This window comes from Flagellimonas olearia, from assembly GCF_009184425.1.
Taxonomy (GTDB): domain Bacteria; phylum Bacteroidota; class Bacteroidia; order Flavobacteriales; family Flavobacteriaceae; genus Flagellimonas; species Flagellimonas olearia.
On sequence record NZ_WELG01000002.1, the window covers coordinates 1,385,375 to 1,443,045 of the forward strand.

The window sequence follows — 57,671 nt, forward strand, 5'->3', positions numbered from 1 at the left end:
ACGGGCGGCAACGAGGCGGGCAGTGACCAAGTGACTATACCTTCGGGTAGCACGAGTGCCACGATAGATGTGACGACCAACGGGGACACGGTTGTCGAGGCGGATGAGCCCATCACGGTGACCCTTGACGCCACTGACAATGGTACGATAAGTTTGACGGACAATGTTGGCACGAGCAGTTTCACCAATGATGACACTGCTACCCTGACCATAACAAATGAAAGTGTTGCAGAAGATGTTGTTGGGGGCAATATGGTCTTTACCGTGACTTTGGACAATGCGGTTGCTGGAGGTACCCAAGTAGCCTATAGCTTTACCAATGGTACCGCCGGGGGTACAGACTATGCCAATACTCCAAATACATTGAACTTTGTGGGTAATGCCTCGGAAACACAGGATATAACGGTGGCTATAACCGATGATACCATCATTGAATTGGATGAGACTTTTACGGTGAACTTGGGACCACCGACCAATGGGGTGACAGTCTCCGGTTCCCCTGCGACAGGAACGATTATTAATGACGATACAGCTGTGGCTTCCATTACGGCAAGTGATGATACTGCGGAAGAACAGGGACTGGATCCGGGAGCTTTTACAGTAAATATTGGAGGGGTGAACAATACCGGCTCACCCATCACAGTGGACTATAATGTGGGAGGTACGGCAACCCCTGGAAGTGATTATGCAACACTTTCAGGTAGTGTGAGTATCATAAATGGGCAACAGAATGGGATAATTCCAGTTACCCCTCTGAATGATTCTGAGGTTGAGACAGATGAAACAATAGTCGTTACCTTGGTGGCTGGAGCTGGTTATACCGTTGGTGCGCCTAATAGCGATACGGTAACTTTGGTCAGTGAGGACAATACCCCGCCCGATGGCTATACCTTGACCATCAACCAAGATCCCATCAATATAACCAATGAAACAGCGGTAAGTTTTACCATGACCAACATACCTGCCTTCTCAACAAGCTATGAATTTTCTTTTAGTAGTAGTGGGGATGGCAACGTGAGTACGGTAACGGGGAGTGGTTCCATATTGGCTTTAATAGGAGGGACGAGGTCCAATTTAGATATTAGCAGCTTACCCGATGGAGTTATAACCCTTTCGGTAGTGGTGAGCAACATTTTGGGTACGGAAGGCCCTCCCACAACCGATACCGCGGTTAAATACACCGCTGTTCCATCAGGATATACAGCGACCATTGATCAAAGCATCATCAATTTTGATAACCAAACGTCCATCAACTTTACCTTTGCAGGGGCCGAAGTTGGGGCAGATTATACCTACACCTTTACCAGTGATGGTGGGGGCACACCGGTAAATGGCTCAGGAACCATTACTACACTTACGGATAATATTGCCAACATTGATTTGAGTAGTCTGGCCGATGGCTTGGTGACCCTCAGTGTTACCCTTGAGAATATCAATGGAACCGGAGCGGTTGTGCAAGATACTTCGGACAAGGATACCTCGGTGTGTAATGCCGGCGGCGGCGCTCCAGTGTTGGATGCAACGGAACCCACGGTATTTTGCGGGGATTTTCTGGTAAATTTGAACGATTACGTGACCAATGTTGCCCCGGTGGGCAGTACCTTGACCTGGAGTACCAACCCAGACCCCAATCAAACTGATGGACATCGAAATAGTATGGTGAGTAGTGCCGCACAGTATTTCGGATTTTTCTATGATGATGTAAACGCATGTGCTAGTCCAATACTTACCGTTACCCTTACCAATTTCCCGATTCCGGTAATCATTGATCCCACGGGCGATGAACGTTGTGGGGAAGGGACGTTGACTTTGACTGCAAGCTCGGACAGTGGGGTGTTAAGCTGGTACGATGTGCCCACAGGGGGTACAGCGCTGGATACAGGAGGGGTTTTTATTACACCTTCCATCTCGGAAACCACCTCTTTTTATGTGGAAGCCACCGCCAATGGATGTACCACCGAACGGATAGAAGTGATAGCAACCGTTTTGGATGCCCCTTCTCCAGGTACGGCAACAGATGTGGTAGCTTGTAATTCGGAGAGCGAGGATGGTCCCAATACCGTTGATTTGGATGATACCTTGAGTGGTGCCGATGCCGGAACTTGGGCGGTGATTACCGATCCTTCCAACGGCAGCGTTGCCATTGGGGCAGGAAATGTTGTAAACTTTACGGATTTGGCCATTGGGGATTATGTATTTGAATATACCACCACTGTTACTGCCGGACCTTGCGAGAACAGTTCCGTTCAAGTGACCGTTACCGTGGAGGATTGTTTTGCCAATGCCGATATCGACTTGGTGTTGACCAAGGAAGTTGATAACGCAAGCCCATTGTTGGATGACGTCATCACTTTTACCATTACGTTGGAGAATACCACCATGGACAGGATTTTGGATATTGTGGTGACCGATGTGCTGGATGAGGCTTTTGAGTATATAGGGGATGATGCCACAGTGGGAACCTACGACCCCAATACTGGGGAATGGACCATCGCTGATTTGGCATCCGATGTGGCCACGGCAACACTGGAAATCACGGTTAGGGTAACTGAACTGGGAACTTTTCAAAATACGGCGGTGCTAACTTCATCGCTACCTGTGGATGAAGTCATCAATAATAATACAGCAACGATATCGGTAACAGTGGGAAGGGATCAATGTACGGATCCCGGGACCCTATGTACCATATTTTCACCCAATAATGACGGGATTAATGATAGATTGAAGTTTGTGGATCCCAATGACGATTACACCAATAACAGATTGGAGATATTTGACCGCTACGGGAACAGTGTGTTTGCCATGGATGGTTATGATAGTTCATGGGATGGAACAGGTAAAAATGGAGCTGTGCCCAAGGGAACCTATTTCTATATATTGGATCTTCATGGAGATGGAGCCGAGGTTATTAAAGGGTGGATACAGATTATAAGATAAAGACAAAGATGCCAGATAAGATTGGTTTACGGACATTTACGGCAATATTCTGCATGGTTTTGATGGGGATGGGACATATGCGGGCCCAAAAAGAACCACAATACACCCAGTACATGTACAACATAGGCAGTTTTAACCCAGCGTATGTAGGTACCGTGGAAAGCCCTGAAGTAATAGGATTGTACAGGGCCCAATGGGTGGATATTCCCGGAGCCCCTACCACTATCCGGTTTGGGGTAAACGTACCGCTGTCCAATGAAAAAATGGGTTTGGGGCTTAATGTGGTGAACGATGAACTGGGTCCCTCCAATCAAACCTATATAGAGGCTTCTTATTCTTACCAGATCAATCTTTCCGACGATACCAAATTGTCCTTCGGGATCAATGCGGGAGGCTCCATGCTGGATATCGACTATTCAAAAGGTTCGTTCCAAAATGGATCGGACCCTTCCATTTTAGGGGAAAATTACAATAGCTTTTACCCTACCGTTGGGGCCGGACTTTTTATGTATCATGAAGAGGATTGGTATTTGGGGCTCTCCGCACCCAATTTCCTCACCAATGGTTTGTACAACGATGAGGTGGCTACCCTAGTGGAAGACAATATGCAGTTCAATGCCATTGGAGGATACGTTTTTCAATTGGCGGAGCGGACCAAGTTCAAACCGGCTTTTTTGGTAAATTATTTGAAGGGATCTCCGGTTAATGTGAACCTTTCGGCCAACTTTCAGTTTATAGATGCCCTTACCATTGGTGCCTCGTACCGGTTTGATAATGCGGTAAGTGGTTTGGCCGGGTTTCAGATATCCAATGCCATGTTCATAGGGTATTCCTACGACTACAATACCAATGGATTAAGTGAATACAGCGGAGGGTCCCACGAGGCCATTCTTAAGTTTTACATAGGCAGGGGTGGTTTTGGTTCTGGCGGCTCCAAGTCTAACAAAGGGAAAGTAAAGGACACAAAAAACAAAGGTAAGCAGATAGATTCCCCTAGATTTTTCTAATATGGATCGAGTAAATAAAATACTTTCGCTACTAGTCGTCTTTTTTTTAGGGATGGTTCTCTGCTTTGCCCAAAAAAAGAAGTCGAAAGGGGATGACCTCTTTTTTCAGTACGAATATAAAAAGGCGGTCTATGCCTATGAGGCCGAAAAAGCTGCGGGAACCCTTACCGAACAACAATTCCTGAACTTGGCGGATTCCTATTTCCAGACCAATAAATTTGAAAAGGCGGCCGATGCCTATTTGGAGCTTTTCAAGAAAGACACCTTGATGAGTGGACATCATCTGAATAAAATGCTCCAAAGTCTTTCCGAAACAACGAATAAGGAAAGGAAGACTGCATTTTTGGCCACCATGTCATCCCGTTTTCAAAAAGAACTTTGGGAAAACATGGAGTTCAATGTGCAATTGCTGGAAAACGACTCCGCAGGTCCTGGATTGGATTATCAGATTTTCAATTTGATGGGGAATAGTCCCCAAACCGATTTTGCACCTGCCTTTTACAAAGATCAATTGCTGTTTTCCAGTGGGCGTACCCTCAACAAGCGCAACACCTACGCACCGGGAAATGAAGGGTATTTCAATATCTACCAATCTAAATTGGGGGCGGATGGACAGATTTCCACTGTGCAACCTTTTACTGGGGTGCCAAGCTCCAATTATCATAAAGCAACTCCATTTTATTCCGAAAAACTCAATAGTATCCTATACGTACTTTCCAATACCCAAAAAGGGGAACTCAGCTTTGATAAGAACGGGAAGAATGCCTTGGCCATTGGCAAGCAGGTTATAGGCGGGGCCTTTCAGTTATTATTGAAAGATTTAAGTACTTCGTTCTATTATCCGTTTTATGATGCGGATAGTGGAAAACTCTATTTTTCGGCCAATTTTGATAACGGATATGGGGGTACCGACCTTTATTTTGTTTACACGAACAATGGACAGATCATGTCTGCTCCCATTAATTTGGGTCCCAGGATCAACTCTCCCGGGAATGAGATAGCTCCCTTTGTCTTTGAGAACAGCTTTTACTTTGCTTCGGATGTGTTCTATGGTCTGGGTGGAATGGATATTTACAAATCCAACATAGAAGAAGATGGTTTTGGTATTCCTATTAATTTGGGGAGTGGTATAAATTCTCCAAAGGATGATTTTGGTCTGATCATGCGAAATGATGGAGATGGACTGTTGGGCTATTTTGCTTCAAATAGGCCTGGAGGAAAGGGCAAGGACGATTTGTATGGTTTCAAGGTCGATGAAAAACCGGGTTTAAAGACGCTTACCTTTAAAGGTAAAGTGGTGAAATCCTATAGTCCCTCAACTGCGGTTGAAAAAGTTGCGGTAAGGCTATTGGATAAGGAGGGCAGGTTACTTGCTGAAACGTACTCGGATGAAGATGGAAACTATAGATTGGAGGTCCCTTGGCAAGATGAGGTGGTGTTGGAGTCCTCAAAAGAGCGTTACTCCAAATTTTCCAAGCGTTTTACTGAGGATGATTTAACAAGTCTGGAAAGTGCATCGTATCCCATTGAGGTGGCATTTTATGATGATTTGGTGGAAGATAAGGAAGGTCAGAAAGTGGTAAAACTGAATAAATTCTATTTTAACAAAGGGGAAACACAGTTGACTGAGGGAATAACACCGGAATTGGACAAGGTTGTGGCTTTTGTTGAAAAATTCCCGGCAGTCCAGTTGCGTATAGAAACGTATACCGATAGTAGGGGAGGGAGTAGTACCAACTTTAGGTTGACCCAAGCGCGCTCGGATGCCATCAAAAAATATTTGGTGGGGCATGGCGTACCTGCTACCAATATTCTGTATTCCATTGGATATGGTGAGGATAAAATCCTGAACAATTGTACCAACGGGGTATTCTGTTTGGAGATGCTGCATCAACAGAACCAACGATCATTGATAGTCGTACTCAACGATAATGTACTATACGAGTAGTTTACATCAACAGCATCCAGCAATAATAAAGTGCAAAGAGGGATAGAAAGACTATGCCCGAATAGGTAAGTACCTGCAGCCCTATTTTAGGCTTATAAGGTTTTGGAATGTCTTTGCCCATAACGGTTTTTAGGTTCATCCAACCCAATAAGGGGGCCAATACAAAGGATACAAAAGTGGCCAAAGCCACTAAATGGCCCATATTGGCGCCAAAGAGTGTGATGACGGCCCAATTGACCAATGCCATGCAAAGGACCATAATGGCAAAGGCATTTTTGCTTTTTAGCGATTCCTTTTCTGGGAACAGCTTTTCCAGGACATCAAGGCTAACGCGTGAAATGGCATCATGGGCGGTCATGCATGTGCTGAACATGGTGGCAAAAGCGGCCACGGCAATAAAGAGATAGGCCCAGTTGCCAATGTGTGTTGTGAACAGGTTAACCACTTGGTCGGCAAAGACCACGGCACTTCCACTAAGTTCGGTTCCGGTTCCATAAAGTGTCATCCAACCAATAATCAAAAAGAAGACGGCCAATAGTGCAGTTAAAAAATAGCCTACATTGAACTCTTGCAGGGCTAGTTTCAATGTTGGTTTTTCTTTCATGGTCTTTAGGTTTTCCATTCCCCAAAGGCTTACCCAGCCGGAGGCTTCCACAGCCGTGGGCATCCATCCCATCAATCCGATTAAGAAAAGAACACCGGCCTCATTGAAGATTTCAGGGCGCAGATAGGATTGGGATTCGGGAACGGGTCCCTTTTCCAGTACCAGGGCTGTAGTGACCAATAAGGCAACAAACAGAATGGATATGACTGCCTTGAGCGAGTTTTCCAAAAAGCGATATTTCCCGATGATCAATAAAAGGCTTATAAATACAAAGAGACACAGTGAGATGGTTCCGGCGTCCATGCTGCTAATGGCAAAAAGGTTCATGAACAACCCCGCGGTCACCACATACAATGCCGCCAATACCGTGAAGGTGGAAATCAGGGTCACAAAGGCATAGACCCACAGATATGTTTTTCCCAAATTTAAATATCCTTCCACCAAGCTTTTTTCCGTGACCGTGGTATACCGAATACCAAACTCAAAAAATGGATATTTTAAGATATTGGCCAACAGGATGGGAATGACCATGATCCATCCGTATTGGGCGCCGGCCTTTGTGGAAAGTACCAAATGGGAGGTGCCTATGGCCATGCTGGCAAACAATAGCCCCGGCCCCAAGGCTTTGAGTAACGATTTTGGTTTTGTCATGTAATGGTAATGTGCATTGGTCTAATGTACTACATTTTAACATTTCGGAAAGGATTTATAATTGACTCATACATAGTTTTTTATGTTCATCGGTCCAAATGGGAAGTGTTAAAAACTTGATGATGGTTTGAAATTGTTTGGCAATGGCACTATACTGAAGTATCTTTGCAGGACCTTAAAGCAAGAGGTGAGGGAATTTTTCCAAGGTATTTTCCCTAAAAAACGCCGATAGTGACAGCCTGGCGTTCAAAAACAACACACAACATATTTTTAGCTATGTGCAAAAGCACATGGTAAATGTTAAAGGGATTGATTGCACCCCGGTATTTGGGTTTTCATTCCTTCTCCTTTGAAACTTTAACACATCTACATTTTGTGTTAAAGGACTACACCTATTGTAGTAAAAATCAACATTTTACCGTAAATAAAATATTTCAAAAAAAATTGAATAATATTACATTTTTTTGGAATATTGACCAATTATGCGGATTTTTGCAGACTAATTCAAAAAAATCATTAAATGAAAACCAAGTTGATGTGGATTGCAGCGCCATTCCTGGTGCTGTGTATGTCTTTTTCTTTTGGGCAAGAAAAAACGGTTACAGGAAATGTAACTGACCAAAACGATCTGCCCCTTCCCGGTGTTTCCATTGTAGTGGTAGGTACCACTAATGGAACACAGACAGATTTTGATGGCAACTATGTCATCGCTGCCAGTGAGGGACAGGTGTTGAGGTTTAGCTATCTTGGCCAAAAAACTGTTCAGAGAACCATTGGGGCGTCCAGTACCATTGATGTACAAATGGAGGATGATGCCCAAGCTTTGGCAGAAGTTATTGTAACCGGTCAAGGTTCGGGGATTGCTAAAAGAAAGCTGTCCACTACCGTAGATGTGTTGGATTCTGAGGAAATCGATAGACTTCCTTCCAACCAAATTGACCAAATGTTGCAGGCAACTGCACCCAGTGCCCAGATTCGTATGAGTTCTGGTCAGCCCGGTACGGCCTCTATCATTAGGACAAGAGGGCCTATTTCGGCCGCTACTTCATCCACCCCCGTTGTTATTGTTGACGGTGTTCGTGTGGATAATTTGAACTCCAACCCAAGTCTTGGACTTGATACAGGGGGTGCCAACGTTTCTGCCCTTGCCGATATTCCGGTAGAGTCCATTGAAAGGATAGAGTATATTAAAGGGGGTGCTGCTACTACATTGTATGGAGCAGATGCTGCAAACGGTGTAATTCAGATTATTACCAAAAAAGGTAAGGCTGGTAGGTCTACTGCCTTTTTTGAAAGCCGTTTGGGTGTGATCAAGGCAACTACGGACTTCTTAAAGTATGACAGAACTGCTGAAGCTCTTTTTGCTCCCGGATTTTCCCAAGAATACCGTGTAGGTTTCAGCGGAGGTTCGGAAAAAGTCTCGTATAACTTTGGAGGAAGTCTATATAAAGATGATGGATTCAATAAGCTTAACGAGCAGGTAAGAAGGACCTTTACCTTTGGATATAATGCCAATGTAACGGATAACTTCAAGTACCAAGGTTCATTCTCATTTGTAAGCTTTGATTCCAATTTGGATTATAATGCCAATGTTAATTTTTCAAGATTTTCAAATTTTGAGGGAGGTTCCTATGGGGACTTGAATGCCATGACCGATGCGGAGTGGGCAGCAGTACGTGCCAATTCCGATGAGGTAGGCTCCCTTGTGGATATTACCAGTAGGACCAGTAGGTTTACAGGGTCCAATAAGTTTATCTATGATATTACCAGTTCTATCCAGGCCAATGCAACAGTAGGTATAGATTACAGGACCACAACCCAAGAGAACTTGCAATCCAATGCCTTTCTTGTGGCCATTGGTGCAGAAAACCCTGGGACATCAAATAAGGCAGAACTTGCAAGAGTGATTCGAAACAATTTTGTGGTTACCGGTGATTTGAACTTGACCCATAGGGCCGAAACGGATAACTTTTCTTTCGTGACCATCTTGGGTGGACAGTTCTTTAGGACTACGGATAGACAAAACCGATTGGATGGGTCTGGTGGTTCGGATGGAACTCGAAGAATTAACTTTTTCCCTACCCAAACGGCATCCGACTATGTGTTGGAGAATGCCAACTACGGATTGTATTTCTTGGAAAACGTGGGATTATTTGACGTAGCTTTCTTGGAATTTGGTGGTAGATTGGATAGAAACACTTCAGCTGGATCTAACACAAGTCCATTGTTGTTGCCTAAAGTAGGTTTGACTTATAATATTTCTGACCACGACTTTTATAGGGACAGTGGTATCAGCGACATTATATCAACAGTTAGGGTAAGGGGGAATTATGGAGAGGCTACCAATTTTGCCCGTCCTTTTTCTCAGGATAAAACGTTCGAGTTAAGCCCAGTTTTAGGGCAGAATGCCTTCTCATTTGCCAATCCCGGTAACGACGATTTGATTTCAGAAACCGTGAAAACCACCGAATTTGGAGTTGAACTTGGATTCTTTGGTAATCGCTTGAACTTTAGCGGAACACGCTATAAGGCTATTACGGAGGATGCACTTTTCACACCTGTCAAACCACCTTCCGAAGGGTCTCAAAACCAGATTTATAACCTTGGTGAAGTGGAAAACAAGGGATGGGAATTTGAAATGAGAGCATTCGTGCTTCAAACTCCAGAACATCAATTGGACTTGACCGTGTCTTACAACACCAACGAAAACAATGTTGTGGATACCGGTGGTGCAGCACCATTCGTAGTGGGTGGATTCAACGTTTTGGGATCTGTGGTTGCAGAAGGGCAAAGCCTTGGTTATCTGAGGGGAACCGCTGCCATTCGCCAAGATGATGGTTCCTACAGCTTTGAGACCAACAGCTCTTTGGGAAAAACCTTTGCACCTAAATTTGGTACAATTAACTTGAACTATTCTTATAAGGATAAGGTCAACTTCTTTGTTTCGGGTGATTACCAGTATGGAGGACAGATTACGGACCTAAGTTTCTTGCTAAGGCATTTGAGTGGGATAGACAATACAGGTATCCCAGAAGATTTGGTGGGTACAACCAGTCCTTTCAACTATGTAAACTACTTTGTTTTTGATAACGATTTCTTCAAAATCAGAAACATTGGTGCTACCTATAACTTTGGGGATGTTCTTAAGCCTTTCTCAAGTGTGAAGTTTGGTGTTACTGTGACAAATCCGTTTAACTGGACCGCTGGGGACTTTGATCCAGAAGCAACAGGTTCAGGTATTGGTGCACAGAATGGATTTGCTAGTGGTGGATTTGCGTATGGAACCGAATCTGCTCCAAGGATTTTCATGAGCTCCCTAAGATTTCAGTTTTAATCGAATAAAAAAAGGATATGAAAAAAATAGTTTTAATAACGGTAGCAGCACTTTCTCTGCTGAACTGTACCAATGATTTCAGTAGCGTTGTGGATTTCACCGATGTGGAGAACCCCACGCTTTCTGAGCAATCCGTTGTTGGAAAACCTAACTCTTCCGCTGTTTGGTTGAACGGTATAAAAAGAAATAACGGTTTTGTATTCAATGAGTTTTTAATATTGGCCGAATTGGGTTCGGACAACTATGTGAACACGGAGACTTTCTTTAACCAGTTTTTGGACAATTTGGAGTTTCAACCTGCCGATCCGGATCTAAGGGATGCTACCCGTGAGGTGGCGCGTCTTCGTGAAATGGCCATATTTGGGTTGGAGACTGTGGGGCCTGCTGATTCTGAGTATACCACTGCTATTGAGGCAGAGTACAATTTCTACTTGGGAATGGCCTACTTATACTCAGCTATGTATTTCCCAGCATTGCCACAAGAGCCTCGTGGACCAATGGTAGCGTCTGCACAGCATTATCAGGACGCCATTGCACAATTTGATGTGGCTATTGGCTTGAATGCTTCCGAGACAAAGTACCATTTGGCAAAAGCAAGGGCCAACTATTACACCGGAAACAAAGCTGCAGCTGTGGCTTCTGCCAATGATGCATTGGCGATTGATAGGGCTTTTGATAATATGGTTAGATATGACGCGGTAGCTCCTGATGGAGTTCCGGATGGAACGCAGTCTAGCAATAGATTTGAAGATGCCTTGTATGAGAGATCAACTTTTGATGATTTGCAACCCTTGCCTACGTTGGACTTTCTTGATCCCAAGTACTCTTATTTTACGGATGAAGAGGATGCTCCTGTACATTATCTGAAAGCAGAGGAAGCGCTATTGATTTTGGCAGAGGCCAATTTGGCAGATAGTAATGTGCCCGCTGCACAAGCTAATTTGACAGAGCTTTTGGAGTTGATCGGAACCCGTGAAGTCAGAGCGATTAATGATGATATTGAAGGTAGAACCGAGGACAATCCAGGATCTAGACCAGACTCAACCATTGTTGTGGTCAATGGAAGATCAGGTCTTGTCTTGAATAGGCACAGCGGATTAATATATATTCCTTCTGTTTCAGGAACTTCTTTGACAGCTTCTGATATTGCAGGTCTTACTGCTGATGATGCTGGTTTGGAGTTGTTGTACAGAACAAGACAAGAAGTATTTATTGCTGAAGGACTTCGTTTTGTGGATATGGGATTGAAACTGATCGTTGATGAGAATGAAGTATTGCAGAATGAGAATATTTCTGCCGGTGACTTGGGAACAGTTGCCTTGATTCCTCCATTTATTGATGCGATCAAGACCCAATTGGATGCAATTACTTATGATGCAGGAACCGGAGTGGCAACCACTGCGGTAAATGTAAACGAAATTTTGGTGGCTAATAAGTCTTCAGAATTTGTATTGCCTTTCCATTAATATATCTATTATTTGATATAGCTCAGAAAGTGGCCAGTTTTTAACTGGCCATTTTTTGTTTACAAAAGAGGGTTTTAAATGAGTATATTATACCTTGAAATAAGTTATTTTTTTTAAAAAGACTTTTTTTTGAGTGGCCATCATGTTGGAAAATTGTATAAACTGTGAAATGAAGTTGTCAAATAGGGTGTTGTTTTTGGGGATATTTTTATTGTTTTTATCATGTTCAAAGGGAGATAATCCCGATGTGGATGAGGAAACAAAGGAACAGGAGGAAGAGGTTGTCGAATTACCTGTATTGAGTACTGTACAGATCACTGAAATATCACATAGGAGTGCCAAGAGTGGAGGAACAATAACGTCGGATGGAGGGGCGTCTATCAGTCAAAAGGGCATTTGTTGGCATACCGAAAAAAATCCCACGATCAATAACAGTTACACCATTGATGGTGATGATGTGGGAAGTTTTAACAGTAATATGGATGATCTGGATGGGAATACAACATATTATGTGCGGGCCTATGCGACGAATGAGGTTGGGACAAGTTATGGAAATGAACTGATTTTCAAAACGGAAGAAGTGCCAGTTGTTGTATTCGATGGTGATTTGGAATTGGCCTCACAAGCTGAAGTTGATGAAGTTGGTGAAAAAGGGTATACCGTCATAACGGGAAGTTTGTCAATTATAACTAGGACAAGTCTTCCTTCTGATATAACCAATCTTGATGGGCTTAAACAAGTGACCGAGGTTGGGGAAAGTCTTCATATACAACGTAGTAGGATTGCAAATCTAGATGCTTTGTCCAATCTTAAAACCATTGGAGGTTCCTTATCCATAATTTCTAACTCGATTCTTGAGGAAATTGATTTTCTAAATGAAATGACAGAAATAAAATCGGATGTGGTCATAAGCAGTAATGGAGTGTCTTCCGTCTCGGGTTTTAAGAAGGTCACTTCCGTTAATGGGGATCTATCGTTGACGTCACTTGTGGATTTAGAGACGATGGATGGCTTTGGTAGTTTGGTTGCCATCAAGGGCTCCCTTCAAATCCAATCGGTATTGGGGACCAATATGAGCGGATTCAACTCATTGAATACTGTTGATGGGGATTTGGAGATCAAAACAACATTGATGAATGACATGGATGGATTTAACTCTTTGAAAACAATTGGTGGGAGTCTTACCCTTCTGGCAAATATTTCATTGGATAATGTTGATGGCTTGGGCAATCTTTCCAGTATTGGAGGTGATTTAATATTTTATGATAATGATTCTCCTTTCAATAATAACTTTACGGATGGTTTAAAAAATCTGGATGGTTTGATAAACTTAATTTCTGTGGGAGGGGAATTGCAGATTTCGTCCCATAAGCCATTGAACGATTTCTGTGGTTTAAAAGCGTTGGCTGCTTCCGGTTTTTCAGGCAATTATCAAGTTAACTCCAATGGGTATAATCCTACCCTTGCGCAATTGGTGAGTGAGGAATGTAAAAGCGAATGATGTATTAGGAGTCCATTTTTTTGCCTTGATGGTTCCTATATGGACCTTATCATGTCAAGAGTTGCTAGTTTCCTTTAAAGCCCTCCATGATCAATACCGGTTACCCTTGTTGACATTCTGACATATTGTTTCATATTGATTTTCAATCGGATAGATTGTAATTTAAAGAGTTAGGAGGAGAATCCATAAGGGATAGAACAAAAAACTCCATAAACGTTGGGTTTATGGAGTTTTTCTGTACTCGAGGCGGGAACACCATTTTGCAAAAGTACGAATCAATAAATGAACCTAAATAAATGGAGGAAACCTATTAAAATCCAATTATAATAAGGTTTTATAAAGTGTATTGTTTTTGCGCTTGTTTGCATTGTTTTGTTTTAGCATGCATAAAGCCGTACAATTATCGTACAAAAATATCTATATTTGTATTGTATGGCAACAGTTAATTTTCTCTACAGATCTACACGCCCTGAATCCTATTTAACGATAAGGCTGCTTTATCGAAATGAAAAGGATTATGTAATTGGGGCCAAAACCAAATTGAAAGTCTCCAAGGATTATTGGGAGACTACTCACCAAAAGAACTTAAAGGACATTAGGGATGTTGATCAAAGAAATGCCTACAATTCGGTTAATACTGAACTGGCCCGTATACAAGCGCACGTATTGGATGAGTTGGAGAAAACCGATATAAATACCATAAATAAGGATTGGCTAGTAAATACCTTAGAGGGATTTTATAACCCAGTGGGAGACTCTGAGCGGGGAATCCCAAAGGATTTGATCAGTTACATAGAATTCTATAAAGACTATCGCAAAAACGAGCTGGATGCCAAAGCAGTACGTAGGTTGAACGTTACAAAGCACAAAATGCAACGTCTCCAAGCATATATGGGCAAAACCATATTGATAAAGGAGATAAACGAGGATTTTAAACAAACCTTTCAAGAATTCAGTCTTAAGGAGAAATACTCCCAAAATACACAGGCTAGGGAGTTGGTGTCTATTAAGACCCTTTGTTTTCATGCCCATTACTTGGGACTTGAAACCCACCATCAACTAAATAGTTTAAGGCTTAAAAAGCAAGAGGTCAACCATGTTTATTTGACCGCGGATGAGATTGAAACAATAAAAGGACTGGAATTGCCCAATGAGCATTTGGATAATGCGAGGGACTGGCTTTTGATTAGTTGTTATACCGGGCAGCGGGTAAGTGATTTTATGAGGTTTACCAAAGATATGATCCGGGTAGAGAACGGCAAGCATCTTTTGGAATTTAGGCAACAGAAAACCAAAAAGCTAATGACCATTCCATTTAGCCGTGATGCTAGAGAAGTCCTTAAAAAGAGAGGGGAAGAGTTTCCTCGGCCTATATCAGATCAGAAATACAACGACTATATAAAGGTTGTTTGCCAAAAAGCAGGATTAAAAGAGGAGGTGAAGGGAACCAAAAGGCTCAATATTACTCCGGATGCAAAAAAGGGTGTCTATAGACACGTAGCGGATAAATACGAGAAATGGGAATTAGTAAGCTCCCATATCGGTAGGAGGTCATTCGCTACAAATTATTATGGTAAGGTGCCTACTAGTTATTTGATAAATATTACCGGGCACAGCTCTGAAAAAACATTTTTGAACTACATAAAGAAGAGCAATAAGGATATAGCCCTTGATGCGTACGAATACTTTAATTAAGAATCTTACACATGAATTCAATAACCAGACTCAGAATAGAGGAAGTGATCACAAGAAAACTGGATGTGGTATTTTCTACAGGGGACAGAACTAGCCTAGCGGATGCGATAGAGTTGGCAGTTTTGGAATTTGAAAAAGTAGAGGGGATAAAGCCGCTTTTGGAGGTGATATTTGAAGGTTGTAATGATACCGATGAGGTTTTGATGGAATGGTCTAAAATTCTAAATGATTATGCCAAGGTATCTTAGTTGTAGCGTTGTCAGCAAATCCGATTGACAATAATTGAATATTGATGTCTATATTGTTGCTTAAACTAGGAAAGTGGAGAATAAGTCATATACGTACAATCGGATAGTTATAATTGGAAATGGATTTGATTTAGCACTTGGCTATAAGACTTCATACTCTGACTTCCTATTACACTATTTAAAAAGCCGGTTAAACCACGTCACATTCAAAGCCTATAGTGATAGACTGTTTTCTAGTAGTGATTTGGGTTTTATGGATGGAGATGACTTTAATAGTTGTCGTACAGTCCAAGATTTAGTGAACTTTTTTGAAGACAACAAGCAGTTAAATGTCAAGTTTAATGGAATTCTAAAGGATGTTTTTGAATTCCAAAAAATAGAAAACTGGGTTGATATCGAGACTTTATACTTTGGGGCACTTCTTCCGAAATTTGATTTGTTAAAAAAGCAGAATCCCAATAAAAGAGATTACAATTCAATTAAAGCCTATAATGATACATTTAGGGATTTGACAAAATATTTGAATGATTATATTTTTAATGAAAACTTAAACCAATTAAAAGGCGGTACACCCCATCAATTTTACGAGTTTCTTTCTGACTGCGTGATAAAGCAACCAAACAGGAGAGTTTGTCTTAATCACGAAATAACCTATGATGAGTTAGATAATCCTAGCAACGTACTTTTTTTAAATTTCAATTATACTGATTCATTGCACAAGGTGCTTGGGTTCAGTGGCTTAAAACCCGAATATCAAATAATAAATATACATGGTCAAGCCGGTAGTAATTCCAGCCCAATAATTTTTGGGTATGGGGATGATACGCACAGGAGATATACGGAGATGGAAGGTGAAAACTCAGATGCTTTACTTGAGTTCATAAAATCTTTTTATTACAATAGGACTACAGACTATCATAAAATGCTTGGCTTTATGGAAATGGATAAGTATGAAGTTTACATAGTTGGGCACTCGTGTGGTTTATCGGATAGGACACTACTAAAATCAATTTTTGAACATGAACAATGTTTATCAATTAAAATATTCCATAGGGGCAAAATTGATGAGCATTTAAAAAAAAACATGGCCATTTCACGACATTTTGCAGATAAACTCTTGTTGAGAAAACGAGTGTTGCCTTTTGATAAACATGCTATAATTCCCCAAGCAAAGTAACTTAGGAAAGTTCACCTAAAAGTTTTAAATCCAGCCTATACGGTTGGATTTTTTTTGAGATTTCAACCTCATATATCAAACTTTGTTGAATTGGTTTGCATAAGCTCTATTGTGTTGTAATGCTTTCTTGCATTCATTTGTCCCGTTACCAAACTAAGCGGATAAAATGCAGAATTCCATTATTCTTCAAAACCTTACCCAAGAACAACTAGAGCAAATTATTGACTCCAAACTTTCGGAGCAATTTGCTAGACTTATTAAAGATTTAAAGGGTGAGAATGATAGCCAGAAACTAATGACCCGTGAGCAAACTTGTGAGTTCCTATCCATCAATAGCTCAACTCTTTGGCATTGGACTAACAAAGGGAAAATAAAAGCTTATGCCTTTGGAGCTAGACGATACTACAAGAAGTCCGAACTTATTCAAGCTCTTAGTCCCTGCGAATAGTTGCATTTCTTTTAACAGCTAAACCAATGATAGAAATAATTGGCAGGCTAAAAACAGGTAAGGGATTCAGTTAATACCATGGTCTAATTCATCTCAGGCAAGAACTAAATAGGTTTCACAAAGTTGAGCTGGATATTAATCAAAAGTGTATATGAGTGACTGGCAGCAATATTTATGCTTCTTTGTGCGGTCCCATGTAGATCTGAGCGATCCATTTAACCCGGATGACATCTAAAAAATGACCAGTTGGCCGGGCAATGTCCAGAAGTGGACACAAAGAAAAACAGCCGCGAGGCCAGCAACGGTAGGGGTTAAGAAAGAATTGCCCACTTGCCCAGCAAAAAACAGCTCAAAACTTTTAAAACAAAAACAAAAGTAAAATGACCCTCAATAACCCTATATGCTATACCCCTATATGCTATACCTATATACAATACTATTATAACTAATTATAAAAAGTAGTGGGCAATATGGGCAATAGCCTCTGAGCCCAGCAATAGCAAGGGTTTTTACTGCCCACTTAATGTGGCCATTGCCCGGCCAAATTGACCAAAACGCTAAAAATGACAAATACGAACATAGTTAACAAAGATGGATCCTTAAAGGCTCTTGTATTCAAAGACCTTGATAATCAAGAGGTTTACACGGTAATAGGGACCCGGAACGACTTTAACGGGGCTCAATTCTGGAAGGATTCAAGAAATCATCGCCATTTCTTTAATACAATGAAATGATGAGTACCTACTTTGAAGATTGCACTAGCATTACAACCAAATTTTTACGGGCCAATGGCTTTTTTAAATCTAATAGGGTTGCCCATTGTGATCTTAAATTTATATCCAATGGTGAGGTGTACGATTTGAAGATTGTGGCTTCAACCATGGAGTTGGAGTCTCCTTTGCTTATATTCCAGTATTCATATAACGGAGAAAAAAAGAGGTTGAATATAGAGTTGATTCCGAGGTACAACCATTTGGGAGGGATTGGCTATAAATTTAAATGCCCAAAAACAGGGAGGGGTTGCTACAATCTTTATTTTATTAATGGGGAGATTGCCTCACGCTATCATTTTAAACTCCTCTACCGTAGTCAAATCCGGTCCCAAAGGGTAAAAGACATGGATAAGGATTACGGTATTATATTCAAAGCGGAAAAAGCCCGTAAAGAAATCAATTCCTACAGATTTAAAAAGTACCATAAGGGCAAAATGACCAAGAGGTACAAACGGTGCCTAAAGGCCATTAAAGAAGCTGAGGGCGTAAGTTTGGAGGAGGCGGGGCTACTTTAATATCATTGTTCTTTATCTTCAATTAAATTGGTGCTGGATTCTATAAGGTTAGCGGTTATAGATTTTGCATCCATGAAGTCATTTAACATAGAGTCTACTACCATTAGCATTGTTTTCTTAGAATCCTTGAACTTCTTGCTTAATGATGGTATGCTTGCAAAACTATCTCTCATAAAATTAACAGCTTCAACGGTTGTTTCTATAGCTTTCGGAGTATTGATGATGCTGTCAATTGATAATCTTATTGACTCTTTGTTTCCAGAAAATAGGTAATACATCATAATTACCTGCTCATAGGCAAAAATCCCTGTAGCAAATGTTTCTGCGAATATTTGATTTTCAGAATCTAACCTTTTGGAGAGAATATTTAGATGTTTGGCGTATGCATTGATTGTAGCAATAACTCTATTGGATTTAATAGATTCACCATTTTTGGTAAATCCATTTAAACGATCAGTAAACTCGTTAGTTTTATTACTTAAATCCGTAAGTATTTGTTGCGTTCTAATAGTGGATTCCGTTGCATCTGAAATGCAGTTTACTTTTTCGGTAATATCGAATAATGTATCCTCATCGACATTTTCTCCATTAAATATTTTAATGGTCTGGAATTGAGTGTTACGTTTGGTTAGCAAATTAGTTATTATAGGTTTGGCTTTGGCATTTAGCTTGTTTCTAATAGGTATTTCAATTTTCCACCTTTTATCTGTCGGCCGGATATTGTTTTCCGTTATTTCAATCCAATAGGTTTTTTTTGTTTTAGGAAGATGGGCTATAAATAATATAGGGAGATCAAAATTCATCCAATAGTTGTAGTGAATATTGGATATATAATAGGTTAACTTGTTTGAAGTTACTGAGAAGTTTCCTTCCCCGGTTTTAATTTGTAAAGCAATAAATTTACCCTTTGGCTCACCATTTTCAGATTGTTCAACAAGTGCATCAATCCCAACATCTACAATAGGTTGTTCTCTAAAAATCCAATCAAATTCTAGGAGGAAAATATTTTCGGTAACATTTACCCCAATCCTTTCGGTTGATATGTACCTTTTATTCATGCTAAAAAAATATATTGGAATTAAATTTACAGATTAAGTTTTTACTCTAAATAGGAGTACCTGCAAATTTATAAGCATCATTATAACAATGTATTGGTGTCTGTGTATTCTCAAATTTGTACGATTTCTGTATTCCTTGATAGTTTAAGGTCTAAGTTTACATTGATTGTAACTTTTTTATATGACACTACCTTAGTATCTTATTCAATTTACCTGCTTATTGGTTAAGTTGGTTTCAAAAAGTCTTCCAACACATATGGGTCTTTTACCTGATTGAGTTTGTAAGAACTTAATAGGGATTAACTATGTTTGACTGAAAGAAGTTTCTTTTTTCCTCTATCACTTATCTTTACTAAAGTGATTTTCCTAAAGGATTAAAGCATTTACAAAGTCAACAAATGGAAGAAATAAAGAACAGACTCCGAAAATTTGCCGATGAAAGAAATTGGGATCAGTTTCATACTCCCAAGAATCTGGTTATGGCACTCAATGGAGAGATAGGTGAATTAACCGAAATATTCCAATGGTTGGATAGTGATAATTCAAAACTTGAGAATCTGAGTGATAGAGATTTGGCAAGGTGCAAGGAAGAAATTGCTGATGTATTTCTGTATTTAGTGCGTCTTGCAGATAAATTGGAAATCAATTTGATAAAAGAAGGAAATAATAAAATTGATATTAACGCAGAGAAATATCCAATAGACCTATCAAAAGACAATGCCATAAAGTATAATCAGAGAGATGAGTAAAATAATTCTGCAGCCCTCAAGTAATAAGGATGCTCAACAACACTACGAGGATACAGTAAAAAATGATGTCCTGTTAACTTCCATTCAATCTTATATCTCATCTAATGATTTTAGAGTGTTGAACGATGTTTACCCATCAGGAGCATGTAAAGTTTGGGGAGTTACACCAAGTGGAAATAACTCAACTAAATGGAGCAGAATTGAAAATGGAGATGTCACATTATTTTCTAAAAAAGGTTTTATCTATGCGTCAGCTGTCACAACCTACAAACTTCACAGCCCTAATCTTGCTAAACAACTTTGGGGTTTGGATGATAAAGGGCAAACTTGGGAATACATTTATTTTTTGGATGAACTAAAAAATCATAAGATACCCTATAAGGATTTCAATCGAGTTGTTGGTTATGCGGATAATTTTGTGATTCAGGGATTTGGTGTGCTTAAACGTGAACAAAGTAGTTCTGTGTTTAGAAGATTCAATCTTGAAAGCGAGGTTTTTATTGAGGAAATATCAAACAAAACTTATGAAGATATATTATCAAAACTAGAATTGTTAGAGGAAACAGAATCTGAGATTTTTTCCACAAGAAGACTTGAGCAAGGATATTTAAAGAGAAGTCTATTTGGCAATAAAGTTATTGGAATATGTGGAGCATGTAAAAAGGAATACCCGGTATCCTATCTCGTGACCGCCCATATTAAAAAAAGAGCTTACTGTAAAAAGCATGAAAGGAAGGATTTAAATATAGTGATGCCAATGTGTAAAATGGGATGTGACGAAATCTATGAAAAAGGTTATTTAAGCGTATTAGATGGATTGTTTGTCAATATGGGAAAAACTCCAATCAGTCCTGATTTAAAACGATATATCAATCAAATTTCTGGTACCAAATGTCATTACTACAATGAAAACACCAAAGACTATTTCGATTGGCATTACGAGTATCACAAATAAAGATTAATGAATAGGTCTTCAACTAATTATATTAAATATCCTATTGCGTACAATAGTCTTTCAAAAACGTTAGTAGAGATCATCAATGTAACAATGGAAAATAGATCAAATCTAATTTGCCCCATGTGTCGTGGAAATTTCATTGCTGTTTTGAATCATCAAACCCCTCATTTCAAACATAAACCCAATAATGATTGTAAAGGGAATTTTGAATCTTATATTCATTGGTTGACCAAAGTGTTGTTCAAGCAACTAAAAGAAATTGAAATTCCCGAGTTACTTATTGAAGACCTTCCTGAGAAGAAAAGGCAATATTTTCAGTTCAAGAAGAATAGCATAATCGATTCAAAATTACCTTTTGAACTAAGGGATGGTTTTATGAAAGGTCTGAAAAAATGCCTCAATGACAGCAGAAAATTAGTAATCGACAGTGTTGCATTAGAACAAGAATTCAAAACCTCCCTAGGTAATATTAGGGTGGATGTAGTGGTCGAGTCGAATGGAAAAAAACTATTCATTGAGCCGTTTTATACTAATAAGATAGGCTTGGAAAAGAGGGATAAGCTATCGAAGATGGGCGTGCCCACATTGTCATTAGACCTATTTGAATTTAAAAATCATTTTGGCAGTAATTTTTCAATTCAACTCCTTAAGAAATATCTCTATGTGCAAAAAAGTAAATCATGGGAATATTTAAGCAACGAGGAGTATGATAATCATATTAGGAATTATGAAAAGTACTTATTGGATGAAATTGAAAAGAACAAACCTTTAATCAATCAAATTTATTTAGATGAGATTAAAGCCCTTGAAGATGAGAGTGAAAGTCACATCAAGAAGATTGAAGAAGAGCACAACGAGATAATTCAAATAGGAGAGAGAATAAAAAAGCTAAAAAGAAAACTAAACGGAGAGCTATAGCCTAAAATGGTCGATGATATCTAAAAGGGACATGATTTATAATTGATAAGAATAGGATGGAACGGATACACAACAGACTGGCTGAGGATGGGGTCGGGGGTGCCCATGATGGATAGTTGAGCTGGGTTATTAAATGATTTGGCACTAACTAATTTTAATGAATCTAAATAATCTTAAGGTGAATTTTAATGGCAAAGCAATGAGAATGTCGCTTTCGTTGCGATTCGTGACGGCAAAGTGATGAAAATTCAATAAAACGTCATTTTATAGACACTTGTATTTGCTGGAGGTTTCAACCAAAAAAATGACTAAAGTGACGGAAATTTTCAAAACCATTATAGGGATTTGAGCTACTGGGTTCTATCTAATTATAATTTTCCTCAGAAAAAGTTTGTAAAAAAAGCACCACTATTACCACTTTTCTCTTGAACCCCTTGTTATTACTGGGTTTCTTGAGTGGTATTTTTAAAATAAATTACCGAGAATCGTGGTAAAAGTGGTAAAACAAGCAACTGTCTATGGTAATTTTTATTAGATCTGGCTCCAATCAGGATAACAACCTTCCTCTATATATTTGATTATGGTATTTTGAACCTCTTTTACTATGTCCTCTTCTTTTATATTGGGATGAGTTTGGGGAATCCCTGTATGAACTGCTGTAGATAGAAACGAATATATTTCTTTGGTTTTATCTTTTGAAAAACTTGTGTAGTGAGGAGCTCTTTTTGAAATTGTTTTGGAAATAGGGTATTTGCCTTCTCGGTTAAACAGATTTTCTAAGCAAATTCTAAGGTTAATGCTTATGTTTGCCCAGTCTGAATCAATTTTAGAATCATTCAATCTTTTTGTTGCTACCCTTATCCCATCTTGCTCATCTTTACTTAGCAAATCAAATTTATTAAGTAAACTATCCGCTTTATCCATTTCAAGCTTTATAATGGACGGACCAAATGAATTTCTTGGTTCTGGAAATGGAGTATAGCCAATACCATTATTTAAAAATTCAAGATTTTCTGGGAGAACTTCAAAAACCCCCACAGCTGGAATGCCAAAAGAACTAGATCTTCCTAAGCTTAACATTAATCTAGTATCATCAAGAGTTTTAATTAAATTTTCCTTTACCTCAACTTTTGCCCAATTGGTTTTTTTTACTGGTGAAAGAGTGGAATAAAACTCTTTAGGTGTCTTGTAGTCAATTATTAATACTGCTGTATCTATTCCGCCAAGTGTCAAGGTTTCTTTACCAAGGAAATTCACTAATTGCGAATCTTCCATATTACTGGCATTGATAAGGCGAACACCATTGGAAAAATTAAATTCGTTGTCAATGTGAATTCCATAAAGTAGCAATGCACATTTAATATGGACTTCTTTGGAATCAATGTAATTAAATATCTCTTCAATCGCTTTAGTGCCATTGGTTTTCTTTGCTCTTTGTATAATCTTATTAGGGAATTTTGTATTTTGATTAAAGCATATTCCTGAGGTAGCTCCAAGTCTATGGCAATGATTAAAGAAAATCTCCAATTTCTTGTTTTTCGATATGCAATCAATAACGTCCTTTAGTTCTGATTTGCTATAATAGATAGATTCGGCATCTTTTTTTATAACATTTTCAATTGCTTTTACAAGCTCTTCCATACTAGTGTGATTGAATACTTACAAAGTAATAATTCTAATTGAGATGGATGAAAACAATACAAAAACCGTACAAAGACAAAATAAAAAAATCCGTAAAAAGCTGTAGGTCAACTTTATACGGATTTTATGTGTACTCGAGGCGGGACTTGAACCCGCACGGGCAAAATGCCCACAGGATTTTAAGTCCGGCGTGTCTACCAATTCCACCACTCGAGCCTGGACTTGAAACAAAAAAACGCTGCAAGCAGCGTTTTAGAGCGAAAAACGGGATTCGAACCCGCGACCTCCACCTTGGCAAGGTGATGCTCTACCAACTGAGCTATTTTCGCATTTTAAAGAACCCTGCACTTTTTTTCAGTGCGGATGCAAATTTAATGTTTTTCTCTAAAACAGAAAGAATTTTTTTAAGAGGATGCTGTTTTCTTTTTACCTAGCAAGCGTTTGATCTCGTTCAATTTCATCAAGGCTTCCACCGGCGTGAGCGTATCTATGTCCAAATGAAGGATTTCCTCCTTGATTTCCTCCAACAAGGGATCGTCCAAGTTAAAGAAACTCAACTGCATTTCATTTTGGGCCAACTGGAGTTTATCCGTCATTTCCTCACTGGAATGCGATTTTTCCAACTTTTTAAGGATTTTATTGGCCTTCTGGATCACCTGTTGGGGCATGCCGGCCATCTTGGCCACATGGATTCCAAAACTGTGCTCGCTTCCCCCAGGGACCAATTTCCGAAGGAAAAGCACATTGTCCTTCAATTCCTTTACCGATACATTGTAATTCTTGATGCGGGAAAAAGTGGCCGTCATCTCATTGAGCTCGTGGTAATGGGTGGCAAAAAGGGTCTTGGCGCGTGCCGGATGCTCGTGCAGGTATTCCGATATGGCCCAAGCAATGGAAATACCATCATAGGTGCTCGTGCCCCGGCCAATCTCATCCAAAAGGACCAAACTGCGCTCGGATAAATTGTTGAGGATGGAGGCTGTTTCGTTCATTTCCACCATAAAAGTAGATTCGCCCATGGAGATATTGTCGCTGGCCCCGACCCGGGTGAAAATTTTGTCCACCAGGCCAATCTTGGCCTCCGAAGCGGGAACAAAGCTTCCCATTTGGGCCAAGAGAACAATCAGGGCGGTTTGCCGCAATATGGCCGACTTACCACTCATGTTCGGTCCTGTGATCATGATGATTTGTTGTTCTTCCCGGTTCAGGAGTACATCGTTGGTTACATAGCTCTCGCCCAAAGGCAATTGTTTTTCAATGACCGGATGTCGTCCCTCTTTGATATGGAGTTCGGTGGATTCATCCACAAGGGGTTCCACATAACCATTTTCCTTGGCCAGTTGGGCAAATCCGCAAAGGCAATCCAATTGGGCGATCAGATGGGCATTTTGCTGGACAGGGGCAATGTATTCCTGCATCCACATCAAAAGTTGTTCAAACAATTGCTGTTCAAGGACAAGGATGCGTTCTTCGGCCCCCAAGATTTTGGCTTCGTACTCTTTGAGCTCTTCGGTGATATAGCGTTCCGCATTGACCAAGGTCTGTTTGCGGATCCAACTTTCCGGTACCTTGTCTTTGTGGGTGTTGCGAACCTCAATATAGTAGCCAAAAACGTTGTTGGAGGCAATCTTGAGGGAAGTAATACCCGTTTCCTTGGTTTCCCGTTCCAACATTTTGTCCAGATAATCCTTCCCGGAGAACGCCAAGTTGCGCAACTCGTCCAATTCATCCGAATACCCTTGGGCAATGGTATGGCCCTTGGCAAGGTTTACGGGAGCCTCTTCATTGAGCACCTCCTTGATTTTGGAACGCAGGGCCTCACAGGCATCCAAACGTTCCCCAATGCGTTGTAAAGAGGTGTTCGGACTTTTTTGGGCCAAGTGTTTGATGGGGACCAAAGCCTCCAGGGAATTTTTGAGCTGTACCACCTCTTTGGGATTGATCTTTCCCGTGGCCAGTTTGGAGATGAGTCGTTCCAAATCGCCCATGGGTTTGATCCAATGCTGTATTTTTTCAAGGGATTCTTCCTGATCTTTCAAATGCGCGACCACTTGGTGGCGTTCCTGAATCCGTTCCTTGTTTTTTAGGGGGAGGGCCAACCAACGCTTCAACAGTCTTCCGCCCATGGGGGAGAGGGTCCGGTCTATAATGTCCAAAAGGGTCACTGCATTTTGGTGGGGGGAATGGTACAGTTCCAGGTTTCGGATGGTAAATCGGTCCATCCAAACATATTCCTCTTCTGCAATACGCTGGATTCTATTGATGTGTTGCAATCGACTGTGCTGTGTTTCGGACAGGTAATGCAGTACCGCCCCGGAAGCAATGATGCCTTGGCCCAAATGTTCTATCCCGAAACCCTTAAGGGTTTTGGTCCCAAAATGATTGTTGAGGCTCTCTTGGGCATAATCTTCCTGGAAAATCCAATCCTCCATAAAGAAACTGTGGAGCTGGTTGCCAAAAACCTCGATAAACTCTTTTTTGTGGCTTTTGGAGACCAATACCTCATTGGGGGCAAAGTTTTGGAGCAGCTTGTCCATCTGCTCCGAAGAACCTTCCGCGGTTAAAAACTCACCCGTGGAGATGTCCAGAAAGGAAATCCCCATTTTGGTCCTGCCAAAGTGAACGGCACATAAAAAGTTGTTGCTCTTGGCAGAAAGGATATCATCGTTGAGGGCCACCCCAGGGGTTACCAACTCCGTTACCCCTCGCTTTACAATACTCTTGGTCTGTTTGGGGTCTTCCAACTGATCACAAATGGCCACGCGTTGCCCCGCCTTGACCAATTTTGGGAGGTAGGTGTTCAGGGAGTGGTGCGGAAAACCGGCCAACTCCGTTTTGTCGCCGCCATTATTCCGATGGGTAAGGATAATGCCCAAGATCTTGGCAGCTTTCACCGCATCATCCCCAAAAGTCTCGTAGAAATCCCCAACACGGAACAACAATAAGGCATCAGGGTGTTTTACCTTGATGGCATTGTACTGTTGCATTAAAGGGGTTACTTTTTTGGATTTTGAAGTAGCGGCCAAAATAAATGTATTGCGTTATTTTTGTCGATGAGGTGAAACACGAAAGTATCGTTTTTCAGAAACTACAAAAAGCATTGTTGATATTTTGGACGGAATGGTTAAAAAAATGAATCGGAAACTGGAAAACAGTGAGTTGGGACGGTTGGATGTGGAAGCGTTCAAGGAAGCGGAAAAAACGCCGATTATTGTGGTGTTGGACAATATCCGAAGCCTGAACAATATTGGCTCGGTGTTCCGTACGGCCGATGCGTTCCGAATCCAAAAAATATATTTATGTGGCATTACGGCCACTCCACCCCATAAAGACATCCGCAAAACTGCCTTGGGTGCCACGGAGAGTGTGGACTGGGAATATCGGGAGAGTACCTTGGAGTTGATTGGGGAACTGAAGGCTATGGGCGTCCATACCGTTGCCGTGGAACAGGCTGAAAATGCCATCATGCTCAATGATTTTGAATCCAACCCCCGTGAAACCCTGGCCCTGATTTTTGGAAACGAGGTAAAAGGGGTTTCCCAAGAGGTGGTCACAGCCTGCGATACCGTTTTGGAGATTCCCCAGTTTGGGACCAAACACTCGTTGAACATTTCGGTAAGTGCGGGGATAGTGGTGTGGGATCTATGGGCCAAACATGGCTCCCAAAAACAAAAAAGCCCTGAATAAATCAGGGCGAAATATATAGTTTGAGTTAGTTAGTTGCTCGATTAGCGGCGTCTAATAAAATAAAACCATTCGTTATATCCAAACATTTTCTAAAAATTTTCCTAAAAAGATAGGGAGAGCATGTTGTCTTCCAACCGTTCCAGAATGGTTTCATAATCCGATGGATTGTTGACGAAATCCAGCTCGCTCAAATCCAGCACAATACTGTTCTGGTTGGGCAGGGTCTTAATGAAATCAAGGTATCCCCGGTTGATTTTCTCCAAATAGACAGGGTCTATTTTCTGCTCATAATCCCGTCCTCTTTTCTTGATATTGGCCAAAAGTCGCTCCGTATTTTGATAAAGATAGAGGTAAATATCCGGCTTTTTTACCTCCTTGTACATAAAGCTAAAGACCTTTCGGTACAAGTTGAATTCATCGGCTTGTAAGGTGATTTTGGCGAAAATGAGCGATTTAAAGATATCGTAATCACTTACCATAAAATTCTTGAACAGGTCAAATTGGGAGGTGTCATCGGTAAATTGTTGGTAACGGTCCGCCAAAAAGGACATTTCCAAAGGAAAGGCGTAGCGCATTTGGTCCCCATAAAACTTGGGAAGGAAGGGGTTGTCCGCAAAACGCTCCAATACCAATTTGGCATTGAAGTCCTCGGCAATCATTTTGGAAAGGGTGGTCTTTCCGGCGCCAATGTTTCCCTCAATGGCAATAAACTGCAATTGCGAAAAAAGCTCGGACCTGTTTCGGAACAATTTGTATGGCGTCTTCTTCAATTTGCTCTTGTCCCTACATTCCTGCAACAAGTTGCGTATGTCTTTGTTGAGTAAGGGATGGTATAGTTGGGGGGCAATATCGGCCAAGGGTTTCAGTACAAATTTCCGACGCTGCATCTGGGGGTGGGGGACCATCAAATCGGGTGTATTGATGATTTGTTTCCCATAAAGGATGATGTCAACATCCAAAGTTCGCGATTGGTAGCCCGTATTTTGGGTTCGATCTCTGCCAAAATCCTTTTCAATCCGTAAAACCGCTTGTAAAAGCTCCGAAGGGGACAGCGGGGTCACCAAGGCAATGCAGATGTTCAGAAAATCATCGCCATCAAATCCCACGGCAGGATTCTCATAAACGGAAGAAATGGCCAAAATGTCACCGACCTCACGTTGAATTCGAAAAAGCGCCTTCTGAATCGTTGCGTACCGATTGCCCAGATTGCTGCCCAGTGAAAGATATACGTGTTGAGATTGACCCATATCAAAAGGACAAAGTAAACAAAACAATGGAACAATGGTTATATTTGGGGTGGAATAAATTTATGCTGGATGAACTTTTTAAGAAACCTTTTGGCCTCTATTTTGGGATCTTTGGTGGCCTTTGGAATTGTGATGGGGATGTTTCTCATTTTTATTGCCCTGATTGGCAATATGGAAGATGGAGTGGTGGTAAAACAGAACTCGATTCTGGAGTTGCGTTTTATGGCGCCGATCATGGATTATACTGGAAAGGACGAGAACAGTCCCTTTGCAGGTCTTTGGGACGAGGAAATGGGATTGGACGAAATCATCCATGCCATAAAAGTGGCCAAGGAAGATGCCAATATCAGGGGCATTAGTTTAACCACGAGCTTTTTACAGGCTGGGGTGGCCCAGACGCGGGAGATTCGGGAAGCGCTGTTGGATTTTAAGTCTTCCGGCAAATTCATTTTGGCCCATTCGGATTTTTATACCCAAAAAGACTACTATCTGGCCAGTGTGGCCGATGAGGTGTACCTGAACCCTGTTGGGGCATTGGATTTTAAGGGACTTTCCACAGAAATTCTCTATTACAAGGATTTTCAGGAAAAAACAGGGGTGAAAATGGAGGTCATCCGCCACGGAAAGTATAAAAGTGCGGTAGAACCCTTTTTGTCCAATACCATGAGTGCTGAAAACCGTTTACAGATCAGGGAATTGATCACCTCCATCTGGGATGTTATTGTGGATGATGTATCGGCCACCCGAAATATAAGCCGGGAAAACCTAAATATCATTGCAGATACCCTGGGAGGCAGGACTCCCAAATATGCAGTGGCCTCTGGATTGATTGATGGCGATTTGCATTTTGATGAGTACGAAAACCTATTGCGCAATGCAATGGGGGTAAGTCAAGGTGAGGATCTAAACTATATTGAGTTTGAAGAATACGTTCGTCTGGCCCATTGGGAAAAAGTACATACCGGTACGGATAAAATAGCCGTGATCTATGCCCAAGGAGAAATTCTTTATGGAGATGGCGGAAAGGATTTTTTGGGGCAGGGTCTTATGGTGGATGCCCTGCACAAAGCAAAGAATGACAAAGATGTCAAGGCTATCGTGCTTCGGGTGGATTCACCAGGGGGCAGTGCCTTGGTTTCTGATATCATCTGGCGTGAAATTACACTGGCCAAGGCAGTGAAACCGGTGGTTGTTTCCTTTGGAAACGTGGCAGCATCCGGGGGGTATTATATTGGAGTGGCCGGGGACAAAATATTTGCGGAACCCACTACCATTACAGGTTCCATAGGTGTATTTGGTACCATTCCCAATATCCACGAACTGGCCGGAAACATAGGAATCAACGCCGAGCAAGTGGGCACCAATAAAAATTCGGTGGACTATTCGCTGTTCGAACCCATGAACGATTCGTTCCGCGATGTGGTCCAAGAGGGTATAGAGGATACCTATAACACTTTTTTGGAGCGTGTGGCCGAGGGCAGAAAAATGAGCATGGACCAAGTGGACTCCTTGGCCCAAGGCAGGGTTTGGAGTGGGGTGGATGCCCAAGCCAATGGACTTGTGGATGAACTCGGTAATTTGGATGATGCGATAACTGCTGCAGCGGATATGGCCGGGTTGGGAGCCTATGGCATTCGGAAATACCCCAAGTACAAGTCCAATTTTGAACGGTTCATGGACGACTTGGGCGGCATGGAATCCAAAATAAAAGCGTCACTGATCAAGGAGGAAATTGGTGGTGAAGCCTATCAAATCCTAAAAGAATTCAAACAAGCCTCGGAACAAAAGGGAGTCCAGGCCCGGATGCCTTTCAGTCTCAACATAAAATAAACGGATGACGCAAAGCGATAAGAAAAAAGCGTTTTCGATTTATCTCTATATGGGGGCGTTGTTCATCACTTCCTTGGTGGTGTCCAATCTTATTTTTCAAAAATTCTTTTATTGGAACCCCTTTGGCGAAATCACCGTTTTTGGGGCACCCCTTTTTGAACTTTCGGTGGGGATTTTGCCCTATCCCATTACTTTTTTGATTACGGACCTTATTTCTGAGATTTACGGAAAGCGAAAGGCCAATCAGGTGGTAACCGCAGGGATTTTTGCCTCGGTATTTTCCATGGCGATCATTTTGTTGGGCAATTATGTTCCTGCCATACCCTCTTCCCCTGTGGATGATGTTGCCTTCACCAAGGTATTTGGCTTGTCCCCTTTGGGGGTCTTGGCCTCCATGTTGGCCTACTTGGCCGCACAGTACATAGATATCTCCATTTACCATTTCTGGAAAAGGGTCACCAATGGCAGGATGCTATGGCTTCGTAACAATTTTTCCACCTTTACCTCGCAGTTTGTGGATACGTTCACCGTAGTGGGCCTCCTCTGTATTTTTGGGGTATTGCCATGGGACAAGTTCTACGGATTGGTCATCAGTGGATTTATTTTCAAGGTGATCATTGCGGTGTTCGACACCCCTCTGCTCTATTTTTTCGTATATCTAATGCGGAAAAGATTTAACTTAAAAATAGGGGAAGAGATTCCGTTGGATTAAAATCTTCTCCTTTAATTTGTTGTAAAACATGATCTTATGAAGAGAAAAGTCCTGAAGATTACCGGAATAACCCTACTTATCCTACTAGCCTTGATCATTGCACTGCCCTTTTTCCTCCAGGGAAAAATTGAGCAGATCATCAAAAACAAGGTGAACAACAGTATCAATGCCACTTTGGATTTTGAGGAGGCCGATTTGAGCTTGCTCAAAAGCTTTCCCAATGCCAATGTGGAACTCACCAATATTTCTTTGGTCAACAAGGCCCCTTTTGAAGGGGATACCCTATTTGCCTCTGGCGAGATCGAATTGAAAATGTCCATCAAGGAGCTCTTTAAATCGGCAGAAGAGCCCATTGTCATCCAAAGTTTGAATGTGGACAAGGCCAAGCTTCACATAAAAGTGGATGAAAACCAGAATGCCAACTACGACATTGCCAAGGCGGATGAATCGGCATCGACCGATGCATCTGAGGATTCTGGTGACAATTTTACCTTGGCCATGGATGCTTATGCCATTACCGATTCTGAAATCATCTATGATGATATGGCCACGGGAATGCGTTTGGCTCTGCTGGAAATGAACCATTCGGGAACCGGGGACCTTTCCTTGGAAAAATCCCAATTAAAGACTTTGACCGATGCTTTGGTCTCCTTTGAAATGGACAGTACAAAATATCTCAATAACCATAAGGTTTACTTGGATGCCTTGATTGATATCGACCTGAAGGAAAACAAATACTCCTTCTTGGAGAACAAGGCCATGATCAACCAATTGCCCTTGGTGTTTGATGGTTTTGTAAAGTTGAATGACGATAATCAGGAAGTGGATGTAACCTTCAAAACACCATCTTCCGACTTTAAGAACTTTTTGGCCGTGATTCCTGAGGCCTATTCAAAAAATATAGAAACGGTACAGACCACTGGAAATTTTGAGGTGAACGGGCAGTTCAAGGGTATTGTGGACGACACCCATATTCCTGCGTTCAACATCAAGATCAATTCTGAAAATGCCTCTTTCAAGTATCCAGACTTGCCCAAATCGGTGCAGAATGTGTTCATTGATACTGAGATCAACAATACTACAGGAATCACTGAGGATACCTATGTGGACATCAAACGATTGTCGTTTACCATAGATCAGGACAAGTTCAACCTGACCTCCAAGATCCGTGACCTTATGGGGAATACCAAGGTGAACGCCCATATGGATGGCAAAATCAATCTGGCCAATATCTCCCAAGCCTATCCCGTACCTGAGGATTACAACCTAAAAGGTATCCTGAATGCGGATGTGACCACGGCCTTTGATATGGAATCGTTAGAGAAGAAACGCTACCAGAATACCAAAACAACCGGGAAAGCATCGGTCTCCGGTTTTGAGTACGCTTCGGAGGAACTCAAGAATCCGGTGGCCATCAACACCGCTTCCGTTACGTTTAATCCCAATACGGTCACGCTGGATTCCTTTAAAGGAAAAACGGGAATCACGGATTTTGATGCCAAGGGTACATTGACCAACTTACTTGGGTTTATGTTCAACGATGAAAAGGTGGAAGGAAACTTTTCGTTGGCCTCCAATACCTTTGCCTTGAATGATTTTATGGTGGAGGAAGCCACGCAAGAAGAAGGAGAGGCCGAGACCACTACCACTTCAAAAGGGGAGGAGCGCATTAAAATCCCATCCTTTTTGGATTGTACCATTGACGCCACGGCGGGAACGGTTTTGTATGACAACCTAAAACTGAAAAATGTAAAGGGCAAGTTGATCATCAAGGATGAAACGGCCACCGTAGAGAACCTTACCTCGGACCTTTTTGGAGGTACTTTGGGGATGAAAGGGTCCGTGTCCACCAAAGAAGAAGCATCAACCTTCAACATGGATTTGGGGATGAGCAATTTTAATATTGGGGAGTCCTTTCAGGCATTGGAATTGTTCAAGGCACTTACGCCCTTGGCGCAGGCGCTTCAGGGAAAACTCAATTCCCAAATTAAGATCGGTGGAAACTTGAAGGACGATTTTACACCCAACTTGGCCACCATTTCCGGGGATTTGTTGGCAGAACTCCTATCCACTAAAGTGGATACCCAGAAAGCGCCCTTGCTTTCGGCCTTGGACAGTAAACTGAACTTTTTGAACACCAAGGACATTGACCTACAAGGATTGAAGACCGCATTGAGTTTTGACAATGGTACCGTAAAGGTGAAACCGTTCACTGTAAAGTACAAGGATATAGCCGTAAATGTGGATGGAGGCCATTCGTTTGACCGTCAGATGCAGTACAAGGCTACTTTGGATGTGCCGGCCAAATATCTGGGGAATGAGGTAAACAAGCTCATTGCACAGATGAACGATGAAAGTTTAAAAGAAGTCACTATTCCTGTTACGGCGAACATTGGGGGTAATTTTACCAATCCTACCGTGACCACTGATTTGAGTTCGAGTGTAAAGACCTTGACCACGAAACTGGTGGAAATCCAAAAACAGAAATTGGTCAACCAAGGAAAAGACAAGGCCAAGGACCTGTTGTCCGATATGTTCAAGAAAGATAATACCGATTCCACTACCACCCAATCTTCCGGGGTCAAAGAAACCTTGGGCAACCTTTTGGGAGGCGATAAGACAAAAGATACCACAACCACCAAGACCGAGGAGGACCCGGTAAAGAATACGGCCAAATCTATTTTAGGGGGATTGTTGAAAAAGAAAAAGGATACAGTCAATTAGAAAAAAGGTGCGGTTTTAACCGCACCTTTTTTAATGTTCCAATTCTTGGTCAATCACTTTTAGAATGGATTCCAACTGAAACATCAGTGGGTTGTAATGTTCTGTTTCTGTGGATTGACTTGTAATGATGAACATTAGAATGTTGTTTTGGAAGGCAATGGATTCCAATACGGATAAATTGCTCATGGCCTTTTCACCCACAGGGATTCCCATTTTTTCGGACATGCCCGTATGGTCCAGGATGGTTCGGATACTATGGCCTTCATCTCTAAAAGCATTGACCGTACTGTTTCGTTGCTCGTCCTGCATTCGTTCTTGATTGGAAATGTCATCTATGGTGGCGATCCAATTGGTCAGTTTTATCCGTAGAGCATTATTGGTGATATCCTTAAGACTTCCGGAATTTACCATTTCAGTGAGAAGGGAGTTGTTGGGGTTGAAGAAGATATCATAGGCAAAGGCGGTAACGAACAGTTCGGACAACTTTTCCTCCGAAGGACTTTCGTTTTGGTCCATGATCTTCACAATTTCAGTAGCTGCATTATAACTGTTCTTATTGAACTTGATCAATTCCTCCAATTTATATTTACTGGTCTCAAACTCTTCTTTTAAGCCTTTAAGGTATACCTGTTCTTTTTGCCGTTTTATGCTTTGTTCATTGGCATTGTTAATGGCCAAGGCAATGAGAATGCCAATCACTACAAGGACGATTTCGCCAAGGGCATATAGGAGGTAATTGCTGATTTTTTTCTCGGCGATCAGTTGTTTTCTAACTTTTCTAAAGAGCTTTAGCATAGGTGTTGGTTGGTTGTTCCTGTTGGTTTTAGGAAACTAATCTAACTATTTTTTGAACATCACATGTATTTGGCCCTATTGATACCCTATGGCCACGGATACCACCAAGGCAATGGCGGCAATCAATACAATGAGCAAGGTAGGTTTAAGGGCAAACTTCAGCCATTTGTTATAAGGGATGTTGCAAAGCGCCAAAACGGCCATGAGCGCCCCATTGGTGGGCACGATCATATCGGCCATAATAGCTCCGTATTGATAGGCCAAAACACAGGTTTGTCTGGATACCCCTATTAAATCTGAAAGAGGGATCAATATGGGCATGGTCAATACCGCCTGTCCCGAATAACTGGGAACCGGAAAGTGCAAAAATGAATGGGCAACCATCATGGAGACGGCAGAGACAGAAGGAGAAAGATACTTGAGTGGCCCAAAAAGACCATATACAATGGTGTCCATGATCATGCCTTCTTTCAGGAGCAACGAAATGCTATTGGCGAGCCCCAACAGTATGGCGGCAAACATCATTTCCTTGAATCCATCAATATAGGACTCACCGGTGCCGTTGACACCCAGTTGGCCAATGAGCCCTGCCACGATGCCCAAGGCAAAGAAGGAGGCGGACATTTCGTTGAAATCCCAATTCAAAAACAGAAGGCCATAAATAACGCCACAGAAGGTCAATGCGAGGAGCGACAATATGATCTTGCTTCGTGTGGTCATGGACTCGTGAGCGGAAGGCATCTTTATTTTATCGATCCTGTTCTTGTTGGCATATCGTATAATAAAGGCTATCCATACGATAAGAACCACTGCTAAAACCACAAGTCTAAACTGACTGCCCGAAAGTAACGGGAGCCCGGCCTCTTTTTGGGCAATCATAACCCCAAAGGGGTTGGATGGGCTAAAAGAACTGCCAATGACCGTTGATCCATAACTCATGAGTATAATGGAGAACGTATTATAGCCAAGACTTTTCCCGAACAAGAGCAAAATGGGTATCATGGCAATGACTTCTTCCTGCATGCCTATGGTGACCCCACCTGCGGTAAAAAGGGCCGTGACTAAAATCAATGCCAAGGTCTCTTTGCCTTCCAGGATTTTGACCAGTTTTACCAAGCCTTGGTTGAGGGCCCCGGTTTTTTCGATGACATAAAAGCAACCTCCAATCAAAAAGATAAGGACTATGGCATCTGCCCGCCCAATGATCCCTCTTGGGATGGAGAGAATCAGGTCCATAAGGGAGAGATGTTCCGATGTTAACGATTGGTAGGAGTCGTTCAGGACTTTTGTGGTTCCGGTTGCCTCATCCAGTATACGTTGGTAGCTTCCTTGTGGGACGATGTACGTTAGGATCCAGGCAAAAATGATGACAGCAATGAGTATGACGAAAGCATTGGGAAATTTTTTCATCCGGTTTGGTTTTGGTTATATGAAACAAAGGCTTTGGGCCTTGTCTTGGTTTCAGTGGATACCAATTCCCATAATGTACGGTCAAGTTCTTTCTACGCTGCTATTGGGGTTTGTTTTTCATTTTTTTCAAAAAATTGACCATTTCCTTAAGGCTGTCCTGTAGTTCGTCATAGCCAATAACATCCCCAATATACATTAAATCATGTATACTGTCCCTCGCCTTATCTTTTATGGATTGGCCTAAAAAATCCAATGAATCCTGTACTTCTGGGGATGGATTCTCAATGCGTTTCAGCATTTTGAAAGTATGAAGGGATTCTTTTAGCATTTCTTGGGTTTATAAGTGTAAGTTATTGGATTTTTACAGATTTGCTTTGTAAGATACCTAAAACTGTTTAGTTGATCGTTATCCCTACATAATACCCTTCACTGCCCCGTACATTGAATACGGTATTGTCCTCAAAAATTAAATACTGGCCCTTAATGCCCTTCAGGACTCCCTTGTAACTTGGAGTCTTGTCCAAGTTGAGGCTTTTTACCTTTTCCGGGTATTGCAATACCGGAAATTCCAAATGGGTCTCCTTATCATCTTCAATAAAATATTGGGAGACTTCCTCGGGGATATAAGGTTTTAGTTTGCTGCGCCATTCGGTCAGGTCCAGATCTTCAATATCGTTCTTTAGCATTTTCTGCCAACTGGTCTTGTCGCTCACATGGTCTTTTAGGGCCACCTCGGTGATACCGGCCAGATAGCGGTTGGGCACTTCCACAATTTCAATGGCCTCGTGGGCACCTTGGTCGATCCAACGGGTGGGCACCTGCGATTTTCGGGTCACTCCCACCTTTACATTGCTGGAATTGGCCAAATAGACAATGTGTGGTTGCAGCTGCATCTTTTTTTCAAACTCCAAGTCACGATCCTCTTTGTCCAAATGAGCCGTGCTTAACTCGGGTTTCATGATCCAATCCCCGGCGGTAGGGGTTTCGTAAAAACAAGTCTTGCAGAATCCTTGTCTGTAGATGGGACGGTCCTGTCCGCAATTCAGGCATTGGAATTTGATGAAATCAATCTGAACCTCTTTGTCCAGAGCTTGGTTCATGTTGATGAAATCGTTCTCAAAGACCAAAAAATATTGGATGGGACTTCCATTTTCGGTTTGCATCTTGCGCAGGACCCCTTCGTAAAGCATAGTGGAATGAATGTTTAAAACTGATTTGAAAATGAGGGGCAGAAAAGCTATTTTAGCTATTGCACCCAACTGAATTTCTTGGTTAAATATACCTAAAATGCCAATACCATTATTCAATTCCATTGCTTCTTGGTTACTGCGGAAGCGTTATCACCAGATAGAACTTTTTCTAAAGTACCCCTTGGAGGTTCAGGATGAGGTCTTGCGCCATTTGATGGATTTTTCCGAAGATACCATGATCGGTAAGCAGTACGGGTTTAAGGATATGCCCAAGTATGATGAATTCAAGAACAGGGTTCCCATTGTAAGTTATGAGGATATTGCCCCGTTGATAGAACGGACCAGAAAGGGGGAACAGAACCTGTTTTGGCCCACCACCATTAAATGGTTTGCCAAAAGTAGTGGTACCACCAACGCCAAGAGCAAGTTTATTCCGGTGAGCTCGGAAGCCTTGGAGGATTGTCATTACAAGTCCAGCAAAGACCTATTGTGCCTTTACCTGAACAATAACGAAAATTCCCAACTATTCACGGGGAAGAGCCTAAGATTGGGGGGGAGCAAGGAACTTTATGAGGACAATGGTACTTTTTTTGGCGATCTCTCGGCCATATTGATTGATAACATGCCCTTGTGGGCCGAATACAGCAGTACGCCCAGCAACAAGGTTTCGTTGATGAGCGAATGGGAATCCAAACTGGAGGCTATTATAGAGGAAAGTATCCGGGAGAATGTGACCAGTTTGGCCGGGGTGCCTTCATGGATGTTGGTATTGCTCAATCAAGTTTTGGAGAAAACCGGAAAGAACCATTTATTTGAGATATGGGAAAATCTGGAAGTATATTTTCATGGTGGGGTAAGTTTTATTCCCTATAAAAACCAGTACAAAAACCTGTTGCCACGAAAAAAGTTCAACTATTATGAAACCTATAATGCCTCCGAAGGCTTCTTTGGGATTCAGGATAGGAATAATTCCGATGATTTGCTGTTGATGTTGGATTATGGGATTTTCTATGAGTTCATCCCTATGGACTCCTATGGGAATGAGGAAACTGCCATTCCGTTGTGGGAGGTGCAACTTGGGGTCAACTACGCTATGGTCATCACTACCAATGCAGGACTCTGGCGCTACAAAATAGGGGATACCATACGATTTACTTCCAAAGATCCGTATAGGATACGGATCACTGGGCGAACCAAGCACCATATCAATGCTTTTGGGGAGGAACTTATTATTGAAAATGCCGAAGAGGCCCTGAAGCAGATTTGTCAGAAGACCGATGCTGAGATTATGGACTATACGGCAGCGCCCATTTTTATGACCGGAAACGATAAAGGAGCCCATGAATGGATCATTGAATTCAGGAAACCACCGGAAGATATCGCCTACTTTACCGAATTTTTGGACAATGCGCTTAAATCATTGAATTCAGATTATGAGGCCAAACGATATAACAACATCACCCTAAAAATGCCCAAGGTGCATATGGCAAGAAAGAACCTGTTTCATGATTGGTTGAAATCCAAAAACAAGTTGGGTGGGCAACACAAGATACCGAGATTGTCCAATGAAAGGGCTTATTTGGATGAGTTGCTGCAAATGAATATGCAATAAATCGGCTTATTTTGTAGTTTACCTTTGTTTTACGAAAACGTTTTCGTAATATTTGACCCTTTATCGAACAAAGGTTTCTTTTGGACAAATAAAAATGGTCTTTCTACGTTTAATGTTGAAATTCCCCATGCAAATCTTTTGAACAAACACTAAACCATTACATCATGGCAGAAAAACTCGTTGTTGTTTCAGATATGTGGGGAGCCAAGAAGGGACTTTGGATTGCTTCCTACTTTGGATATCTGCAACAATATTATGACATTGTCTTTCATGACAGTCAGCAATTGGGCAATATTGATGTGCCCGTATCCACTGAAGAGAATATCCATAGGGCTTTTGTGGAAGGGGGGATTGATACGGCTGTGGCCCACTTATTGAAGAAGGAATCGGCGCCAGCACATTATCTCGCATTCAGTACTGGAGGTACCATAGCGTATAAGGCCGCCTTAAAGGGATTGCCCATGAAATCTTTGACGGCCATTTCGGCTACAAGGATTCGGTTGGAGAACGATAGACCTGATACTTCCCTGAATTTGGTATATGGTGAATCCGATGAATTTAAGCCTAGCCATGCATGGGCCAAAAAGATAGGTGCAGACCTCAATGTGATTCCAAATTTTGGACATCAGTTGTACTCTGATGAGAAAATCATCTCCCAAGTATGCATGGGACTTTTGGAGCAAGTTACCCGAAAAGCGGTTTAACCTTTAGGAAACCACTTTTAGTTTTTTGATGGTCTCGTAGGAAAGTTTTTCCTCCGCATAGGCCTTGGTTACCTTGAATTCAGTCTCATCACTGCTGGGAAGGGTGAACATGGCGTCGGTAAAAACGGCCTCACAAAGGGAACGAAGTCCTCTGGCACCCAACTTGTATTCCACAGCCTTTTCCACAATGTAGTCCAAGGCTTGCTCGGTAATGGTAAACTTAATGTCATCCATGTTGAACAGTTTTTCGTACTGTTTGATGATGGCATTCTTGGGTTCGGTAAGAATAGCTCGCAAGGTTTTGGCATCAAGGGGGTTCATGTGCGTGAGCACGGGCAACCTTCCAATGATTTCCGGAATAAGACCAAACTCCTTTAAATCTTTGGGGATGATGTATTGGAGGATGTTTTCCTGATCCAATTTTTCTTCCGCTTTGGATGCGCTATACCCAACCGCCTGCATGTTCAAACGTTTGGTGATAATACGCTCGATACCGTCAAAGGCACCACCGGCTACAAAAAGAATGTTTTCGGTATTCACCTCGATAAATTTCTGGTCGGGATGCTTACGACCACCTTTAGGTGGAACGTTCACTACGGTACCTTCCAATAATTTTAGAAGCCCCTGTTGCACTCCTTCCCCTGAAACATCACGGGTAATGGAGGGATTATCACTCTTTCGGGCAATCTTATCGATTTCATCTATAAAAACGATACCCCTTTCGGCTTTTTCCAAGTTGTAATCGGCAGCTTGGAGCAAACGGGTAAGAATGCTTTCCACATCTTCCCCAACATATCCTGCTTCGGTAAGCACCGTGGCATCAACAATGGCCAAGGGTACATTGAGCATGCGGGCAATGGTCTTGGCGATCAAGGTCTTTCCAGTCCCGGTCTGCCCTACCATGATGATATTGCTCTTCTGGATTTCTACGTCGTTATCCTTGCTCTTGGGTTGTAACAATCGCTTGTAGTGATTGTAGACCGCAACGGACATGACTTTTTTGGTACGCTCCTGTCCAATGACAAAAGTGTCCAAAAAGTCCCTGATCTCCATTGGTTTTTTAAGGACCAATTCAGAGGAGAGGTCTTGGTTTTTGGATTGTTTGGATTCCTCTGCAACAATACTATGGGCCTGTTCTATACAACGGTCACAAATGTGTGCATCGAGCCCTGCAATCAACAGATTGGTTTCGGGCTTTTTTCTACCACAAAATGAACATTCCAAGTTTTCCTTTGCCATATCAATATCAAATCAACATATATGTTCCAACCACTAATAACGTAAAAAAAATGGGTTTGGTCTACGTTGTCGGGTTGCTTTTAATGGGTTTCAGTTCTTTACCCTAGGATTTTTCCCGGACCAAGATTTCATCGATCATACCATATTCCTTGGCTTCTTTGGCTTTCATCCAGTAATCTCGATCACTATCTTCGTACACTTTTTCAAAAGACTGGCCAGAGTGTTTGGATATGATCTCGTACAACTCATCTTTTATCTTGAGCACCTCTTTGGCCGCAATCTCAATATCACTCGCCTGCCCTTGCGCTCCCGAAAGAGGTTGGTGGATCATGACCCTGGAGTGGGTTAAACCACTTCTTTTTCCCTCTTGACCGGCACAAAGAAGTACAGCTGCCATGGAAGCGGCGATACCCGTACATATGGTGGCAACATCAGGTTTTATGAACTGCATGGTATCATAGATTCCCAATCCGGCATAAACACTTCCACCCGGGGAGTTGATGTATATCTGGATATCCTTGGAGGCATCGGCACTTTCCAAGAAAAGTAACTGTGCCTGCACAATATTGGCCACTTGATCATTGATTCCAGTTCCCAAAAAGATGATGCGGTCCATCATCAATCTCGAGAAAACATCCATGGCAATGGCGTTCAATTGCCGTTCCTCAATGATGTTAGGGGTCATGCTCACGGGATACATGCTGCTCATGATGTTATCATAATGCATACTGTTGATGCCGTGGTGCTGGGTAGCGTATTTTTTGAATTCTTTTCCGTAATCCATGGGATGGTGTTGAATTTTTCTTAAAAAAAAGGTGCCGAAAAAACAGCTTTTCGGCACCGTAAAGATACTTAATTTTCTTTTAGCCCAAGATTAGCTGTAGGCTTCCTTGATAAAGTCGTCATAACTGACTTCCTTCACCTTTAGGTTGGCCTTTTCCTTGTATAGGTCCAATAGTTTTTGGCTCATCAACTGCTCAGAGAGTCTTTTTACCTCGTCTTGGTTGCCCAAAACCCTGGTGGCAATGTTCTCCAACTCTTCTTCTTTGGGATCCATATGGCCGTATTGTGCCATTTGGGATTTAATGAAGCCTTTGGCAAACTCCTTCAATTCATCAAACTGAACCTGAAGATCGTTCTCTTGGATGATTTTACCTTCAATAAGTTGATAACGAAGTCCTTTTTCAGACTTTTCAAACTCTTCCTTGGCCTCATCATCGGTCAAAAGTTTTTCACCGCTGATTTGGATCCATTTTTTCAGGAACTCGGCAGGAAGCTCAAATTGGGTCTCATCAATAAGCTTTTCGGTAACATCGTTCAACAATTTCTGATCGGCTTGTTGTTCAAACTGCTTTTCAGAGTCTTCCTTGATTCGATCCTTAAGTTCTTTCTCAGAGCTTACATTGTCTTTTCCGAACAATTTGTCGAACAGCTCTTGGTCTAGGGCGGCAGGCTCCCTTTCATTGATTTCCTCAATGGTGAAGGTTACATCAATGTTCAATTTTTCAGCCTTGTCCGCACTGATTCCCAATGCACTGGACAACAGGTAATCTTCCTTGAACAATCCCTTTGTGGAAAGGGTTGCGGATTCACCAACCTTTTTACCGACCAAGGCGTCAGTGGCTTTCTTGCTCTTTACCTTGCTAAGTTCAATAGTGGTTTTATGCTCTATCTCCTCTGCTTCGTTGACAAAGGTTCCGGTGATTTCGTCGTTTTTACCTACTTCGGTTTTGGAAACCAGTTTTCCGTATTGTTTTTGGATACGTTCCACTTGTTCCTCGATCATTTTTTTATCGGCAACAATCTTGTACTGGGTTACGGCTTTTTTGGTCTTCAACTGAACGTCAAAGTTTGGGGCCAATCCCAATTCAAATTCAAAATCAAGATTTTCGCTGTCCCAATCAAAATTTTCCTGTTGTTTGGGAAGGGGATTGCCCAACACATCCAACTTTTCCTCGGTAAGGTATTTGTTCAGATTGTCTTGCAACAGTTTGTTCACCTCATCCACCAAAACGGCTTTGCCGTATTGCTTTTTGATAAGCCCCATGGGGACCTGTCCTTTTCTAAAGCCAGGAATATTGGCTTGTTTTCTGTAGTCTTTTAGGATTTTGTCTACGTTCTCCTGATAATCCTCTTTGCTGATCTCGACCTTTACAACTGCATTAAGATTGTCAATCTGCTCTTTAGTAATGTTCATCTCCTACCTAATTTGCTGTTCAAAAATGGGAGGCAAAAGTAATGCATTTTCCGTTTGGCAGCAACTTTTTAAAGCCTTGAATGCCAAACAAAATGAATTCTATACATCTTCTTTCAGAACGGAGTGTAAAATGGATTGCAAAAACGAGAGCAAAAGGCTAAAAATTAGTGCCCACCAAATACTGGTTACCTGGAATCCATCAATCAAATTGGCGGCTATTAGAATAATGATGGCATTGATGATCAAGAGGAACAATCCCAGCGTCACAATGGTAATCGGTAAGGTTAGAATAACGAGTATGGGTTTTACCAAAAAGTTGAGGACACTAAGGACTATGGCGACAATGATCGCGGTCATCATGGAATCCACACCCACACCAGGCAAAACATAGGAAAGTATAACAACGGCAAGTGCATTCAATAAAAGTCTTAGGATCAATTTCATGAGGTTTTGATTTTAGGGTTGAAAAAAAGGCACCGTACAAACGGTGCCTTCAATATAATGAAATTAAATATGGTTCCTTCTTAATTAATATATAATCCTGTATAATCCAATGGGTTTACGTTGGGTAAATTGGAGCCGTATTTTGCGTTGATCGCTGCCGTAAAGGCGTTGGCCAGTATCGCATATCCCCGTGGCGATGGATGCACGCCATCCAATGAAAACCCGCCGCCTGTGGCAAAGGTTGCCGTGACCACACTTCCATCTGTTTGTGGAAAACCGGTGGTCTTTAAATTATTCAAAAGGGTATTGGCGTCTACAAAAGCGAGGTCATAGGTCGTTGCCAATGCTTCAATGGTCTGGTTGTATGCCGTAAGTGCGGTTTCAACAGAGGCTTGTTCCTCCGGAGTCAGTACCCACTTATCTGCCAAGGGAACGGCAACCCCATTGATGGAGGTAGGGTCCGCAGGATTGGCCAAGGTGCCAATGAAGCTACTTGAGGTCAGTACCAAAAGATCTTCTGCGGTGGCTTGTCTCATACTGACAAGGGCAGGGTTGATACCAGTCAAATCAGTCAAGTCTTCATCAAATAAAACAACGGCATTGGAACTGCCTGCAGAAAATGTAATTGTTCTTTTGGCTATTTCTGCATCTGCTTCTTCTTGGGTGATTGCCAACTGGCTGACAAGGAAATTCAAGGCTCCTGCAACACCTGCATTGTAAGCACCATAAGATTGGTTTAAGAGTGTGGCTGTAGCTTCATCCAAAGGTACAGGATTGTGAGGGACCGTGGTGAAATAGGGAATGTCCGTTACGTTAGGTAGATTGGCTATAACACCCTCCGCTCCGTTCGCGGTCATGGCCTGAAGAATGGCATCAAGGGAACCTGCAAATACATTAGGGTCCGTAATATCATTTCTGGCATAGCTGCCTGGGTCAGGGTTTCCGGTCTGATCTGATCCTGAGCCACCACCTGTGGCATACAAAAGAATGTCATTGGCTCCGGTCCAGAGCGAGAAAAAGGTAGCGCCTTGTGCTGCAGCATCCCCTACCACCGTGGCGGTTTCTGAGGAGGAAAAACGGACAAAATATGGGTTGGCTGCACCTAAAGCCAAACCTGCCAAGCTCCCATAACCGGGAGCAAGTAGCTCATAACTTTTGGAACCGGGAACCCCCATGTTGTTGAAAGACCCTGATAGCTTATTGGTGATTTCAGTACTTCCCTGTCCTGAAATTGGGGTAGGGGCCGGGCCATCGGCGGTAAAAGCCAAAATTAATCTGTTGCCAATATCGGGACTGCCATCCATGTTAAGGTCTGTTTCGCCATTTATGGTGGCACCTCCCAGGTTATCTGCCATGTACGGAATCTCAAATGCTCCACCTCCGACCAAGGCAAAGTTCATGGCCAGCATGTTCGGGAAAGACGCTTCTTGACCCGCCATGAACAGGGCATTGTCCGAAAAGCCCGCGGTAAGTGAATTTCCTACCGCCACATATTTTGTGAAATCAGCACTTCCGGCCGTATAATCTACCGGATCTGTTGTTTCCTCGATAATTGGGGTATTGTCTTCACATGAAACCAAAAAAAGGCCCAAGAACGGAAGCAAGGCAAATAACTTTTTCATATCTAAACTGTATTTGTTGAGTTAGCTTATGTTAAATTTTGGGTTAAACCGCATTTAATCAAATCTATATCAAAATTGTTATACAGGCAATAAAATGGCTGAAAAAATTATGCATGCATAATAAAAAACCCTCAATTTTAAGAATTCATGAAGTGTAATGTCTTTTCAAAGAATTGTTTGGGGTTTTCCGCGTGAAGCCAATGTCCGGCGTTGTCCACGGTTTCAATGACGGCTTTTGGGAAGTGTTTTTTGATTTCGGGATAGTCATTGGGGAGGATATATTCCGAGCGGTCTCCACGAATAAAGAGTGCGGGTCCGTCATAGGACGCCGTCGCGCCAATATTGTCCCCAATTTCTTCCATTTTGTTTTTTAGGATTTCAAAATTGAACCGGAATCCCAATTTTTTAGGTTCCACCCAGTGAAGGTTCTTTAAAAGGAACTGTCGTATGCCAAAGTCCTTGAGGTGTTGCGAAAGAACCTCATCGGCTTCCTTTCTGCTTGTAATTTTGTCGAAATCCAATTGTGCTAAAGCATCAACAATATATTGATGATGGGGTGGGTAAAACTTGGGGGCGATGTCCGCAACAATAAGCTTGGTCACCCGGTCGGGATGCGATGTGGCGATTTGCATGGCTGTTTTTCCTCCCATGGAATGCCCGAGGATGAGAGCAGATTCAATCTGGTGATGGTCCATGTATGCTATCACGTCGCTGGCCAGCAGTTCATAGTCAAAATCGGGGGAATGAAAACTTTTTCCATGGTTCCTCTGGTCAATAAGATGCACTTGAAACCCATTGTCAGCATATTGACTGCCCAAGGTTTTCCAATTGTCCGACATCCCTAAAAACCCATGCAGGATAAATAAGGGAGTGCCTTCGCCCAATATTTTTGAATGCAATAACTCCATTACTTTAATCGGTCTAGGTACATGTTCACCACATTTTCAATACCCAAATAAATGGATTCGCAAATCAGGGCGTGCCCAATGGATACTTCCAAGAGGTTGGGAATATGTTCTTTGAAATAGTTGATGTTGTCAAGGCTTAAATCATGCCCTGCATTGATGCCCAATCCCAGTTCATGGGCCATTTGGGCGGCGTCCACAAAAGGTTTTATTCCCGCTTCTTTGTTGCCTTCTGCAAAATCATGGGCAAAACTTTCGGTGTAGAGTTCAATACGGTCTGTTCCGGTTTCAGCGGCTCCTTGCACCATCTTTACATCGGGGTCCACAAAAATGGAAGTGCGTATCCCGTTCTCCTTGAAGGTTTTGATGACATCCACCAAAAAATCCTTGTGCTTTAGGGTATCCCAACCGGCATTGGAGGTAATGGCATCCTCGGCATCGGGGACCAAGGTTACCTGGGTGGGCTTTACCTCAAGTACCAAATCTATGAATTTGGGAATGGGGTTTCCTTCTATATTGTACTCGGTGGTGACCACTTTTTTCAGGTCACGCGCATCTTGATAACGAATATGGCGCTCGTCCGGACGGGGGTGAATGGTGATGCCCTCTGCACCAAAAGACTCTATATCCTTGGCCGAAGTAATTAGGTTGGGCACATTGCCTCCCCGTGAATTCCGTAAAGTTGCCAGTTTGTTTATGTTAACACTCAACTTTGTCATGAAGTTCTCTTTTAGATGGGCAAAAATAAGAATTAGGCACGCCTTTTGCGATTTAAAATTAGTATTTTGCGCCTAATAGAAATGACATGCAGATTCTTAGCCAGATAATAAACACAGTACCCGTTTTTGAGGTGTCGGAGACCTTGAAGGAGGTCATTCGTTTTTTTGAAGAGACGACCTTCTCCCATGTGGCTGTCACCGAAAATGGAGTCTATTTGGGGCTTTTGTCCGAAAATGACCTAGCCTGTTTTGAGCCTGAAAAGAGGATTGATGATTTTAGGTTTGAGATGGAAAGTTTTTTCGTGACCAAGGAAACCTCTTGGTTGGATGTGTTGGAGATGTTCTCAAGAAACGAGGCCAATATACTCCCGGTTTTGGATGAAAACCAAACCATCATCGGCTATTATGATCTTGAAGATGTAGTGAGTTTATTTATTGATACGCCATTTTTCAGTGAGCCTGGGGCCATTCTTGTGGTCGCTACCGGCATCAAGGACTATTCCTTTAGTGAAATAGCCCAAATTGTGGAAAGTAACAACGCCCGTTTGTTGGGGGCTTTTATCACGGATTCCCAAAATGATGTGGTACAGATTACCCTTAAAATAGGAGCTCAAGGACTTAATGAGGTGGCCCAGACCTTTAGACGGTACAACTATACCATTGTCTTTGGCAACAGTGACGACCAATTCATGGAAGATCTGAAGCAACGCTCGGATTATTTGGAAAAATACCTTAACGTTTAGCAGCATGAAGGTCGCTATTTACGGACAAGCTTTTTTGGAAGAGGACAAAACCAGCATGCTGGAACTTTTGCACGAACTGCAGAAGGTGAATGCTGAGATTTTTGTCGAGGAAAAATTTGATGAACTGGTTTCGGACTGCACTACAGGACGTATTCAAGGTACTTATACACAATCCAAAGGGTTGGATGCCACCTTTGACATGTTCATCAGCTTTGGCGGTGATGGGACCATGCTTCGTGCGGTGACCTATATAAAGGACTATGGCATTCCCATTGTGGGTGTAAATACGGGAAGGCTTGGATTTTTATCGACCTTTAAAAAGGAGAATGTGCGCAAACTGGTCACGGAATTTGTGGCCGGGCACTATACGGTAGAGGAGCGGACCTTGGTTGAGGTGGAGGTGAATCCGGACCTGAACGAGTTCGAGAATCTTAATTTTGCCTTGAACGAGGTTACTGTAAGCCGAAAGGATACAACCTCCATGATCACGGTGGAAACGTATTTGAACGATGAATACCTTACCTCATATTGGGCAGATGGACTCATTGTTTCCACACCAACCGGTTCAACGGGATATTCATTGAGCTGTGGCGGGCCGGTCATAGCGCCATCGGCAAAATCCTTGGTACTCACCCCAATTGCACCGCACAATCTTAATGCACGTCCACTGGTCATTTCGGATGACACCCAGATACGGCTCAAGGTTTCAGGGAGGGAACAGACCCATTTGGTATCGTTGGATTCCAGGATTGCGGATATTCCCAACGGCAAGGAGATTAGGATACGAAAATCGGATTTTACGGTCAAAATGATAGAGTACACATCCGAAAGCTTTCTAAAAACACTTCGAAATAAATTGCTTTGGGGGGAGGACAAACGGAATTGAACCTCTCACAAACAATAAAAGGAGCTAAAAACTGTTTAACAAGGGAGAATGTTTATAACTGTAGGCCTATTGACTTTCCTTTACTTTTAACTTGCGTAATTTTTTAACTGGTATGCGGATAGTTTTGGCTATTTTTCTATGCAGTATGTTCAAGCTGGGGGCACAGACCTACGAAGTGGGAATCTTTGCGGGTGGCGCCAATATGGTGGGCGATGTAGGTCGCACAAACTATATCTTGCCTTCGGGCCCGGCTTTTGGAGGTCTTTTTAAATGGAACAAGAGTAAACGGTATGCGTGGCGTGCCAGTGTGCTCTATGGGACCTTTACTGCGGACGATTCCAAATCCAGTATGCCTTCCCGGCAACAGCGGGAGTATGAGATGGATAATTCCGTTCTTGAAGCCTCATTGGGGATAGAATTTAACTTTGTGGAGTACAATCTTCACAAACTTGGACCTGCCTTCACCCCCTATCTATACACAGGTTTCAGCTACTTCAGATATGATTTTATGTATTTTGATGCCCTCCAGGTGCAGGATATTAACCAAAAAGAAGGTAGTTTTGCAATTCCAATGACGGTTGGGGCAAAGTATCGGTTAAATCAATTCCTGATTCTTGGCGCTGAAATTGGGGCCAGATATACATTTACGGACAATTTGGACGCAAGTAACCCTGAAGGTTCCAATTTCGAGCAGTTTAGGTTCGGGAATATATTGAGCGATGACTGGTACGTCTTCACAGGTTTTACGTTAACGTATACCTTTGGACGAAAGCCCTGCCAGGATTGTTTTCAATGACATGCACACGCTAGAGGACGTTAACAAAGACAAACCACTTCCAGAACATGTGGCCATCATTATGGATGGCAATGGCCGTTGGGCCAAACAACGGGGGAAACTTCGTGTATTTGGCCATGAAAATGGGGTGGAGGCCGTGCGCAATACCGTTGAGAATTGTGCCAAACTACAGATAAAGTGCCTTACACTCTATGCATTTTCCACTGAAAACTGGAACAGGCCCAAAATAGAGGTCGATACCCTCATGAAACTTCTAGTGTCTTCCTTAAAGAAGGAATTAAAGACCCTTAATAAGAACAATATCAGGCTAATGGCCATTGGAAACATAGATTCCCTGCCCAGTAAGGCCCAAAAAGAACTTTCGGAGGTTATTTCAAAAACAGCGGAAAATACGGGAATGATACTCACCTTGGCCCTTAGTTATGGCTCCCGGGAAGAGTTGAAAACTGCTGTAAAAGAGATAGCTATCAAAGTTAAAAATAATATAATTTCACCCGAAAATATTGACGAAACCGTTATAAATACACATCTTTACACGCATTTCATGCCCGATGTGGACTTGCTTATCCGTACCAGTGGAGAACGTAGGATAAGCAATTTTTTACTATGGCAAATTGCTTATGCCGAATTATATTTTATTGATGTATTTTGGCCTGATTTTAGAGAGCATCATTTGGTAGAAGCAATATTAAGTTACCAAAATAGAGAACGACGATTTGGAAAAACTAGCGAACAACTCAGTTAAGGGTAGACAAAATTCCATTCTGCAATACCTGAAACTACTCCTTCCTTTATTATTTATCACCGGACAGAGCTTTGCCCAGGAAACTTCATTTGAGGATGGGAAACAATATATTTTGGGTGGACTCACCGTTACCGGTCTTCAAAGTTATAATGAACAAACGGTTAAAACGTACACCGGTTTACGTGTAGGGCAGCCCATTACCGTACCAGGGGATGAGATCAGCGCCGTAATCAAGAAACTGTGGAGCTTGGAGCTGTTCAGTGATGTGGAGATGTATTACACCAAAATAGAGGATGACAAGATTTTCTTGGAATTGAACATTTTGGAACGTCCCACGCTTTCCAATGTAACTGTTTATGGGGTAAAAAAGAGAAAGGTGCAGAGTATCTTGGATGATACAGACCTTAAAAAAGGGAAGAAAATCACCGAAAGCTTAATTGCCAACACCAAGAACTACCTTCAGAACAAGTATAAAAAGCAAGGATACCTCAATGCCAATGTCAACATTGCTACCGTGGCCGATACTTCAGAAGTCAATACCCAGAACATGGTGGTCAATGTCAAAAAAGGAGATAAGGTAAAGATCAGGAGCATTGTTTTTGAAGGAAATGACAAGCTCTCCGGCAAGCGTCTTCGCAAATCATTGAAGAACACCAAGAAGAAGAAGTTTTACCGCTTCTGGAAAAAATCAAAATACATCAAGGACGATTTCAACGAAGATCTTTCCAGTTTGGTGGATGCCTATGCAGAACGTGGGTATCGGGATGCACGGGTGCTTTCGGATACTTTTGTCAAGGTGAACGAAAAGAACATCGACCTTAAGATCAAGGTCGAAGAAGGGGACAAGTACTATTTTGGTGATGTTAATTTTGTTGGAAATACGGTATACACGGATAGGCAATTGAGCCAAGTACTTGGAATCCGAAAGGGGCAGACCTACAATGGGGTGTTGCTCAAAAAACGAATTGCGGATGACTCCAAACCAGATGCCGAAGATTTAACGAATCTGTACCAAAACAATGGATACCTGTTTTCCAGTATCAATCCTGTGGAAGTTTCCGCGGTGAACGATACCATCGACTTTGAAATCAGGATTATAGAAGGTAAGGAAACCTTTTTGGATCACGTGACCGTAGTGGGGAATGATAAGACCAACGACCATGTGATTTTTAGGGAATTGCGCACCCGTCCCGGTCAAAAATATAGCAAGGACAATATTGTCCGGAGTATCAGGGAATTGGGGCAATTGGGCTTCTTTGATGCAGAACAGATCGTTCCGGACATCCAAAACCCGGACCCCAATGCCGGTACGGTGGACATCCAGTATAGTCTGGTTGAGGCGGGATCCAGTCAAATAGAATTGCAAGGTGGTTTTGGTGGCGGAGGTTTCATCGGTACCTTGGGACTTTCGTTCAGTAACTTCTCTTTGAAAAACATCTTTAACGGTGAGGCTTACAAGCCCGTTCCCATGGGAGATGGACAGACCTTTGCGCTCCGTTTGCAGGCCAGTAGATCTTTCCGCGTATATAGCTTGAACTTCTCCGAACCATGGTTGGGAGGTAAAAAACCAGTTCGGTTTAACCTCTCCTTATCTAGGACACAGCAGTTTGCCACGGGTTATGATAACCGAGGAAGGATCGATGTGCAGAAAGATCGTGGATTCTCCATAACCGGGGTCTCGGCAGGATTGGCCAAAAGGGTACAATGGCCCGATGATTTCTTCACGGTGTCCCACTCTTTGAGCTACCAGTTGTACGATTTTAACGACTACAACCTTGGGCTCTTCAATTTTGGTAATGGTAGTTCCAATGCCTTGAGCTATACCTTTGGTATATCTAGAAGTTCACAAGGTCCCAGCAGGATTTTCCCTCTGTCTGGATCCAACTTTGAGTTGACTGCCAAGTTTACACCACCGTATTCACTCTTTAGCAATAAGGATTACAAGCAGCTTAAGACCGATATTGAGTCGGCTACCGAACGCCTTTATGAAATTGGGACCAATCCTTCTTCCATAGAAGAGCAGTTGGAATTTGCCCAATTGAGCGATGAGTTGGAACGAAATGAAGAGGAGAGGTTTAAACTCTTGGAGTTCTACAAAGTGAAGTTCAAGGGAGATTGGTATACCCGTTTGGTGGACAAGCTGGTATTGCGTACCAATGCCGAGTTTGGCTTTTTGGGAAGCTATAACCATGACATAGGAGCAGTTCCCTTTGAGCGTTTCTATGTGGGTGGGGATGGTCTTGGAAACTTTACCTTGGACGGAAGGGACGTGGTACAGTTGAGAGGATATGAGAACCAGGCCCTTACCCCTTATATTACCAATGCCATTACGGGAAGTCTACAACAAGATGGGGGTACCATCTACAATAAATATTCTTTGGAACTTCGTTATCCGCTTACCTTGAAACCTTCGGCATCAATTTATGCATTGTCGTTTTTGGAAGCTGGAAACGCATTCAACAATTTTAATGAGTTTAATCCGTTTGAATTAAAAAGATCTGCCGGAGTGGGGGTACGTATTTTTATGCCGGCATTCGGACTCTTGGGAATCGATTTTGGATATGGTTTCGATACAGACGCCAGACCGCAATCAACAGGACCCAGTGGCTGGCAAACGCACTTCATCATCGGGCAGCAGTTTTAATCTAAGGAAAATAGGGTTTTGCTGATTTTATAAATAGCTTGTTTTGAATTAATTAGTTATTTTGGCACGATATTTTCTATGTAAAAAAGCGGAAACAAAGATGAATACCAAAGTTCTTTTGTCATTAATCGTTTTGATGACTTCCTTTTACGGCTTTTCTCAGCGGGGAGTGCGCATAGGATATGTGGATATGGAATATATCCTCGAGAATGTGGAGGAATACCGGGAAGCTACTACCCAATTGGAGGCCAAGGCACAAAAATGGAAGCAGGAGATTGAGCTCAAACAGAGTGTTGTTGAGCAGATGAAGAAAGATTTAATGGCGGAAAAGGTCCTTTTAACGGATGAACTCATTGCCGAGCGCGAAGAGGAAATCCAGATTTTGGAAAAGGAAATGTTGGATTACCAACAAGACCGTTTTGGACCCCAAGGGGATTTGGTCTTGCAAAAGCAGTTGTTGATACAGCCCATTCAAGACCAGGTTTTCAATGAGGTCCAGAAAATCGGAGGCAATAAAAGATACGATTTTATTTTTGATAAATCGGCAGATGTTGTAATGTTGTACTCCGAAAAAAGGCACGATATCAGCGACTTGGTCCTACGGGAGATAGGTCGAACAAGAAAAGTGAGCGCCTCCAACAAGAAACAGGAAGAAAGGAACAGGTTGGAGAAGTTCATGGAGGAGGAAGAAGCCGATGATAACATAAGCGATGCCCTCAGGGAACGCCAAGAACAGGCAGAAGAGAATCGGGATGCCAAGGCCCAGGCCGCCGAGGATAGAAGGACCGAACAGTTGAAGCTGAGAGAGGAACGCAAGAAAGCCTACGAGGCAAGAAGACAAAAATTATTGGAAGAGCGCGAAGCCAAACGCCAGGCCAAATTGGATGAGCGGAAAAAAGTGCAGGAACAAGAAAAGGATTCAATACAACAATAATATTGAAACACTTAATTTAACATCAAAATAGTAACTTAGAACCATGAAAAATGTAAAAAGAATTGCGGTAGCCCTAGTTTTGTTTGTAGCGGCTACGGGTTTTGTAAATGCGCAGAGCAAGGTTGCCCACATCAATGTGCAACAATTGTTGTCTGAAATGCCAGAGATGCAGGCTGCGCAAGCTGAGTTGAAGAAATTACAGGAAACCTACAGGGCAGATATACAAAGCTCCATGAAAGAGCTTCAAAATAAGTTGACCCAATACCAAAACGAAGCTACCTCAAAAACCAATGAGGAAAACGAACAAAGAGCTCTAGAACTTCAAGGTTTCGAAAAAAATATCCAAGAAGCCGAACAAACTGCCATGCAGGAATTGCAGAAGAAGCAACAAGAACTGTTCGCCCCCATTTCCGATAAGGCCAAAGCGGCCATAGAAAAAGTTGCCGCTGCGCAAGGCTTTGACTATGTTATCGATGCCAGCCCAGGATTGAGCTTGATCGTGGCCAAAGGAAAAGACCTTTTGCCTACCGTTAAGCAGGAATTGGGATTCTAAGAAATACATTGTCCGAAGAATAAGGATAGACCGCTTTTCCCAAAAGGTAAAGCGGTTTTTTTATGTCAAAACCATAACAGTGGTTATTTTTAAGCATGCAAAGACCTATAGGTATTTTTGACTCAGGGGTTGGGGGCACCTCCATTTGGAGGGAAATCAAGAAGATACTTCCCAACGAACATACTCTCTATTTGGCGGATAGCGCCAATGCGCCCTATGGCGAAAGATCAAAAGAGGAGATCACCCAATTGAGCATCAAGAATACCGAGTTTTTATTGCAGCACGGTTGCAAGATCATTGTAGTGGCCTGTAATACCGCCACCACCAATGCCATTGATCATCTAAGGGCCACCTACGCAGTCCCGTTCATTGGGATAGAACCGGCCATAAAACCGGCCGCCCTTCATACCAAAACCAAAAAAGTAGGGGTTTTGGCTACCAAGGGCACCTTGTCCAGCAGTTTGTTCCACAATACCTCAAAACTCTTTGCGGAAGGGATAACCGTACTGGAGCAAGAAGGTAAGGGTCTGGTGGAACTTATAGAGGCGGGTCAGTTAAACTCACTTGCCATGCAGGAGCTTCTTAAAAAATACCTGGACCCCATGCTGGAACAAAATATAGACTGTTTGGTGTTGGGTTGTACCCACTATCCGTATTTGATACCCCTGTTGAAGGAAATGCTTCCCAACCATATCACAATTATTGATTCTGGCGAAGCCGTGGCAAGACAGACCAAGGCGGTCCTGGAAAAAAACAACCTGTTACAGCTTACGGAAAGTACTCCCCGGCATATACTGTACACCAACAAGGAAACGGAAGTGCTCCAAAAGTTGGTCAATGACCCCAGTGCCCAAGTGGCCTATCTGGATTTTTAACGCTTATTGCTTGGTATAGGTAAGGTAGGTAAAGGCGTGCTGGTGCCGATCATCCTTTGGATGATGTTTTTCTTGGACCAACCTCCAATTTTTTTCATCGATTTCAGGAAAAAAAGTATCGGCCTCAAAAGTATCGTGTACCCGAGTGAGCTCAATATCCGTGGCAACGGCCATGGACTGTTTGTAGATTTCCCCACCCCCAATGATAAAGGCAGTTTCATGGTCGCCCACCAAATCAATGGCCTGTTCAAGCGAATGCACCACCGTACACGGGAACTTTGGAGCGTAGTTGGTATCGCGTGTAATGGCAATGTGCTCCCGGTTGGGCAGGGCCTTAGGAAAGCTCTCCAAGGTCTTTCGGCCCATAATGATCTTATGACCCGTGGTAAGGGCCTTAAAACGCTTAAAATCGTCAGGTAGGTGCCATACCAAATCGTTGTCCTTGCCCAAAGCATTGTTCTCGGCGGCCGCGGCTATAATGATGAGTCGCTTCACAGATCTTTTTTTTTATTGATGTTGGAGAGGGGAAAATCCGTCTCGATTTCCTTCTGGATTTCCGAAATGCGTTTTTTCTGGAGTTCCACCAACCGTTCCCGCTGTCTGCGCTCCCAATCCTGTCCCATGAATTTGTGGGTCACAAAAACATTGAAGGTGTGCAGCACCAGCAAAAAGGCCCAGAACAGGATGGCCCAAACGAACCAATCATACGCCTCACCGTATTTAAGGATCTTGTTGATCAAGATCAAAAACACGCAGCCAATCAAAAAAATGACAAAGTGGGAGAACAACCGTTTCTTCTGTTTGATGCGTTTCTGCGCATACTCCAAAAGCTCGTGCTGCTCCACATCTATAGGCGACTTTTTCTTTTTACCAAAGGACAACATGGAATGGCTATCTTTAGCAACAAAGATAACGTAATTGTATCCAAAACCTCAGTCATGCAAAGCCTAAGAAAAAAATTCCCCGTGCTCAACCAATGCCTCTATGCCAACACGGCCGCAACAGGATTGTTAAGTGAAGATCTAATGGAATGGCGCCAAGGACACGACCTGGATTACCTGATCGGTGGGAGCGATATGAAGGCGAAGAGTTTTGAACGTATGCCCCAGATCAAGGACACGGTGGGGAAGTTCTTCCAGTGCAAGCCCGAAAATGTGGCCTTGGTGCCCAACTTCAGTCTGGGGCTCAACATGCTTTTGGAAGGCCTGCCCAAAGACCAACGGGTATTGCTCTTGAACAATGATTATCCTTCCTTGAACTGGCCATTCGAGACGCGAAACTTTCCCAGGGAGTACGTGGAAATCGATGAATTGATGGAAGAACACATCCTTGAAAAAGTAAAAACAGGAAAATTTGATGTCTTGGCCCTGAGTCTTGTACAATGGATCAATGGCATCAAGATTGATCTTGATTTCCTGAAACAGCTCAAAAAGGACCACCCCGATCTTTTGATCATAGCGGACGGTACCCAATTCTGTGGCACCCATGACTTCAGCTTTAAGGATTCCGGGATAGATGTGCTGTTGGCCAGTGCCTACAAATGGCTGCTGGCCGGTTATGGCAATGGCTTTGTATTGGTCAAGGATGGGGCAAAGGACCGGTTTGATCTAAAGACCATAGGCAACGGTTCCGTGGACCGGGATGCCTCCAAACGGGAGAGCATTCCCTTTGGGAAGTATTTGGAACCCGGGCATTTGGATTCCTTCAATTTTGGGAGCCTGCAGTTTTCGTTGGACTTTTTGGACGACATCGGTATGCAGCATATAGAGTCCCACTTGGACAAACTTTCCCAGAAGGCCAAAACCGAATTTATGGAACTGGGCCTCTTGGAAGAAGCTGTGGCAAAACGGCAGGGGCATAGCACCATTTTCAACATAAAGGGAGATGAACGACTTTTCAACAAGCTTAGCAAGGAAGAAGTGGTCTGTGCCCTGCGGGGGAACGGTATCCGACTGAGTTTCCACTTTTACAATACCCTGGAGGAAATTGATACGATCGCGAAATTGCTGAAGAACTAAAGCCCGGAATTTCTTTTTGAGAAAATCCATCCACGGATTTTACCAAAAGTGATCTTATGGTTAGGCAGATTTTATCAATATGATAAATCGATGGTAACTTATTGTAAATAAGCGGTTTTATGTATTGCTTTGTCCTGTATTTAATTTTAGTACCATGGCAATAAAGAAACAATACCTAAAGAGCAAGCCAGTATGCAAGGTTACTTTTTCAGTACCTGCAGAGGAGGCAGAGAAGGTTGCGGTAGTGGGCGATTTCAACAATTGGAACGCCAAGGGCAGCACACTGAAGAAATTGAAGAACGGGATCTTCAAGGGAACATTTGATCTTCCCACGGAGAACGCTTACGAGTTCAGATACATTATAGACGGCGCTTATACCAATGATGAAGAGGCCGATCGTTTCCAATGGAACGATTACGCCGGAACAGAGAACGCCGTTCTGGAAGTATAACCCATTATGATCACCATGGGGGCGCCCCAACCCCTTTGGTGGTTTTTCTTTTCTTGCGGAGTAGTACTGGGAGAATATCCAATCTTTGTAATTCACCTAGTTGTCTAAAAATGAAGTTTCCATATTTAGTGGGGGCTTTGCTACACGAATCTTATACTGTATAGCTTTCCATATTTGGCTTAGTTCATAACGTGAACGGGAAGGCTAAAACTAAAGGAAGTTCCTTCATTGGGTTGGCTCAACACCTTGATATGACTATCATGTATCTCCATGATTTTTTTTACAATGGCCAGGCCAAGACCCACTCCTTCTTTTTCCTGACCCATCTTGGTTTGGCGGTATCGTTCAAAGATCAGTGCTT

General features: G+C 42.4%; 49 protein-coding genes and 2 tRNA genes (1 of these 51 cut by a window edge). 30 read left to right on the forward strand and 21 right to left on the reverse strand.

Going from position 1 to position 57,671, the window contains the following annotated elements; all coding sequences use genetic code 11:
• From F8C76_RS15610 to F8C76_RS15620, 3 genes are all read left to right on the forward strand, one after another.
• On the forward strand, window positions 1-2,937 hold a 2,937-nt coding region (locus F8C76_RS15610), incomplete at its 5' end, for a T9SS type B sorting domain-containing protein (protein ID WP_170284044.1).
• An 8-nt stretch (window positions 2,938-2,945) separates the two neighbouring features.
• Complete coding sequence (locus F8C76_RS15615) at window positions 2,946-3,944, forward strand: PorP/SprF family type IX secretion system membrane protein (RefSeq protein WP_152132568.1); 999 nt, start codon at window positions 2,946-2,948, stop codon at window positions 3,942-3,944.
• 1 nt (window position 3,945) lies between these two features.
• Window positions 3,946-5,892, forward strand: a complete 1,947-nt coding sequence (locus F8C76_RS15620) for an OmpA family protein (RefSeq protein ID WP_152132569.1) — start codon at window positions 3,946-3,948, stop codon at window positions 5,890-5,892.
• 1 nt (window position 5,893) lies between these two features.
• Here the strand turns inward: F8C76_RS15620 and F8C76_RS15625 are convergent, their stop codons facing one another.
• Window positions 5,894-7,147: an NRAMP family divalent metal transporter gene (locus F8C76_RS15625; protein ID WP_152132570.1), complete on the reverse strand. Its 1,254-nt coding sequence runs from the start codon at window positions 7,145-7,147 to the stop codon at window positions 5,894-5,896.
• Window positions 7,148-7,667: 520 nt separating this feature from the next.
• Here F8C76_RS15625 and F8C76_RS15630 point away from each other — a divergent pair.
• The 8 genes from F8C76_RS15630 to F8C76_RS15665 all read left to right on the forward strand — a co-directional run bounded on the left by F8C76_RS15630 (window position 7,668) and on the right by F8C76_RS15665 (window position 18,304).
• Window positions 7,668-10,481 carry a TonB-dependent receptor domain-containing protein gene (locus F8C76_RS15630; RefSeq protein ID WP_152132571.1) on the forward strand — a complete coding sequence of 938 codons (2,814 nt, stop codon included), beginning with the start codon at window positions 7,668-7,670 and terminating at the stop codon, window positions 10,479-10,481.
• 17 nt (window positions 10,482-10,498) lie between these two features.
• Window positions 10,499-11,947: a hypothetical protein gene (locus tag F8C76_RS15635; RefSeq protein WP_152132572.1), complete on the forward strand. Its 1,449-nt coding sequence runs from the start codon at window positions 10,499-10,501 to the stop codon at window positions 11,945-11,947.
• 169 nt (window positions 11,948-12,116) lie between these two features.
• Window positions 12,117-13,448: a receptor L domain-containing protein gene (locus tag F8C76_RS15640; RefSeq protein WP_170284045.1), complete on the forward strand. Its 1,332-nt coding sequence runs from the start codon at window positions 12,117-12,119 to the stop codon at window positions 13,446-13,448.
• Window positions 13,449-13,880: 432 nt separating this feature from the next.
• Complete coding sequence (locus F8C76_RS15645) at window positions 13,881-15,143, forward strand: tyrosine-type recombinase/integrase (RefSeq protein WP_152132574.1); 1,263 nt, start codon at window positions 13,881-13,883, stop codon at window positions 15,141-15,143.
• An 11-nt stretch (window positions 15,144-15,154) separates the two neighbouring features.
• Window positions 15,155-15,391, forward strand: coding sequence for a hypothetical protein (locus tag F8C76_RS15650; protein ID WP_152132575.1), 237 nt, complete (start codon window positions 15,155-15,157; stop codon window positions 15,389-15,391).
• A gap of 73 nt (window positions 15,392-15,464) precedes the next feature.
• Window positions 15,465-16,568: an AbiH family protein gene (locus F8C76_RS15655; protein WP_152132576.1), complete on the forward strand. Its 1,104-nt coding sequence runs from the start codon at window positions 15,465-15,467 to the stop codon at window positions 16,566-16,568.
• A 166-nt stretch (window positions 16,569-16,734) separates the two neighbouring features.
• The gene (locus F8C76_RS15660) at window positions 16,735-17,016 is read left to right on the forward strand and encodes a helix-turn-helix domain-containing protein (protein WP_152132577.1); all 282 of its coding nucleotides are present in this window, start codon (window positions 16,735-16,737) and stop codon (window positions 17,014-17,016) included.
• A 730-nt stretch (window positions 17,017-17,746) separates the two neighbouring features.
• The gene (locus F8C76_RS15665) at window positions 17,747-18,304 is read left to right on the forward strand and encodes a hypothetical protein (protein ID WP_152132578.1); all 558 of its coding nucleotides are present in this window, start codon (window positions 17,747-17,749) and stop codon (window positions 18,302-18,304) included.
• A gap of 2 nt (window positions 18,305-18,306) precedes the next feature.
• Here the strand turns inward: F8C76_RS15665 and F8C76_RS15670 are convergent, their stop codons facing one another.
• Window positions 18,307-19,362 carry a DUF4365 domain-containing protein gene (locus tag F8C76_RS15670; protein WP_152132579.1) on the reverse strand — a complete coding sequence of 352 codons (1,056 nt, stop codon included), beginning with the start codon at window positions 19,360-19,362 and terminating at the stop codon, window positions 18,307-18,309.
• Between the two features lie 398 nt (window positions 19,363-19,760).
• Between F8C76_RS15670 and F8C76_RS15675 the strand changes: the two genes are divergently transcribed.
• From F8C76_RS15675 to F8C76_RS15685, 3 genes are all read left to right on the forward strand, one after another.
• Window positions 19,761-20,111 carry a nucleotide pyrophosphohydrolase gene (locus F8C76_RS15675; protein WP_152132580.1) on the forward strand — a complete coding sequence of 117 codons (351 nt, stop codon included), beginning with the start codon at window positions 19,761-19,763 and terminating at the stop codon, window positions 20,109-20,111.
• A complete protein-coding gene (locus tag F8C76_RS15680) occupies window positions 20,104-21,066 on the forward strand; it encodes an HNH endonuclease (protein ID WP_152132581.1) in 963 nt (320 codons plus the stop codon). The genes F8C76_RS15675 and F8C76_RS15680 overlap by 8 nt, the downstream gene beginning before the upstream one ends.
• Before the next feature lie 93 nt (window positions 21,067-21,159).
• Entirely contained in the window at window positions 21,160-21,987 is an 828-nt protein-coding gene (locus F8C76_RS15685) for a competence protein CoiA family protein (protein WP_170284046.1), read from the forward strand.
• Between the two features lie 531 nt (window positions 21,988-22,518).
• Here F8C76_RS15685 and F8C76_RS15690 read toward each other — a convergent pair.
• From F8C76_RS15690 to mutS, 4 genes are all read right to left on the reverse strand, one after another.
• Window positions 22,519-23,628, reverse strand: coding sequence for a hypothetical protein (locus F8C76_RS15690; protein WP_152132583.1), 1,110 nt, complete (start codon window positions 23,626-23,628; stop codon window positions 22,519-22,521).
• A gap of 131 nt (window positions 23,629-23,759) precedes the next feature.
• Window positions 23,760-23,844 (reverse strand) — tRNA-Leu (locus F8C76_RS15695).
• A gap of 40 nt (window positions 23,845-23,884) precedes the next feature.
• Window positions 23,885-23,957, reverse strand: a tRNA-Gly gene (locus F8C76_RS15700).
• A 75-nt stretch (window positions 23,958-24,032) separates the two neighbouring features.
• Window positions 24,033-26,615 carry a DNA mismatch repair protein MutS gene (mutS, locus tag F8C76_RS15705; RefSeq protein WP_152132909.1) on the reverse strand — a complete coding sequence of 861 codons (2,583 nt, stop codon included), beginning with the start codon at window positions 26,613-26,615 and terminating at the stop codon, window positions 24,033-24,035.
• Between the two features lie 145 nt (window positions 26,616-26,760).
• On the opposite strand from mutS, the gene F8C76_RS15710 reads away from it, so the two are divergent.
• The gene (locus tag F8C76_RS15710; protein ID WP_152132584.1) at window positions 26,761-27,315 is read left to right on the forward strand and encodes an RNA methyltransferase; all 555 of its coding nucleotides are present in this window, start codon (window positions 26,761-26,763) and stop codon (window positions 27,313-27,315) included.
• Between the two features lie 101 nt (window positions 27,316-27,416).
• On the opposite strand, the gene folK is transcribed toward F8C76_RS15710, so the two are convergent.
• Window positions 27,417-28,562, reverse strand: coding sequence for a 2-amino-4-hydroxy-6-hydroxymethyldihydropteridine diphosphokinase (gene folK, locus F8C76_RS15715; protein WP_152132585.1), 1,146 nt, complete (start codon window positions 28,560-28,562; stop codon window positions 27,417-27,419).
• 69 nt (window positions 28,563-28,631) lie between these two features.
• Here folK and sppA point away from each other — a divergent pair, with 69 nt between their 5' ends.
• From sppA to F8C76_RS15730, 3 genes are read left to right on the forward strand one after another with little or no spacing between them, the layout of a single operon-like run.
• On the forward strand, window positions 28,632-30,392 hold the full coding sequence (gene sppA / locus F8C76_RS15720; RefSeq protein ID WP_152132586.1) for a signal peptide peptidase SppA: 1,761 nt from the start codon (window positions 28,632-28,634) through the stop codon (window positions 30,390-30,392).
• A 4-nt stretch (window positions 30,393-30,396) separates the two neighbouring features.
• Complete coding sequence (locus tag F8C76_RS15725; RefSeq protein ID WP_129654865.1) at window positions 30,397-31,104, forward strand: queuosine precursor transporter; 708 nt, start codon at window positions 30,397-30,399, stop codon at window positions 31,102-31,104.
• Between the two features lie 36 nt (window positions 31,105-31,140).
• Window positions 31,141-33,828 (forward strand): AsmA-like C-terminal region-containing protein, encoded by a 2,688-nt coding sequence (locus tag F8C76_RS15730; protein WP_152132587.1) that lies wholly within the window; start codon window positions 31,141-31,143, stop codon window positions 33,826-33,828.
• Window positions 33,829-33,858: 30 nt separating this feature from the next.
• Here the strand turns inward: F8C76_RS15730 and F8C76_RS15735 are convergent, their stop codons facing one another.
• The 4 genes from F8C76_RS15735 to F8C76_RS15750 all read right to left on the reverse strand — a co-directional run bounded on the left by F8C76_RS15735 (window position 33,859) and on the right by F8C76_RS15750 (window position 37,223).
• Window positions 33,859-34,623, reverse strand: coding sequence for a DUF6090 family protein (locus tag F8C76_RS15735; protein WP_152132588.1), 765 nt, complete (start codon window positions 34,621-34,623; stop codon window positions 33,859-33,861).
• A gap of 75 nt (window positions 34,624-34,698) precedes the next feature.
• Window positions 34,699-36,033, reverse strand: a complete 1,335-nt coding sequence (locus F8C76_RS15740; RefSeq protein ID WP_152132589.1) for a YfcC family protein — start codon at window positions 36,031-36,033, stop codon at window positions 34,699-34,701.
• A 100-nt stretch (window positions 36,034-36,133) separates the two neighbouring features.
• Entirely contained in the window at window positions 36,134-36,361 is a 228-nt protein-coding gene (locus F8C76_RS15745) for a hypothetical protein (RefSeq protein WP_152132590.1), read from the reverse strand.
• A 67-nt stretch (window positions 36,362-36,428) separates the two neighbouring features.
• Complete coding sequence (locus tag F8C76_RS15750; protein ID WP_152132591.1) at window positions 36,429-37,223, reverse strand: DUF2797 domain-containing protein; 795 nt, start codon at window positions 37,221-37,223, stop codon at window positions 36,429-36,431.
• Between the two features lie 97 nt (window positions 37,224-37,320).
• Here F8C76_RS15750 and F8C76_RS15755 point away from each other — a divergent pair, with 97 nt between their 5' ends.
• Both F8C76_RS15755 and F8C76_RS15760 read left to right on the forward strand, forming a co-directional pair.
• Window positions 37,321-38,835, forward strand: coding sequence for a GH3 auxin-responsive promoter family protein (locus F8C76_RS15755; protein ID WP_152132592.1), 1,515 nt, complete (start codon window positions 37,321-37,323; stop codon window positions 38,833-38,835).
• A 164-nt stretch (window positions 38,836-38,999) separates the two neighbouring features.
• Window positions 39,000-39,539: a hypothetical protein gene (locus F8C76_RS15760; RefSeq protein WP_152132593.1), complete on the forward strand. Its 540-nt coding sequence runs from the start codon at window positions 39,000-39,002 to the stop codon at window positions 39,537-39,539.
• 3 nt (window positions 39,540-39,542) lie between these two features.
• Here F8C76_RS15760 and clpX read toward each other — a convergent pair whose 3' ends face one another.
• The 7 genes from clpX to F8C76_RS15795 all read right to left on the reverse strand — a co-directional run bounded on the left by clpX (window position 39,543) and on the right by F8C76_RS15795 (window position 46,665).
• Window positions 39,543-40,778 (reverse strand): ATP-dependent Clp protease ATP-binding subunit ClpX, encoded by a 1,236-nt coding sequence (gene clpX, locus F8C76_RS15765; protein ID WP_129654849.1) that lies wholly within the window; start codon window positions 40,776-40,778, stop codon window positions 39,543-39,545.
• Window positions 40,779-40,881: 103 nt separating this feature from the next.
• Window positions 40,882-41,562 carry an ATP-dependent Clp endopeptidase proteolytic subunit ClpP gene (gene clpP / locus F8C76_RS15770; protein ID WP_129654847.1) on the reverse strand — a complete coding sequence of 227 codons (681 nt, stop codon included), beginning with the start codon at window positions 41,560-41,562 and terminating at the stop codon, window positions 40,882-40,884.
• A 90-nt stretch (window positions 41,563-41,652) separates the two neighbouring features.
• On the reverse strand, window positions 41,653-42,975 hold the full coding sequence (gene tig / locus F8C76_RS15775) for a trigger factor (RefSeq protein WP_152132594.1): 1,323 nt from the start codon (window positions 42,973-42,975) through the stop codon (window positions 41,653-41,655).
• A 99-nt stretch (window positions 42,976-43,074) separates the two neighbouring features.
• Window positions 43,075-43,419 (reverse strand): phage holin family protein, encoded by a 345-nt coding sequence (locus F8C76_RS15780; RefSeq protein ID WP_129654842.1) that lies wholly within the window; start codon window positions 43,417-43,419, stop codon window positions 43,075-43,077.
• Between the two features lie 80 nt (window positions 43,420-43,499).
• Window positions 43,500-45,041 (reverse strand): SGNH/GDSL hydrolase family protein, encoded by a 1,542-nt coding sequence (locus tag F8C76_RS15785; RefSeq protein WP_152132595.1) that lies wholly within the window; start codon window positions 45,039-45,041, stop codon window positions 43,500-43,502.
• Between the two features lie 137 nt (window positions 45,042-45,178).
• Complete coding sequence (locus F8C76_RS15790) at window positions 45,179-45,949, reverse strand: alpha/beta fold hydrolase (protein WP_152132596.1); 771 nt, start codon at window positions 45,947-45,949, stop codon at window positions 45,179-45,181.
• A complete protein-coding gene (locus F8C76_RS15795) occupies window positions 45,949-46,665 on the reverse strand; it encodes a pyridoxine 5'-phosphate synthase (RefSeq protein WP_152132597.1) in 717 nt (238 codons plus the stop codon). The genes F8C76_RS15790 and F8C76_RS15795 overlap by 1 nt, the downstream gene beginning before the upstream one ends.
• Before the next feature lie 86 nt (window positions 46,666-46,751).
• Here F8C76_RS15795 and F8C76_RS15800 point away from each other — a divergent pair, with 86 nt between their 5' ends.
• From F8C76_RS15800 to murI, 8 genes are all read left to right on the forward strand, one after another.
• Complete coding sequence (locus tag F8C76_RS15800; protein WP_129654834.1) at window positions 46,752-47,408, forward strand: CBS domain-containing protein; 657 nt, start codon at window positions 46,752-46,754, stop codon at window positions 47,406-47,408.
• A 4-nt stretch (window positions 47,409-47,412) separates the two neighbouring features.
• Window positions 47,413-48,294 (forward strand): NAD kinase, encoded by an 882-nt coding sequence (locus F8C76_RS15805; RefSeq protein WP_152132598.1) that lies wholly within the window; start codon window positions 47,413-47,415, stop codon window positions 48,292-48,294.
• Between the two features lie 112 nt (window positions 48,295-48,406).
• A complete protein-coding gene (gene porG / locus F8C76_RS15810) occupies window positions 48,407-49,090 on the forward strand; it encodes a type IX secretion system protein PorG (RefSeq protein WP_116217281.1) in 684 nt (227 codons plus the stop codon).
• 1 nt (window position 49,091) lies between these two features.
• Window positions 49,092-49,835 carry an undecaprenyl pyrophosphate synthase gene (gene uppS / locus F8C76_RS15815; RefSeq protein ID WP_152132910.1) on the forward strand — a complete coding sequence of 248 codons (744 nt, stop codon included), beginning with the start codon at window positions 49,092-49,094 and terminating at the stop codon, window positions 49,833-49,835.
• Window positions 49,807-52,479, forward strand: a complete 2,673-nt coding sequence (locus F8C76_RS15820) for a BamA/OMP85 family outer membrane protein (RefSeq protein WP_152132599.1) — start codon at window positions 49,807-49,809, stop codon at window positions 52,477-52,479. Before uppS ends, F8C76_RS15820 begins: the two co-directional genes overlap by 29 nt.
• A 100-nt stretch (window positions 52,480-52,579) precedes the next feature.
• Entirely contained in the window at window positions 52,580-53,413 is an 834-nt protein-coding gene (locus F8C76_RS15825) for an OmpH/Skp family outer membrane protein (protein ID WP_129654826.1), read from the forward strand.
• 43 nt (window positions 53,414-53,456) lie between these two features.
• A complete protein-coding gene (locus F8C76_RS15830; protein ID WP_129654824.1) occupies window positions 53,457-53,966 on the forward strand; it encodes an OmpH/Skp family outer membrane protein in 510 nt (169 codons plus the stop codon).
• A 95-nt stretch (window positions 53,967-54,061) separates the two neighbouring features.
• Window positions 54,062-54,841: a glutamate racemase gene (gene murI, locus F8C76_RS15835; protein ID WP_152132600.1), complete on the forward strand. Its 780-nt coding sequence runs from the start codon at window positions 54,062-54,064 to the stop codon at window positions 54,839-54,841.
• 3 nt (window positions 54,842-54,844) lie between these two features.
• Here murI and F8C76_RS15840 read toward each other — a convergent pair whose 3' ends face one another.
• Window positions 54,845-55,336, reverse strand: coding sequence for a dihydrofolate reductase (locus tag F8C76_RS15840; RefSeq protein WP_152132601.1), 492 nt, complete (start codon window positions 55,334-55,336; stop codon window positions 54,845-54,847).
• Window positions 55,333-55,725: a 2TM domain-containing protein gene (locus F8C76_RS15845; protein ID WP_152132602.1), complete on the reverse strand. Its 393-nt coding sequence runs from the start codon at window positions 55,723-55,725 to the stop codon at window positions 55,333-55,335. Before F8C76_RS15845 ends, F8C76_RS15840 begins: the two co-directional genes overlap by 4 nt.
• Window positions 55,726-55,779: 54 nt before the next feature.
• On the opposite strand from F8C76_RS15845, the gene F8C76_RS15850 reads away from it, so the two are divergent.
• Window positions 55,780-56,859, forward strand: a complete 1,080-nt coding sequence (locus F8C76_RS15850) for an aminotransferase class V-fold PLP-dependent enzyme (RefSeq protein WP_152132603.1) — start codon at window positions 55,780-55,782, stop codon at window positions 56,857-56,859.
• Between the two features lie 154 nt (window positions 56,860-57,013).
• Window positions 57,014-57,310 (forward strand): isoamylase early set domain-containing protein, encoded by a 297-nt coding sequence (locus tag F8C76_RS15855; protein WP_129654814.1) that lies wholly within the window; start codon window positions 57,014-57,016, stop codon window positions 57,308-57,310.
• Between the two features lie 179 nt (window positions 57,311-57,489).
• Here the strand turns inward: F8C76_RS15855 and F8C76_RS15860 are convergent, their stop codons facing one another.
• Window positions 57,490-57,671, reverse strand: partial view of a sensor histidine kinase gene (locus F8C76_RS15860; protein ID WP_152132604.1) — the 3' end only. It continues 1,312 nt past the right edge of the window; only the last 182 of its 1,494 coding nucleotides appear in the window; the start codon falls outside the window, past its right edge — the gene reads right to left on this strand; the stop codon is at window positions 57,490-57,492.

Excerpts from the sequence above, each read along its gene's own strand:
- F8C76_RS15650 (WP_152132575.1), top strand. The coding sequence starts at position 15,155 with ATGAATTCAATAACCAGACTCAGAATAGAGGAAGTGATCACAAGAAAA.
- F8C76_RS15670 (WP_152132579.1), bottom strand. The coding sequence starts at position 19,362 with ATGAATAAAAGGTACATATCAACCGAAAGGATTGGGGTAAATGTTACC.
- F8C76_RS15755 (WP_152132592.1), top strand. The coding sequence starts at position 37,321 with ATGCCAATACCATTATTCAATTCCATTGCTTCTTGGTTACTGCGGAAG.
- folK (WP_152132585.1), bottom strand. The coding sequence starts at position 28,562 with ATGGGTCAATCTCAACACGTATATCTTTCACTGGGCAGCAATCTGGGC.
- F8C76_RS15660 (WP_152132577.1), top strand. The coding sequence starts at position 16,735 with ATGCAGAATTCCATTATTCTTCAAAACCTTACCCAAGAACAACTAGAG.
- F8C76_RS15630 (WP_152132571.1), top strand. The coding sequence starts at position 7,668 with ATGAAAACCAAGTTGATGTGGATTGCAGCGCCATTCCTGGTGCTGTGT.
- F8C76_RS15615 (WP_152132568.1), top strand. The coding sequence starts at position 2,946 with ATGCCAGATAAGATTGGTTTACGGACATTTACGGCAATATTCTGCATG.
- uppS (WP_152132910.1), top strand. The coding sequence starts at position 49,092 with ATGCACACGCTAGAGGACGTTAACAAAGACAAACCACTTCCAGAACAT.
- F8C76_RS15680 (WP_152132581.1), top strand. The coding sequence starts at position 20,104 with ATGAGTAAAATAATTCTGCAGCCCTCAAGTAATAAGGATGCTCAACAA.
- F8C76_RS15745 (WP_152132590.1), bottom strand. The coding sequence starts at position 36,361 with ATGCTAAAAGAATCCCTTCATACTTTCAAAATGCTGAAACGCATTGAG.
- F8C76_RS15625 (WP_152132570.1), bottom strand. The coding sequence starts at position 7,147 with ATGACAAAACCAAAATCGTTACTCAAAGCCTTGGGGCCGGGGCTATTG.
- F8C76_RS15665 (WP_152132578.1), top strand. The coding sequence starts at position 17,747 with ATGATGAGTACCTACTTTGAAGATTGCACTAGCATTACAACCAAATTT.
- F8C76_RS15645 (WP_152132574.1), top strand. The coding sequence starts at position 13,881 with ATGGCAACAGTTAATTTTCTCTACAGATCTACACGCCCTGAATCCTAT.
- F8C76_RS15740 (WP_152132589.1), bottom strand. The coding sequence starts at position 36,033 with ATGAAAAAATTTCCCAATGCTTTCGTCATACTCATTGCTGTCATCATT.
- F8C76_RS15800 (WP_129654834.1), top strand. The coding sequence starts at position 46,752 with ATGCAGATTCTTAGCCAGATAATAAACACAGTACCCGTTTTTGAGGTG.
- murI (WP_152132600.1), top strand. The coding sequence starts at position 54,062 with ATGCAAAGACCTATAGGTATTTTTGACTCAGGGGTTGGGGGCACCTCC.
- F8C76_RS15690 (WP_152132583.1), bottom strand. The coding sequence starts at position 23,628 with ATGGAAGAGCTTGTAAAAGCAATTGAAAATGTTATAAAAAAAGATGCC.
- F8C76_RS15735 (WP_152132588.1), bottom strand. The coding sequence starts at position 34,623 with ATGCTAAAGCTCTTTAGAAAAGTTAGAAAACAACTGATCGCCGAGAAA.
- F8C76_RS15725 (WP_129654865.1), top strand. The coding sequence starts at position 30,397 with ATGACGCAAAGCGATAAGAAAAAAGCGTTTTCGATTTATCTCTATATG.
- F8C76_RS15620 (WP_152132569.1), top strand. The coding sequence starts at position 3,946 with ATGGATCGAGTAAATAAAATACTTTCGCTACTAGTCGTCTTTTTTTTA.
- F8C76_RS15750 (WP_152132591.1), bottom strand. The coding sequence starts at position 37,223 with ATGCTTTACGAAGGGGTCCTGCGCAAGATGCAAACCGAAAATGGAAGT.
- F8C76_RS15825 (WP_129654826.1), top strand. The coding sequence starts at position 52,580 with ATGAATACCAAAGTTCTTTTGTCATTAATCGTTTTGATGACTTCCTTT.
- sppA (WP_152132586.1), top strand. The coding sequence starts at position 28,632 with ATGAACTTTTTAAGAAACCTTTTGGCCTCTATTTTGGGATCTTTGGTG.
- F8C76_RS15785 (WP_152132595.1), bottom strand. The coding sequence starts at position 45,041 with ATGAAAAAGTTATTTGCCTTGCTTCCGTTCTTGGGCCTTTTTTTGGTT.
- F8C76_RS15855 (WP_129654814.1), top strand. The coding sequence starts at position 57,014 with ATGGCAATAAAGAAACAATACCTAAAGAGCAAGCCAGTATGCAAGGTT.
- F8C76_RS15675 (WP_152132580.1), top strand. The coding sequence starts at position 19,761 with ATGGAAGAAATAAAGAACAGACTCCGAAAATTTGCCGATGAAAGAAAT.
- F8C76_RS15710 (WP_152132584.1), top strand. The coding sequence starts at position 26,761 with ATGAATCGGAAACTGGAAAACAGTGAGTTGGGACGGTTGGATGTGGAA.
- F8C76_RS15640 (WP_170284045.1), top strand. The coding sequence starts at position 12,117 with ATGAAGTTGTCAAATAGGGTGTTGTTTTTGGGGATATTTTTATTGTTT.
- F8C76_RS15795 (WP_152132597.1), bottom strand. The coding sequence starts at position 46,665 with ATGACAAAGTTGAGTGTTAACATAAACAAACTGGCAACTTTACGGAAT.
- tig (WP_152132594.1), bottom strand. The coding sequence starts at position 42,975 with ATGAACATTACTAAAGAGCAGATTGACAATCTTAATGCAGTTGTAAAG.
- F8C76_RS15685 (WP_170284046.1), top strand. The coding sequence starts at position 21,160 with ATGGAAAATAGATCAAATCTAATTTGCCCCATGTGTCGTGGAAATTTC.
- clpP (WP_129654847.1), bottom strand. The coding sequence starts at position 41,562 with ATGGATTACGGAAAAGAATTCAAAAAATACGCTACCCAGCACCACGGC.
- F8C76_RS15635 (WP_152132572.1), top strand. The coding sequence starts at position 10,499 with ATGAAAAAAATAGTTTTAATAACGGTAGCAGCACTTTCTCTGCTGAAC.
- F8C76_RS15845 (WP_152132602.1), bottom strand. The coding sequence starts at position 55,725 with ATGTTGTCCTTTGGTAAAAAGAAAAAGTCGCCTATAGATGTGGAGCAG.
- clpX (WP_129654849.1), bottom strand. The coding sequence starts at position 40,778 with ATGGCAAAGGAAAACTTGGAATGTTCATTTTGTGGTAGAAAAAAGCCC.
- porG (WP_116217281.1), top strand. The coding sequence starts at position 48,407 with ATGCGGATAGTTTTGGCTATTTTTCTATGCAGTATGTTCAAGCTGGGG.
- F8C76_RS15760 (WP_152132593.1), top strand. The coding sequence starts at position 39,000 with ATGGCAGAAAAACTCGTTGTTGTTTCAGATATGTGGGGAGCCAAGAAG.
- mutS (WP_152132909.1), bottom strand. The coding sequence starts at position 26,615 with ATGCAACAGTACAATGCCATCAAGGTAAAACACCCTGATGCCTTATTG.
- F8C76_RS15850 (WP_152132603.1), top strand. The coding sequence starts at position 55,780 with ATGCAAAGCCTAAGAAAAAAATTCCCCGTGCTCAACCAATGCCTCTAT.
- F8C76_RS15780 (WP_129654842.1), bottom strand. The coding sequence starts at position 43,419 with ATGAAATTGATCCTAAGACTTTTATTGAATGCACTTGCCGTTGTTATA.
- F8C76_RS15805 (WP_152132598.1), top strand. The coding sequence starts at position 47,413 with ATGAAGGTCGCTATTTACGGACAAGCTTTTTTGGAAGAGGACAAAACC.
- F8C76_RS15830 (WP_129654824.1), top strand. The coding sequence starts at position 53,457 with ATGAAAAATGTAAAAAGAATTGCGGTAGCCCTAGTTTTGTTTGTAGCG.
- F8C76_RS15790 (WP_152132596.1), bottom strand. The coding sequence starts at position 45,949 with ATGGAGTTATTGCATTCAAAAATATTGGGCGAAGGCACTCCCTTATTT.
- F8C76_RS15730 (WP_152132587.1), top strand. The coding sequence starts at position 31,141 with ATGAAGAGAAAAGTCCTGAAGATTACCGGAATAACCCTACTTATCCTA.